This is a genomic window from Flavobacterium anhuiense (assembly GCF_001705175.1).
GTDB classification, from domain to species: domain Bacteria; phylum Bacteroidota; class Bacteroidia; order Flavobacteriales; family Flavobacteriaceae; genus Flavobacterium; species Flavobacterium anhuiense.
Genome location: NZ_CP016907.1, coordinates 3,748,648 through 3,806,318 on the forward strand (window position 1 = coordinate 3,748,648; position 57,671 = coordinate 3,806,318).

43 protein-coding genes (2 of these 43 only partly in view) are annotated in these 57,671 nt (G+C 35.8%); 24 read left to right on the forward strand and 19 right to left on the reverse strand.

The features are described 5' to 3' along the window. The 3 genes from BB050_RS16215 to BB050_RS16225 all read left to right on the forward strand — a co-directional run. Positions 1 to 1,289: the 3' end of a family 16 glycosylhydrolase gene (locus BB050_RS16215; protein ID WP_066034280.1), read on the forward strand. It extends 2,662 nt beyond the left edge of the window; 1,289 of the gene's 3,951 nt are visible here — the last part of the coding sequence; its start codon lies off the left edge, out of view; the stop codon is at positions 1,287 to 1,289. A gap of 124 nt (positions 1,290 to 1,413) precedes the next feature. Further along, positions 1,414 to 4,062 (forward strand): beta-1,3-glucanase family protein, encoded by a 2,649-nt coding sequence (locus tag BB050_RS16220; protein WP_066034281.1) that lies wholly within the window; start codon positions 1,414 to 1,416, stop codon positions 4,060 to 4,062. A 174-nt stretch (positions 4,063 to 4,236) separates the two neighbouring features. Further along, entirely contained in the window at positions 4,237 to 5,862 is a 1,626-nt protein-coding gene (locus BB050_RS16225) for a glycosyl hydrolase family 18 protein (protein WP_008467574.1), read from the forward strand. 279 nt (positions 5,863 to 6,141) lie between these two features. On the opposite strand, the gene BB050_RS16230 is transcribed toward BB050_RS16225, so the two are convergent. Both BB050_RS16230 and BB050_RS16235 read right to left on the reverse strand, forming a co-directional pair. Continuing rightward, positions 6,142 to 8,073, reverse strand: coding sequence for a metallophosphoesterase family protein (locus BB050_RS16230; RefSeq protein ID WP_066034282.1), 1,932 nt, complete (start codon positions 8,071 to 8,073; stop codon positions 6,142 to 6,144). 225 nt (positions 8,074 to 8,298) lie between these two features. Beyond that, complete coding sequence (locus BB050_RS16235) at positions 8,299 to 9,363, reverse strand: phosphatidylinositol-specific phospholipase C1-like protein (protein ID WP_066034283.1); 1,065 nt, start codon at positions 9,361 to 9,363, stop codon at positions 8,299 to 8,301. Positions 9,364 to 9,628: 265 nt separating this feature from the next. On the opposite strand from BB050_RS16235, the gene BB050_RS16240 reads away from it, so the two are divergent. From BB050_RS16240 to BB050_RS16260, 5 genes are all read left to right on the forward strand, one after another. Beyond that, complete coding sequence (locus BB050_RS16240; protein ID WP_066034284.1) at positions 9,629 to 10,153, forward strand: RNA polymerase sigma-70 factor; 525 nt, start codon at positions 9,629 to 9,631, stop codon at positions 10,151 to 10,153. 83 nt (positions 10,154 to 10,236) lie between these two features. Next, positions 10,237 to 11,160: a FecR family protein gene (locus BB050_RS16245; protein WP_066034285.1), complete on the forward strand. Its 924-nt coding sequence runs from the start codon at positions 10,237 to 10,239 to the stop codon at positions 11,158 to 11,160. A 69-nt stretch (positions 11,161 to 11,229) separates the two neighbouring features. Beyond that, the gene (locus tag BB050_RS16250; protein ID WP_066034286.1) at positions 11,230 to 14,514 is read left to right on the forward strand and encodes a SusC/RagA family TonB-linked outer membrane protein; all 3,285 of its coding nucleotides are present in this window, start codon (positions 11,230 to 11,232) and stop codon (positions 14,512 to 14,514) included. A 5-nt stretch (positions 14,515 to 14,519) separates the two neighbouring features. Beyond that, positions 14,520 to 16,289, forward strand: coding sequence for a RagB/SusD family nutrient uptake outer membrane protein (locus tag BB050_RS16255; protein WP_066034287.1), 1,770 nt, complete (start codon positions 14,520 to 14,522; stop codon positions 16,287 to 16,289). 466 nt (positions 16,290 to 16,755) lie between these two features. After that, entirely contained in the window at positions 16,756 to 17,124 is a 369-nt protein-coding gene (locus tag BB050_RS16260) for a SpoIIAA family protein (protein ID WP_066034288.1), read from the forward strand. A 72-nt stretch (positions 17,125 to 17,196) separates the two neighbouring features. Here the strand turns inward: BB050_RS16260 and BB050_RS16265 are convergent, their stop codons facing one another. The 3 genes from BB050_RS16265 to BB050_RS16275 are packed head-to-tail and all read right to left on the reverse strand — an operon-like array spanning position 17,197 to position 18,428. Further along, the gene (locus tag BB050_RS16265) at positions 17,197 to 17,469 is read right to left on the reverse strand and encodes a PrgI family protein (protein WP_066034289.1); all 273 of its coding nucleotides are present in this window, start codon (positions 17,467 to 17,469) and stop codon (positions 17,197 to 17,199) included. A 37-nt stretch (positions 17,470 to 17,506) separates the two neighbouring features. Further along, complete coding sequence (locus BB050_RS16270; RefSeq protein ID WP_008467558.1) at positions 17,507 to 17,905, reverse strand: hypothetical protein; 399 nt, start codon at positions 17,903 to 17,905, stop codon at positions 17,507 to 17,509. Between the two features lie 34 nt (positions 17,906 to 17,939). Then, positions 17,940 to 18,428 carry a hypothetical protein gene (locus BB050_RS16275; protein ID WP_066034290.1) on the reverse strand — a complete coding sequence of 163 codons (489 nt, stop codon included), beginning with the start codon at positions 18,426 to 18,428 and terminating at the stop codon, positions 17,940 to 17,942. Positions 18,429 to 18,758: 330 nt separating this feature from the next. Between BB050_RS16275 and BB050_RS16280 the strand changes: the two genes are divergently transcribed. Continuing rightward, positions 18,759 to 19,232, forward strand: a complete 474-nt coding sequence (locus tag BB050_RS16280) for a CinA family protein (RefSeq protein ID WP_008467556.1) — start codon at positions 18,759 to 18,761, stop codon at positions 19,230 to 19,232. 69 nt (positions 19,233 to 19,301) lie between these two features. Here the strand turns inward: BB050_RS16280 and BB050_RS16285 are convergent, their stop codons facing one another. Continuing rightward, entirely contained in the window at positions 19,302 to 20,219 is a 918-nt protein-coding gene (locus BB050_RS16285; RefSeq protein ID WP_066034291.1) for a DsbA family protein, read from the reverse strand. Positions 20,220 to 20,547: 328 nt separating this feature from the next. Between BB050_RS16285 and BB050_RS16290 the strand changes: the two genes are divergently transcribed. Both BB050_RS16290 and BB050_RS16295 read left to right on the forward strand, forming a co-directional pair. Next, positions 20,548 to 21,024, forward strand: coding sequence for a TlpA family protein disulfide reductase (locus BB050_RS16290; protein WP_066034292.1), 477 nt, complete (start codon positions 20,548 to 20,550; stop codon positions 21,022 to 21,024). A gap of 6 nt (positions 21,025 to 21,030) precedes the next feature. Continuing rightward, positions 21,031 to 21,645 carry a thioredoxin family protein gene (locus tag BB050_RS16295; protein ID WP_008467550.1) on the forward strand — a complete coding sequence of 205 codons (615 nt, stop codon included), beginning with the start codon at positions 21,031 to 21,033 and terminating at the stop codon, positions 21,643 to 21,645. A gap of 169 nt (positions 21,646 to 21,814) precedes the next feature. Here the strand turns inward: BB050_RS16295 and BB050_RS16300 are convergent, their stop codons facing one another. The 4 genes from BB050_RS16300 to BB050_RS16315 form a co-directional block, all read right to left on the reverse strand. Further along, entirely contained in the window at positions 21,815 to 23,044 is a 1,230-nt protein-coding gene (locus BB050_RS16300; RefSeq protein ID WP_066034293.1) for a PQQ-dependent sugar dehydrogenase, read from the reverse strand. Between the two features lie 346 nt (positions 23,045 to 23,390). Then, a complete protein-coding gene (locus BB050_RS16305) occupies positions 23,391 to 23,684 on the reverse strand; it encodes a DUF3861 domain-containing protein (protein WP_008467546.1) in 294 nt (97 codons plus the stop codon). A gap of 18 nt (positions 23,685 to 23,702) precedes the next feature. Then, complete coding sequence (locus tag BB050_RS16310; RefSeq protein ID WP_066034294.1) at positions 23,703 to 24,434, reverse strand: LytR/AlgR family response regulator transcription factor; 732 nt, start codon at positions 24,432 to 24,434, stop codon at positions 23,703 to 23,705. Next, positions 24,431 to 25,477 carry a sensor histidine kinase gene (locus BB050_RS16315; RefSeq protein WP_066034295.1) on the reverse strand — a complete coding sequence of 349 codons (1,047 nt, stop codon included), beginning with the start codon at positions 25,475 to 25,477 and terminating at the stop codon, positions 24,431 to 24,433. Before BB050_RS16315 ends, BB050_RS16310 begins: the two co-directional genes overlap by 4 nt. A 266-nt stretch (positions 25,478 to 25,743) precedes the next feature. Between BB050_RS16315 and BB050_RS16320 the strand changes: the two genes are divergently transcribed. The 4 genes from BB050_RS16320 (at position 25,744) to BB050_RS16335 (ending at position 32,360) form a co-directional block, all read left to right on the forward strand. After that, a complete protein-coding gene (locus tag BB050_RS16320) occupies positions 25,744 to 26,898 on the forward strand; it encodes an efflux RND transporter periplasmic adaptor subunit (protein WP_066034296.1) in 1,155 nt (384 codons plus the stop codon). A gap of 5 nt (positions 26,899 to 26,903) precedes the next feature. Further along, positions 26,904 to 30,074 (forward strand): efflux RND transporter permease subunit, encoded by a 3,171-nt coding sequence (locus tag BB050_RS16325; RefSeq protein WP_066034297.1) that lies wholly within the window; start codon positions 26,904 to 26,906, stop codon positions 30,072 to 30,074. 18 nt (positions 30,075 to 30,092) lie between these two features. Then, a complete protein-coding gene (locus BB050_RS16330; RefSeq protein WP_066034298.1) occupies positions 30,093 to 31,499 on the forward strand; it encodes an efflux transporter outer membrane subunit in 1,407 nt (468 codons plus the stop codon). Positions 31,500 to 31,898: 399 nt separating this feature from the next. Beyond that, complete coding sequence (locus BB050_RS16335; protein ID WP_066034299.1) at positions 31,899 to 32,360, forward strand: hypothetical protein; 462 nt, start codon at positions 31,899 to 31,901, stop codon at positions 32,358 to 32,360. A 177-nt stretch (positions 32,361 to 32,537) separates the two neighbouring features. Here BB050_RS16335 and fucP read toward each other — a convergent pair whose 3' ends face one another. The 7 genes from fucP to BB050_RS16370 form a co-directional block, all read right to left on the reverse strand. After that, a complete protein-coding gene (gene fucP / locus BB050_RS16340; protein WP_008467532.1) occupies positions 32,538 to 33,842 on the reverse strand; it encodes an L-fucose:H+ symporter permease in 1,305 nt (434 codons plus the stop codon). Between the two features lie 125 nt (positions 33,843 to 33,967). Further along, a complete protein-coding gene (locus tag BB050_RS16345; RefSeq protein ID WP_066034300.1) occupies positions 33,968 to 34,411 on the reverse strand; it encodes a MaoC/PaaZ C-terminal domain-containing protein in 444 nt (147 codons plus the stop codon). 106 nt (positions 34,412 to 34,517) lie between these two features. After that, positions 34,518 to 35,591, reverse strand: a complete 1,074-nt coding sequence (locus BB050_RS16350; RefSeq protein ID WP_066034301.1) for a Gfo/Idh/MocA family protein — start codon at positions 35,589 to 35,591, stop codon at positions 34,518 to 34,520. A 33-nt stretch (positions 35,592 to 35,624) separates the two neighbouring features. Further along, a complete protein-coding gene (locus BB050_RS16355; RefSeq protein ID WP_066034302.1) occupies positions 35,625 to 36,881 on the reverse strand; it encodes an extracellular solute-binding protein in 1,257 nt (418 codons plus the stop codon). Continuing rightward, positions 36,881 to 38,020 carry a CaiB/BaiF CoA transferase family protein gene (locus BB050_RS16360; protein ID WP_066034303.1) on the reverse strand — a complete coding sequence of 380 codons (1,140 nt, stop codon included), beginning with the start codon at positions 38,018 to 38,020 and terminating at the stop codon, positions 36,881 to 36,883. The genes BB050_RS16355 and BB050_RS16360 overlap by 1 nt, the downstream gene beginning before the upstream one ends. Positions 38,021 to 38,130: 110 nt before the next feature. After that, the gene (locus tag BB050_RS16365) at positions 38,131 to 39,273 is read right to left on the reverse strand and encodes a CaiB/BaiF CoA transferase family protein (protein WP_066034304.1); all 1,143 of its coding nucleotides are present in this window, start codon (positions 39,271 to 39,273) and stop codon (positions 38,131 to 38,133) included. Continuing rightward, on the reverse strand, positions 39,270 to 40,418 hold the full coding sequence (locus tag BB050_RS16370; RefSeq protein ID WP_066034305.1) for an ABC transporter substrate-binding protein: 1,149 nt from the start codon (positions 40,416 to 40,418) through the stop codon (positions 39,270 to 39,272). Before BB050_RS16370 ends, BB050_RS16365 begins: the two co-directional genes overlap by 4 nt. Before the next feature lie 392 nt (positions 40,419 to 40,810). Here BB050_RS16370 and BB050_RS16375 point away from each other — a divergent pair, with 392 nt between their 5' ends. The 3 genes from BB050_RS16375 to BB050_RS16385 all read left to right on the forward strand — a co-directional run bounded on the left by BB050_RS16375 (position 40,811) and on the right by BB050_RS16385 (position 43,524). Next, positions 40,811 to 41,824 carry a zinc-binding alcohol dehydrogenase family protein gene (locus BB050_RS16375; RefSeq protein WP_066034306.1) on the forward strand — a complete coding sequence of 338 codons (1,014 nt, stop codon included), beginning with the start codon at positions 40,811 to 40,813 and terminating at the stop codon, positions 41,822 to 41,824. Positions 41,825 to 41,889: 65 nt separating this feature from the next. Next, positions 41,890 to 42,687, forward strand: coding sequence for an SDR family oxidoreductase (locus tag BB050_RS16380; protein WP_066034307.1), 798 nt, complete (start codon positions 41,890 to 41,892; stop codon positions 42,685 to 42,687). 6 nt (positions 42,688 to 42,693) lie between these two features. Then, complete coding sequence (locus tag BB050_RS16385) at positions 42,694 to 43,524, forward strand: amidohydrolase family protein (protein ID WP_066034308.1); 831 nt, start codon at positions 42,694 to 42,696, stop codon at positions 43,522 to 43,524. Positions 43,525 to 43,795: 271 nt separating this feature from the next. Here BB050_RS16385 and BB050_RS16395 read toward each other — a convergent pair whose 3' ends face one another. Beyond that, positions 43,796 to 45,460, reverse strand: a complete 1,665-nt coding sequence (locus tag BB050_RS16395; RefSeq protein WP_066034310.1) for a glycoside hydrolase family 28 protein — start codon at positions 45,458 to 45,460, stop codon at positions 43,796 to 43,798. A 474-nt stretch (positions 45,461 to 45,934) separates the two neighbouring features. On the opposite strand from BB050_RS16395, the gene BB050_RS16400 reads away from it, so the two are divergent. The 3 genes from BB050_RS16400 (at position 45,935) to BB050_RS16410 (ending at position 51,209) form a co-directional block, all read left to right on the forward strand. Further along, positions 45,935 to 48,409, forward strand: a complete 2,475-nt coding sequence (locus tag BB050_RS16400) for an L-rhamnose mutarotase (protein WP_236940345.1) — start codon at positions 45,935 to 45,937, stop codon at positions 48,407 to 48,409. Between the two features lie 158 nt (positions 48,410 to 48,567). Continuing rightward, positions 48,568 to 49,632, forward strand: coding sequence for a Gfo/Idh/MocA family protein (locus BB050_RS16405; protein WP_066034312.1), 1,065 nt, complete (start codon positions 48,568 to 48,570; stop codon positions 49,630 to 49,632). Then, a complete protein-coding gene (locus tag BB050_RS16410) occupies positions 49,629 to 51,209 on the forward strand; it encodes a sodium:solute symporter (RefSeq protein ID WP_066034313.1) in 1,581 nt (526 codons plus the stop codon). Before BB050_RS16405 ends, BB050_RS16410 begins: the two co-directional genes overlap by 4 nt. Before the next feature lie 214 nt (positions 51,210 to 51,423). Here BB050_RS16410 and BB050_RS16415 read toward each other — a convergent pair whose 3' ends face one another. Beyond that, positions 51,424 to 52,635 (reverse strand): MFS transporter, encoded by a 1,212-nt coding sequence (locus tag BB050_RS16415; protein WP_066034314.1) that lies wholly within the window; start codon positions 52,633 to 52,635, stop codon positions 51,424 to 51,426. Between the two features lie 127 nt (positions 52,636 to 52,762). Between BB050_RS16415 and BB050_RS16420 the strand changes: the two genes are divergently transcribed. From BB050_RS16420 to BB050_RS16430, 3 genes are all read left to right on the forward strand, one after another. Next, on the forward strand, positions 52,763 to 53,548 hold the full coding sequence (locus BB050_RS16420) for an AraC family transcriptional regulator (protein WP_083219859.1): 786 nt from the start codon (positions 52,763 to 52,765) through the stop codon (positions 53,546 to 53,548). Between the two features lie 373 nt (positions 53,549 to 53,921). Beyond that, the gene (locus tag BB050_RS16425) at positions 53,922 to 56,108 is read left to right on the forward strand and encodes an alpha-L-rhamnosidase-related protein (protein ID WP_066034316.1); all 2,187 of its coding nucleotides are present in this window, start codon (positions 53,922 to 53,924) and stop codon (positions 56,106 to 56,108) included. 263 nt (positions 56,109 to 56,371) lie between these two features. Then, positions 56,372 to 57,671 carry the 5' portion of a glycoside hydrolase family protein gene (locus BB050_RS16430; protein ID WP_066034317.1) on the forward strand. The gene runs 380 nt beyond the window's last position, so 1,300 of the gene's 1,680 nt are visible here — the first part of the coding sequence; its start codon is at positions 56,372 to 56,374; the stop codon falls past the right edge of the window.

The window sequence follows — 57,671 nt, forward strand, 5'->3', positions numbered from 1 at the left end:
TAAGAGCTTTAAATTTAGTCTCTACAGAAACTCCAGCAGGATTGCCTTCACCTTGGATCAGTACCGATTTAGGTGCTGTTACACCAGCAGGAGAAGCGGCACACTCAAACGGTACTTTTACCATTAAAGGATCAGGAAATGATATTTGGGATACAAGCGATCAATTTCAATTTGTAAATCAGTCAATTACTGGAGATGCTGAAATTATTGCTAAAGTAAATTCTTTAACCAATACCAACACGTATGCAAAAGCAGGCGTAATGTTCCGTGAAACGCTAACACCGACTTCAAAACATGCGATGACAGATGCAAGCGCCGCTGCGGGAATTGAGTTTTTAACTCGTGATACGACTTCAGGAGCAACAACTGCTACAGTTACGACAGGAGCGGCTCCAAAATGGGTTCGTTTAGTAAGATCTGGAAATGTATTTACTTCTTACGCTTCAGATAACGGAACAATATGGACACAAGTTGGAACACCAAAAACAATTGCAATGGCAAGCACAATTTATGTGGGAATGGCAGTTACTTCTCATGCAAACGGAACTTTGACAACAGGAGTTTTCAGTGATGTAACGGTTAGAAATATTACAGCAAATCCGAATGTGAATTTAGCTTTAGGCAAAACTGCAACGGCTTCTACAGAAGAAAATGCAACACTTTCAGCAAACAAAGCTACAGACGGAGACGGAACAGTATCAAGATGGGCGAGTTCTTTTGCGAATGCAACCGAATGGATTTATGTGGATTTAGGAAGTAATTATACTCTTAACCGTGTGGTGTTAAAATGGGAAGCAGCTTATGCAACTCAGTATAAAGTACAGCTTTCGACAGATAATGTTTTCACAGAAAATGAAACCATCAGCACGCAAACGACAAGCGATGGAGGAATTGACGATTTAGCGGTAAGCGGAACTGGAAGATATTTACGCATTTTATGTACAGCAAAAGCTTTGGCTCCGTATGGATACTCATTGTATGAAATTGAAGCTTACGGATCTTCGTCAACGGCTAGAATGGCTTTGAATGTTGATGAAGAGCCTCAAACGGAAGAAGCTATTTTTGCAGTATATCCGAATCCGACAACTAATTATGTTCAAGTTTCATCTCCTGAAAACTTAGACAATAAAGTCATTATGATTTACGACAATACAGGAAATCTGGTTCTGCAAAATAAGCCTCAAGGAAATGAGAGTGTAATTGATGTAAGCAGACTTCGTCGAGGAATCTACATTTTAAACTTCAAATCAGACCAAAAAAGCTGGAGCAAAAAGCTGATTAAGAAATAATTTTAAATCCGTTGGGTGCAATTCAAGGAGGGCATACCAGTTGCACCTGGCGGATCATTTAGTCATTTGAAAATGACTTTGGTTTTAGAATCTAATTATTATGTAACCCCAAAATTATTTAGATATGAAAAACAATAAATTTCAAAGATTTTCTATTCTGACCGCACTGTTTCTAGTGTTTTCGACTTTTATGTACGGTCAGGGGCCAGTTCCTTTTACTATAAGTAATAATTCCACTTTTGCAGACAGCGATCTTTATGTTGCCATTGTTGGAATCGATTATACTACAGGAAACCATGTTTGGGTAAATGCCAAAACAAGTCAGGTTTTGCCAATGAGTGCTTCTTACAATACGGTTACCGGACCAACTTATGGAGGAAATACTGGGCCTGGACAAAACTCAAAATATGCGGCATGTTTTACAAAACTGAGTGAAATTCCGAACAAAACCTTCACTTTGCCTTTAATCGCAGGATGCCGAGTTTTTATTTCTAAAGGATCGCAATTGTACTTTTACTTTTTTGGAGCTAGCGGAGCGCCTTCTGGATATGCTTCGCCAAATCCGCAGAATGCTACAGATCCAAATCAGGGAATTTTATATGAAATGATCGAGTTGACGAACAATCAATATGGTTTCTTCGGAAATCCAACCCGTGTAGATTCATACAAATATCCAATGGGATTGGAACTGTTTGGAGCAAACGGTTACCAAAAGAAAGTGGGAGATTTGAAAAAACACGCAGATATTGTTGCCGCTTTTAAAGCGAATGTTCCAGCAGAATTTCAAGGATGTGTAAATGATGCGACAGGCGAAATTACAGCACCATCAAAAACTCCAGCTTATGCACAAGGAGGACCATACGAAAACTATTTAAAATCTTATATTGATGCCATTTGGAACAAATACAAAAATGAAGATTTAATCTTTTATGCAGGAGATGCAGGAGTTTTTAAAGGAAGAGTGATTGGAGAACAACTAGAAATGGTTGGGCAATCTGGCGCTTTTGTGGGAAGAACAGGACGTGTTCAAAACCGACCAACGACTCAAGAAGCGCTTGAAGGAAAAGGCGTCTTGGACAGAAGATTGGTCGACGGAGATCTGGATTTAGTAATTCAAGCTCAATTAACGGCTGCGATCAACCGTCATGTGGTAAACACTACAACGGCAAATCCGGGACAGCAGAATTGGTACGATGCATCAAAATATTATCAAACAAACCCAACCAATCATTATTCTAAATTTTGGCATTTGCCAGGAATTAATATCGATAATTTGGCCTACGGATTTGCTTATGATGATGTTGCCGATCAGTCGCCATCGCTTCATTCGCCACAGCCGACAAAAGTTATTGCTACGTTTGGAGGTTATTACGGACTTACTACACCTTCAGTTCCAGCATCGACAGATGTTATTACAGTTTATAAAGATTGCAATTACACAGGTTTCTCTGGCGGATTAACAATTGGAGATTATAATCTGGCTCGTTTGAATTCTTTAGGAGTTTTAAATGATGATATTTCTTCACTTAAAATCACTCAAGGTTATCAGGCGATTTTATATCAAGACGATAATTTTGGAGGCGCTTCAACCGTAATCAATTCTGATAATTCTTGTTTGAATACCACTTGGAACGATAAAGTGAGTTCGATCAGAGTTATTGCAAACGGAACGGCAACTTTAGGAAATCAGACTTTCTTTCTTCAAAACAAAAACAGCGGTTTATACATGGATGTTTGGAATTCTAGTATGTCAAACGGAGCAGGAATCAATCAAGGCGCTTTGAATTCTGGAAACAATCAGAAATTTACTTTTACGCATTTAGGAGACGGAATGTATAAAATCATTGCTAACCATAGCGGCATGTCGATGGACATTAATAATTTTAATAAGGCCAATGGTGCAAGAGTAGAGCAGTATCCGTATAACGCCACAACAAATCAGCAGTTTATTTTGGTTTCTACTGGAGATGGCTATTATAAAATTGTTGCCCGTCATAGCGGAAGAATTGTTGAGGTTGCAGGAGCAAGTACAGCTTCTGGCGCTATTGTGCAACAGTGGGATAATAACAATCAGACTTGCGGACAGTGGAAATTAGTTTCCGCAACAAGTTCACAAACTTCAGTATTGATTCAAGCAGAAGATTATTCAGCGATGAGCGGTATTCAAGTCGAAGCAACTACAGATACAGGCGGCGGTCCAAATGTTGGTTATACAGAAACTGGAGACTGGTTAGCGTATAACAATATTAATTTCCCGACAACAGGATCTTATTTAATTGAATACCGAGTGGCAAGCGCAGTTACAGGTGGAAGATTATCTTCTGATTTGAATGCTGGAGCAATTGTTTTAGGAAATGTTGATATTCCGAATACAGGAGGTTGGCAAAATTGGCAGACTGTTTCGCAAACCGTAAATGTAAACGCAGGAACGTATAATTTCGGAATCTATATTCAGAATACGGGAATGAATATTAACTGGATTAAAATCACAAAAGTGGCAGGAACAGCAAGAATGGCCGCAACTGAAACGGTGGAAGAGCCAGAAGAAAAGGTTTTAAATGTTTATCCAAGTCCAGTAGAAAATACTCTTTTTGTTACCACAGATCTTTCTGGAGGAACTGCAAAAATTGTGGATTCTCAAACTGGAACTACTTTGGCTTCACAAAAAATAACCAACAATAGTTTTGATGTTTCGCATCTTAGAAAAGGAATCTATTTTATAGTTTTTGAGAAAGATGGTAAGCAAACCATCAAGCGATTCATAAAGAAATAGTTTTAAAGTGATTTCAGGCTTTAAATTTAGATTATAATTTACGTAGTGTTAGTTCTACGGTATTAGATTATAAATCAAATCAAAAAATCTAAAGTCTGAAATCTTAAATCAAAATATATAACTCAAATAACCGTCCCATGTTTACGAGTTTATTAATCTATTAAAACAATTATTATGAAAAACAATTACCGAAGAATGCTGCAGAAATGCATGATTATTTTAGTGTTGGGGGCTTTTAATTTAGTTTCGGCCCAAAAGAAAGTAATAGCTTATGTTCCGAACTGGATTGATTTGAATGCCTTTTCAAGTACGATTCAGTACAGTAAATTGACGCATATTAATATTGCGTTCGAAAATCCTGATGCTAATGGTTATTTAAGCTTTAATTCAGGAAGTAATGCAATTATCAATGCGGCGCATGCCCAAAACGTTAAAGTTTTTGTATCGCTAGGAGGAGGTTCTGTTTCAGAAGGCGGACCAATTCGCGATAATTATTTTAATTTAATAACGCCAGCCAACAGAACGGCTTTTATCCAGAAAATCTATGATTATGTGGTGGCACACAATTTTGATGGAGTAGACGTTGATTTGGAAGGTCCAGCAATTAACGGAGATTACGGCGGATTTGTAATCGCTTTGGCTAATAAATTGCATGCTAATGGCAAATTGATTTCAGCAGCGCTTTCAGAAGGATATGGTGGTGCCAATGTACCTTCATCTACTTTTGCGGCTTATGACTGGATCAATATTATGGCTTATGATGCAACTGGGCCTTGGGCACCAAACAATCCGGGTCAGCATTCTCCTTACAGCATGGCAGTAAACCAATTTAATTACTGGACAGGAAGAGGATTGCCAGCCAGCAAAGCTATTATCGGACTTCCGTTTTATGGTTATGGTTTTGGCGCTTCTGCCAATCAGGGAATTTCTTATGCGAATATCGTGGCTCAATATCCAGGAGCTGAAAATTTGGATCAGGTGGGAAATACGATTTATTATAACGGAATTCCAACCATCAAACAAAAAACGACTTTTGCTATTCAAAATGCGGGAGGAGTTATGATTTGGGAATTATCTCAAGATGCAACAGGAACAAAATCTTTGTTAAATGCCATTAATCAGGTAATTACTGGAGGTACTTCTCCAGGAACAGGAACTTTAATTCAAGCCGAAAATTACAATACGATGAGTGGGGTTCAAACCGAAGCAACAACTGATACAGGTGGAGGTTTAAACGTTGGATATTGCGATACAGGAGACTGGATGGCGTATTACAATATTAATTTTCCAACTTCTGGTTCATATCAAATAGAATATCGCGTTTCAAGTGCGGTTACAGGCGGTAGATTATCATCAGATTTAAATGCAGGAACGATTCAGCTTGGTGCCATAAATGTTCCAAATACAGGAGGATGGCAAAACTGGCAGACGATTACGCAAACCGTAAACGTAAATGCAGGAACGTATAATTTTGGAATCTATGTTCAAAATACTGGCTTTAATATCAATTGGTTTAGAATAACAAAATCGGGTTCAACGGCAAGAACAGCTGCGCCAACTACAGAACAATCAATTGCAAGTTTGGAAGTTTATCCGAACCCAACTGAAAGCCAGCTTTTCTTTAGCACAGAGGTTTCTGGCGGAAATGTAAATGTCATCAACACAGAAGGCGGTGCAACTGTTTTCTCTCAAACTGTAAACAATAACAGTATTGATGTTTCTACTTTAAAAACAGGAATTTATCTGATTTCAGTTGAGAAAAACGGAATCAAAACGGTAAGACGTTTTATTAAAAAATAATACTAACCCATTTGCCATAATGGTTTTAGATACATTAAATTTTAGGTTTTAATGTGATAAAGGCTGTCAGAAATGATAGCCTTTTGTTTAACCATAATAGTCTTTTTTTAAACCGCAAAGCACGCAAAGGTTTACGCAAAGAGCGCAAAGTTTTTTTAAGTTAAATTTTATAAAATAAAAAGTTCGCAAAGTTTTGAGTTTAGCTTTGCGAACTTTGCGTTTTTTATAAGTTTACAGAGATAAAAAATCTTTGCGTGCTTTGCGGTAAAAAAAAAAGAATCACTTGACACTCTTAATTTCTCCATTTTTCAAGTCAACTGTAAAATGATCTGCTGGAACTTCGTGCATAAATTTATTGAAGATAATAAGAAATAATTTCATCTGTTTTTGTAGCGGATTATCTTTTGAAAGATCAGCTTTAGAACCTTCTAAAAATAAATGAGACAAGACTTTATATTCTTTTGCTCTTTGAATTCCAACATCGGCTAAAGCCAATTCATCTGCGCTTCTAAAACGATAAAAATCTACCAGAAGATCGTAACCAGACCAATTGAAGTTTTCTTTTTTGAGATTGTTCTGAGCTAGAACTTTTTCAGATTTAGCTTTAGCTTCATTCCATTGTTTTTGAAATTGATCTTTATTTTTAAGAATAAAATCAAAATCTTTATCCGATTGCATATTGGCTAAAACTAGTAAATCTTTTGCAGAAACATTCAATATAAAATCTTTGAAAGCAGAAGGCCAATCGTCTTTTAAGAATCGAAGACGTACTAATTCTTTTAAATGAAAATCGGTAAAATCGTGATAGTTTTTTGTTTTTAAAATATCAATATTCCAAATGTCTTGTGCGTTCTGACTTTCCAAAAACTGATATTCCATTTTATACAAATCAAAAAGTTCGTTGTATCTCGGAACATCATCAATAGTAATAGTTTGAATATCTACAAGATTATCTTTTTTGAAAGTCAATAATTTATAAGCTGGAATATAAGCAGCAAGAGATGGCGTCTGAATATTAACCAAAGTATTTCCTTTTGAAGAAGTTCGAACTCCCGTATCGTTGATGTGCATATGTCCGCCAAAATGAATTTTTAGTCCCGCATCAGCAAAAACTTGTGCCACTTCTTCAACAGGAACACGATTTAACTGCCATTTGTTTGGACCGAGCAATTCTTTTATTTCTGCGGAAGCGTCATCGTTAAAATCAATCATAGGAAAATGGCTGAAAGCAATTAAAGTTTTTCCTTGTTTTTGGGCTTCCGCCGAAATCGTTTCAACCCATTTTATAAGGTGTTTTTTGTTAGAAAGTACATTATTGTAACCTGTACTGGCTTCGTTGTAATTTTTAGAATCTTTTTCAGCAGAAGCATTTTTCTTCGGAATATAAACATTTCCGTCTATTGCCATTAACCAAAGCCCGTCGATAGGTTCTACAACATAACTAACATCTGGAACTTCATAACCTGGAGTTACCTCATATACTCGATTTGCCAATTTTGAACTTTCTAAAGCTTTTTCGAATGTATAATTTTTGCTTGTATAAGAAGAAAACGGAGTTGCCCAGAATTTGTATTTTTTATTGGGATGAAAACCAAAATCATGAAGCTGATCTGTAATTCCTAAATAACCCATTTTAGCAATATCGGCTGTAACAACTACTGGCTGTTCGATGTTTAAATTGGGCTTATAAAGGCCGTCTTTGCTAAAAATGGGCTGACTTTTACCATCATTTCCTAAGAAATCTTCTTTGCCTGATTCTTGAGCAAAAGGCCCAACTGGATCGTGATTTCCCGTTGTGATGAAGAATTCTATTCCGTATTTTTTGGTGTATTGTTCTAATATTGTGGCTAATCCGCGAACGTGAATCGGTTGACCGTCATCGGTATAATCTCCGGGAAGCGCCACGTATTTGATTTTTCGCTTTGCGATATCTTCTAAAGCAGCTATAAATGCAAAATAGTTTTCATTGAAAATTCGTGTAGAATGTAGCTGAGATGACATGGTTCGAAGCAAGGTATATTGACCCGTTTTCGGATTCAAAACGCCTTTGTAATCAGAGTCTGAAAGCTTGCCAAATAAATCTTGTAAATGCACATCAGATAAAAATGCGATTTGTGTTCCGTTGAGATTTTTTGCTTTTTGTGCTGATGCTTTATTATTGAAGAAAACTAGGAGCAATATTATGTATACTATTGTAAATCTTGAATTCATAGTTTTATACTTTGAATAAATTAGGAATCATTTTTTTGATCGCGGAGATCGCGGAGATCGCGGAGTTTTTTCGCAAAGATTTTAAGTATGATTTATAAAATAAACAAGCCCACAAAGCTTTGCGAACTTTGAGTTTATAAACGTAATCTTAAATAAAAAAATCTTTGCGAACTTTGCGTATCCCGATAGCTATCGGGATTGCGTCCTTTGCGGTTAAGAAAAAAATTAAGGCACATTTACAGGATTATTTCTAACATAACTTCCATCATCATATTTAATCTGATAAGAAGAATTAAAAAAAGTGCTTGGCAGATAATAATCGGTTGTGATGATTTGCGCGCCTGATTTTTTAGCAGCTTCAAAATGGGAATAATCATTGGCGCGCGCTTCTTTGGTATCAGAATCGGCTCTAGTTCTTATTAAATAGCCTTTTTTAACTAATTCTTCGATTTGCGGATCTTCAGAATTGTTTCTGAACAAAGCAGCAGCTTCAGGTTTTCCTGGTTCGGCGTTAATAAAAACGGCGCGCCCCTTAAGGGACGGGTGATTCAATGCGTACAAATCTCTTTTTGCGCCGTTGTTATCTAATAAGAATAAAAATCTTCCTTTTGCTTCTTTTAGGGTTGGCCAATTGTTGTTCAATACTGCTTCTTCGAGTGTTTTATATTTTCCGCGAACCATGTCTGGCGTAATCAATTTGTCTTTTCCTAATTCCTTAGGGATTAATTTATCCATTTCGTCAAAAACTGCAGTGGTGAAATCTTCTGGTTTTGTTCCGAAGAAATTAGCATCGCCGTCTTTTGGTTCTAGAGTAATGAAAACAGGAACATGATTTGGATTGGCATCTGACCATTTTTTTAATTCCTGAAGACAGATTTCGAAAGTATAGCAAGAAGTTCTAAAATCGATATCTGGCATATGAAAAACCTTAAAACCTGGTTTTTTCATTAGTCCGTTTGGGTCGTAATCTTCTTCAGATTTCGCAATTTCCAAACCTTTCGGGTGCGCATATTTTCCGCCTTTCGCGTCAGCAAAAATATCAATTTCCAGATTTCGCAAACCTTTGTTTAATTGATCGGTAATGCTAATGTGAGTGTATTGCAAACCTTTAAGCGAACGAGAAGTATCTCTAGCTTGAATAAGATTGTATAAGTCAGTTTCAATCGCGTGACGATAACTGTTATGTGATCCGATAACCTGAAGCTGGTTAATTTTCAGATTGTCGTTTTGCATTTGAGCACTTAAATTTAAAGCACTGGCAAATAATAAAGTGAACAAGAATGATTTCATAATTCTAAAATGTAATTAAAACTGTTTGACTGGGACGCATCAAAAGAAAATTCCATTTTTTGAAAGTGACTAAATTAAGTGTCATGCTCGATTTTGATGTTAGTTTAATAAAAAGAAATCGCAAAGGCATTCCTATTTCTGCTTGAAAAAAGTAGTATTTCTACATCAAATGTGTTTATTTTTTAATTTAAACATAACATTGACGCAAAAAAGATTGGAGTTTCATTTCCTTATTTTACGATAGTATAAAGCCTCTAATTGCCGTATGAATAATCCTGAAATTTTTGAACAGACGTATAACCAATATTGGAAAAAGCTCAACGCTTTTTCTTATACGATGACTCAGGACAAAGACTTGGCGCAGAACATTGTTCAGGATGTTTTTGTGGATTTATGGGAGAGAAAAGAAGAACTGAATATTAATGCAATTGAACCGTTTTTGTTTCGTGCAGTAAAAAATCAGGTTTTCAAACATTACCAGAACAATCGTTTTGATAAGACTATTTTAGAAGAAAAATTTGAAGACTACATTATAGATAATTTTTCAACAATTGATCCAGAAATTATGGATCTGCTTTATTCTCTATTAGACAAACTTCCAGAAAAACGAAAAGAAGTTTTGCTGATGTATAAATTTCAAGATATGACAATCGATCAGATTGCAGAAGAACTTGGGATTTCTAAACAAACCGTAAAAAATCAGATTTCATCGGCGGTTAAGCAACTTCGTGAAGGCTTAAAAGACTTGGCTTGGTTGGCTCCATTTATTATTTTCAATCAAAAATTTTAAAATAACTTTCGCTTGATGTTTTCATAATATTTGGCGATAGTACGATTTCGTGATTCTGGTACTTATTCATAACAATAAGTATTATGATAAAAAGAATCAAACATAGTTTAGAATATCTGCTGGATAAAAGTTCGCGAGGAAAAACTTCATCGGCAGAAGAAAATTTATTACATGATTTTGCTTTCAGCGAATATCAGAATTCAAAATGGGATAATGATTTTATGGGAAACCCAGAAATCGAATCTCAAAATATCTATGAAGAAATTCAATTAAGAATTGGAAGAAAGAGATCTTTCCGTCCTTATTTAAAATATATAGCTGCTGCCAGCATTCTTTTTCTGCTTGGTTTAGGATTTTTCTTGAGACCAAATGTTTTAAACCAAAAACAAATCACATTTAAAACGTCATCGATTCCCAAATCTATCCAATTAAGTGACGGTTCGAAAATTTATCTGGCAGCAAACTCATCATTTCAGTATCCTGAAAAATTTGAAGGCAATCAAAGAACGGTTTCCTTACTAAAAGGAAATGCGTTTTTTGAGATTGCCAAAGACAAACAGCATCCTTTTATTATTCATTCTGGCGAAATACAAACCAGAGTTGTAGGAACTTCATTCCACATTCAATTATCAAAATTAAACTGTAAGGTAATCGTAGTAACCGGAAAAGTAAATGTTTCTGGAAAAGGGCAGAGTGTAGATTTAGTGCCGAATCAGGAAGCTTTATTTGAGTCTCAAAAGTTAACCAAACAAATGGCTGATAAAGCTTTTTTGGTGAATTGGTATAATGAAGATGTGACGTTGGAGCAAACTACTTTAAAACAAGTAATCACCATTTTACAATACAAATACGGAGTTTCATTTGAGTATGATGACAAACACGTATTAGCAACGCCGTTAACGGTATTCATCAAGAAGGACGCGACATTAGAAAATGTTTTGGAACAAATAAATTATATCACAAACCTAAAATTTAAAGTTTATGGCGAAATAGTAAAAGTGGATTAAAAACAAAAAAGCAGTTGCGGGAACAACTGCCATTAATAATTAAGCATCGTAAAAACAATTACTTAAATCATGTATTTTAAACCTTCTTATTTAAATCTAAAGAGTTTTGTCTTTTTAGTTCTGGCTTTACTTGCCTTTCAGAGCGGTTATAGTAAAACTAATTTGCTAAAAGAACCAAAAGTAACAAATAAAATAGAAAAAGCTACCCTTGTCTCTATTTTTTCAAAATTAACGCAACAGACTGACTACAAATTCAGTTATGGACAAGCTGTAATTGCTGATAATACAGTTTATGCAGTAAATTATAACAGTGAGTTTATTACGGCGATTTTGAATGATCTTTCTAAAAAAGCCAATTTTAATTATAACATTAACGGAAAACTAGTTTTAATTCAAAAAACAGCTGCGCCAAAAGCAGTTAATACTAAAGCGGTTGACAGAATTAAAGTAAAAGGAAAAGTGGTCGATGAAAATAAATTGCCGATTCCTGGAGCAACAATTACAGAAACAAGTTCGTCAAATTCAACGGTAACTAATTTCGATGGAGAATTTGAAATTACAGTTGGAGAAGGAAAAACGATTGATATTTCTTATATGGGTTATAAAACTAAAACAGTTGCCGTACAAACTGGTTTTATGACCATTCAATTAGATCCAAATACAGCGGAATTAAATGAAGTTTTGGTTGTAGGTTACGGAAAACAATCTAAAAAAGACGTTACTGGTGCGGTTACACAATTGGAAGCAGCAAACTTCAAACAAGGTGTAAACGTTTCTGTAGATAATTTAATACAAGGAAAAGTGGCTGGTGTGCGTGTTGTAAATACAAGTGGTGAGCCAGGAGCGGGAGTAAACGTAACCATTCGTGGAGTTGGATCTATTAGAAGCGGAAGTACGCCGTTGTTTGTTGTAGATGGTGTGCCTTTGTCTAATGACGATGTGAGTCCGTCGGGAAGTAATGTTGGATTTGGAACTTCTTCGGCTAAAAATCCATTGAACTTTTTGAATACAAGCGATATCGAATCGATTACGGTTTTGAAAGATGCATCTGCTTCTGCCATTTATGGAGCGAGAGGATCTAACGGAGTGGTTTTGGTAACCACTAAAAAAGGTTCTAAAGGTGAAGGAACATTAACTTTTGATACTTATACAGGAGTTGCAACTGTGGCTAACAAACTTGATGTTTTAAGCGCAAGCGAATATAGAAATGCCATTAAAGATAAAGCGTTTGATCACGGTGGAAATACAGATTGGCAAGATGTAATTTACAGAACAGCTATTACAACAAACAATTCGCTATCTTTTTCTAAACAGACAGATTCTGGAAACTATTACGCTTCGATTGCTCAAATGGATCAGGAAGGTGTGGTTCGCAACAGTAATTTCAAACGTCTTTCTGGAAGAATTAATGCAGCTGAATCATTTTTAGATAACAAACGTTTGAAAGTAAAAATGAATCTTACGGCGAGTGAAACTAAAGATGACGGTGTTCCAACAAGTGATGACGGTGGTTCAAACGGACAATTGATTGTGCATACTTTAATGGCAAACCCGACCCGTTCTGTTTTTGATGCGAATGGAAATTATACCAATTTCAATATGAATGCGCATTACAACCCAGCGTATTTGTTGAGCATTTACCAAGATCAGACTAGAACTTTAAGAGTTTTAGGAAACTTAGAAGCGTCTCTTAGAATTATTGACGGATTAGAATATAAATTGAACATAGGTGTGGATCGTTCGATGGCGGAGAGAAACACAACCATTTTTCCAAACTTAACCGATTTGAATCCGAAAGGGAAATATGTTCAGAATAATTTAGACTCTAAAAACTCTTTAGTTGAGCATTATCTAACGTACAATTTGAATTTAGATAAACATAAAATTGAAGCTTTAGGAGGTTTTTCATACCAAAAATTTGAAAGATCGGGTACAAGTTTCAGCATTGACGGAATCGCAAATCAAGGTGAGGGAGTTCCGCCTTCAATCAATCCTGGTTTTAAAGGAACGCAATCTGGAACAACAGGTTACGCGCAAGAAAACGAATTGCAGTCTTATTTTGGAAGATTGAATTACAGTTTTGATAACAGATATCTTTTAACAGCTTCTATGAGAGGTGATGGTTCTACTCGTTTTGGTAAAAACAACAAATATGGTTATTTCCCATCATTTGCCTTAGGATGGAATATTGCTAACGAAAGTTTCTTAAGAGATTCTTCGACATTAAACAATTTAAAACTAAGAGCAAGCTGGGGACAGACAGGAAACCAAGAAGTTGAAAACAAAATTACGCAAGCAAGCTACTCTTTATCTGGAGCTGATGGATATTATTTATACGACGATTTAAATCTAGTGAATGGAGTTTCTGTAAACAGAACACCAAATCCTGATTTGAAATGGGAGGTTGTAACGCAATATAACGTTGGTCTAGATTTCAATTTATGGAATGACAAGTTGTATGGAACATTGGATTATTTCAATAAAACGACTACCGATGCGATTTTAAATGTTCCATCTCAAGCTTTGAGCCCAACAACTACAATCTGGACGAATATTGATGGTAAAATCATCAATAAAGGAATCGAGTTTATGTTAGGTTCAAAAATAGTGGACACTAAAAACTTCTCTTGGAATATTGATATGAATGGAGCAACGCTTCATAATAAAATTGAAGATCTTCCGGTTTCAGAAATTTTGACAGGAACAATTTCTGGTCCTGGGCAATCGGGTGTAAATGCGAATATTTACAAAAGCGGATACGCAGCGGGATCATTCTATTTGTTGGAACACATTGGTTTTGATGCCAATGGAGCAAATATCTTTAAAGATCAAAACGGAGACGGTAAAATTGACAATAGCGACAGAATCATTATCGAAGGAGCTTTACCAACTTTCTATTACGGATTTAATAGTGATATGAGATACAAAAACTTTACATTCTCATTTTCTATCATCGGGCAAACGGGAGGCTATTTATTGAATAATACAGGTTTAAATGCATTAAATATCAATAACCTTGCATCTGACCGTAATGTGGCTACAAATTATTATGAGTCTGGAGCAAATCCTGCAAACTCTCCAATCTTGTCGACTTTATTCTTAGAAAAATCAGACTTTATCCGATTGAATACGGCTCGTATTGGTTACAATTTTGATTTGAAAGGATTAAACTGGATCAACGGATTAACGCTTTATGTTACAGGTCAGAACTTAATTACGATTACCAATTACACAGGTTACGATCCGTTAATCAACAGTCCGAAATCTAACGGAGGAAACCAATCTATCGGTATTGATTATGCGAGTTATCCAACTTCTAGAACATTCAGTTTTGGAGCAACTTTAAAACTATAATTATTATGAAGACAAATACAATTTTTAATATTAAAACATTAGCGATATTCTCTTTTATATGGCTTTTTGCAAGCTGTACCAATCTTGACGAAGTTGTTCTGGATGAGGTTTTGGGAGAAGATGCATCAAATCCTGCCGGAGCTCTTGCAGCAGCTTATGACCGTTTGGGAGATGGAACTTTTGTAGATCACGGCGGTGTTTTCTCTTTACAGGAATATACGACAGATGAGGCCATCCTGCCAACTCGTGGAAGTGACTGGGGAGACGGAGGAAAATGGAGAGACATGCATGAGTTTACTTGGAAATCGGATAATGCAATTGTGGTAGATAACTGGAATAAATTGACAAACGGAATTACGCGTTCCCTAACGGCTATTCAATCAGTTGAAGAAAGTTCAATTTCAGAGAAGAAATTATTTTTAGCGGAAGCGAAAGGACTTTTAGCATATTATTTATACACAACTTTAGATTTGTACGGTCAAGCGCCTTATAGAGACCCGATGAATCCGAATGCGCCTTTACAGATTTTAAAAGCCGATACGCAAATTGATCAATTGATAAAAGATGTAGAAGCTTTATTGCCAGATTTAGCAGAAATGGGAACGCAGCAGACGCATCATGGAAGATTTACAAAAGAAGCAGCTTATGGATTTTTAGCGCAGATGTATTTGAATCGTGCTGTTTTTAAGGATCGTTATAATGCATCTTCAAGCTTTAATTTTACTGAAGCGGCAGCAACGGGTACAGGAACAGATATGGATCGTGTAATTTATTATACTTCTTTGCTGATTGATTCTGGAAAATATTCTTTAGAAAGTGATTATTTCAAAAACTTTGCAAGAGACAATGACAAAGGAAAAGAATTGATTTTTGCGATTTCTCAGAAGATTGATTACATCAGAAATGGTTCTAACAGTTTTGCTTATGTGTGTATGGAGCGTAACCAGAGAACTTCTGCTGCAAATAGAGGAACCAATGCGGCTTGTACAACTCCTGAGTTTTTTGCAACATGGGATGGGAATCATGACGATCCGAGATTTCAGCAAAAATACCAATATACTGATGGAACATGGTTTATGAATGATGGAACAGATATTAGTGTTCCAGCAACAGACATTGTACCGAAAAGTGCCAATTTGCCTTGGTTTCACTTTAATAGAGGAATTCAGTATGGACCACAATATGGACCAATCTTATTGTCATCTGGTTCATTGGAAATGGTTAACGGACGTATAAAAGTTTCTCCATTATACATGGAAAAAAGCACGACAACGAGAATGGATTTTACGCCTTCTTTAACCTTTAAGAATCCAGCTCAGGCAGTTTTCGCTCAAAACGAAATTAATCAAGGAGCACGTGTGTTTAAATATGAATTTGATCCAGAAGGAGGAAACGGAAACAGTAATGTTGATATTCCATTATTCCGTTTGGGAGGAATTTATACCATGAGAGCCGAAGCTTATTTTAGAAAAGCAAATACTGGTGCTGCAATGGATGATTTGAACAAATTGCGTACCAGCAGAAAAAGAGAATCTTTATATGGAAGTACACCAGGAAAAGCTTTAACAGCAATCGACCAAAACGTTTTATATAACGAGATTGGTTTTGAATTATATTGGGAGTTATACAGAAGACCGCAAATGATCCGTTTCGGAAAATTTGATCTTGCTGGAACAGCAAAAGCTGCTTCACAACCTTACCGAAGAGTATTCCCAATTCCACAATCAACAATTGATGTGACTAAGGAATTCAAACAAAATCAAGGATACAATTAAGTTTGTTTTTTAGAGTAACAAAGTAACAAAGTGACAAAGGTGCAAAGTAAAGCACTAAATCTAACACTAAATATTTACAATGAATTTTTTAGTAATTAAAAAACTTTGTCACTTAAAATCTTTAAAGTTTGTGTGTTAGTTTATTTTTTATTTTTTTTTCAAAAAGCCTGTTTTCAAAAAAAAGCAGGCTTTTTTTAGATGCTAAGGTTCTGAGGTGCTAAGATTCTAAGTTTTTTTCTGCACTGTAGAGATGCACTGCAGCGCATCTAACGCAAAGAATTTTCCGCAATCAAAGAAACCTTTGTCTCTTTGGAACTTTGTCCCTTTGGGCCTTAAAAAAATATAATAAACGAATAGTTAAATGTAATCCGTATCTAATTGATAATAAGTAAATTTGAGTTTAAATTTTACATTTTCAAATGTCTCAAATAAAAACATCATTAATAACTCAAAAAGTATAAAAATCATGATACATCAAATTGATACTACAGATAATATTGTTGCCTTTAGAGCATTGGCAGAAGTGACAAAAGAAGATTTTGTGACAACAGTAACCCCAGCCGTTGAACATTTGGTAAAACAAACTAATGAAATTAATTTTTTGTTGGTTTTAGATACTGATATTGAAAATTTTACAGCAGGTGCTTGGTTGCAAGACGCTCTTCTCGGTTTGAAAAATTTGGGGAAATGGAATAGAGCAGCAATCGTCACGGATACAGACGAAATCATTTCTTTCACAAACGGATTTAGCTATATTGTTCCAGGTGAGTTTCGTGGTTATAAAAAAGTTGATTTTAATAAAGCATTAAACTGGGTAGAAGGAAATATAAATTAATCCAGTAGCCAATAAAAAAGAGCGCTTATTATAACATATAAGCGCTCTTTTTTTATGATGGTTTATAAAATTTTAGTGATTGTATTCGATACCGCTGCTTGATTGAGCATCAATTTTGTCTTTAGATACTTGACTATATTTTTTATAACATGCCGATGCCAAAATTGGTAATGCAAGACTTCCTACAACAGCACTTGCTTTTGGATGTCCCGTTTTCTTCAAAACTGCCGATGCTAAAAGAGCACCAACTCCAGCACATACCATTTGTTTTACTGACAGATGTAACGGTTTGCTTTCAGGTTTAATTCCGTGTAATAATGGGTCTATAAAATTTAAATTCTCCATAATGCCAATTAATTTTAATTATACTTTTTTGTTATTTTTAATTTTTACTGTTTTCAGTGTCAGTTTCACTCTCAATTTTCTCAATTTCGACCTTTTCCTTTTTTATGGCTTGGCGCAAAAGAGCAAAAAGACTCATGTAGACATTTGCCATAAAAACTAGAGAAAACCCTGCCAAAATATATCCCCTCCAGTCATTTAACAAAAGTTTATAACCGCAGATAATCAGAAACGCAATTGTAACGTAATGACTAAAGCAATATTCACACGTAAGGAGATAAAAAAACTTCCTTGACAGTATGTATTTGTCATTTTTAGAATGTCTGACACACCATTCATGCGGTTCTCTAAAAATCTCTTCGTGTGTGACAGTCCAGCTGATGCAAGCAATTGGAATTGCTAGTACAAAAAGCCAGACAATTTGAGTGGCTAAAGTCATATCGCTTAATGCTTTACAATTTACGAAATTTTTGTTATTCTCTTGGGTGATTTTCAGGATAATGTTCTGCATCAAAATCATCCAATTCTTCATCCTTATCCAGATCGACGTCTTTTTCCAGATCATTTTCATAATCCAAATCAGGATCATATTCATCATTTAAATCATCTTGTGTGCCATCGTTTGTAATGGCATCATCCTCATTTACAATTCTTTCCTGATTTGGAATGTTCTCTGAACGGATATTTGTATTCGGCTCAAAATCTCCCTTAGGATGCAATGGATCTTCAATAAACTCTTCCTGATACTGATACGGATCTTCATCTCGTGCATAATTGTCATTGTCAATCAGCGTATTTTGTTCATAATAATCAGGATCGCTTTCGCCAAATTCTCGATTGTCATGTTTATGTAAAACTTGTTTAAACTCGTCTTCATTAGAGTAAGTACCGTCGAGAAGAGTATTTTGTTCGATATAATCAGGATCAAATTGACCATAATCATGGTTGTGTTGCTTTTCCATAATAGTGTTTTTTGATTATTAATTTTTCAAAGATTGAATCTTCATAGTGAAATCTGCAAATCTTTACAGTTTACTGTAATTGTCTTGTCCTGCTTTTAAAAGTCATGGCATTTAGGCTTTTACATTTTTTTCGGATTATAATTGACTTTAAAAGCTGTTTTTACAAATTTAGTGCGTTAAGAGAAGGAAGTTCTTATAAAAAAATAAGCCATAGTTGCATAATTAACAGTTACTTATAATGTAAATATTGTAAGAAATTATGTAAGTTTACTATATCGTAACAATCTACATTTGGGTTGAAATTAACGTGTAATTAAATTTAAAATCAATATGGCGTCAGATAAGGTAACCGCATGCTGTCAGACTTTAATAGAAAAGAACCTCACAATATCATTTGCGGAAAGCGCTTCGGCTGGAAAAATGTGTTACGAATTTTCGACAGTTCTTAATTCGGGAAAAATTCTCATAGGAGGAATAGTATGTTATCATTCTTCAATGAAAGAAGATTTGCTTCATATTCCGTGGGGAACCATTGAACAGTATAGCGCCGAATCTGCAGAGGTAACCAAGTTAATGGCTCAAAATTTTTACCGCTATGTGGGTTCGGATATCTGTGTCGGGTTAACAGGACTGACAACACCAGGAGGAAGTGAAAGCGAGTCAAAGCCTGTGGGGACTATTTTTATTCATATTATTTTTGGAGAAAAACAAATTGCCAAACGTTATGAGTTTAAAGGATCTCCAGAAAGTATTATCAATCAAGCAATAGATGTTGTAGCCGATTTGATTTTGATGGAAATTTAAAGAACAAAGATTAAAATAGTAAAGCCGTAAAGAAATTATCTTTACGGCTTTTAATTTTTTACTAGCGAATTATTTTTTGCAGTATAATGCGCCATTTTTAATCGTCTTTTTATCCAATTTTCCTTGGCTGAATAATTCCTCTAGAATTATTTTTGCCACACTAACAGAAATATCGTGAATAGCAGCATATTCCTTTGGAGCAAGTGTTGGATAAACTTCAAAAATGGACAATGAATTACTATTCATGAATTTTTTCTTCTTTGCTTCAGGAAATAAGGCTAACAAAGCATTTTCATAAGCATTGTAAGGTTTAGAGCCATAAACAGTTAGCTGGTTATTATCGGCATCGGCCAAAAATAAAGTTGGAAAACCTCGTACACCAAGAGTTTTTCCTAGATTTAAATCTTCTTGAAAAAACTTTTTAGCATCTCCATCATAATCCGTTTTTAATTTTTCCACATTCAATCCGGCAGTTTTTGCAGCTTCTGCTAGGTTTTCCCATTTTGCGATATTCTTTTTGTTTAGATATAATTCTTCGCGAAGAATACGCATAAATTTCACCGCTTTTTCTTTATTCTGCATTTGCGCTGCTTTGATAGCAATGCATGATGGATATGAAGAATCTAACGGATCTTCAAGCCAAACATTTCCATCAATTGGCATTTCGTAATACAAACTGGCTTCGTCCCAATGATGCGCAACATCAGAAGGTTTGCTTATTCCGCCACTATTATAACTCCAATCAGGCAATAAGCCGCCCATTCTATAGTCAATTTCAAAATAGTCGCCATATTCTAGTTTTAATTTTCTAAGCTGAGGTTCAATTCCCCAACAAGAAGAGCAAATAGGATCGGTATAGTAAATGATCTTGACTGGTTTGTTTTCTGCTGGAATAACCGTTTTTGCATTCGATTTTTCGCCAGCAGGCATCTCGCACATTCCGCTTACAGGATCGCATAATAGCGGATTTGTTTTGTCTTCACTCATTTTAGAATTTGTTTGTGACTGACAGTTTACACTGAAAATCAGGATTAATAGTATCGACAGTATTTTCATAGTAATTTTTAAAAGACTCTCGGATTTATGAACATGCTGCAAAGTTGAGCAGAATATGATAGCCAGTCAATTAGTCAAGAAAACATGACTAGAATCTAGGGGATTTCATTTCTGAATAAATAGGTTTTGGATCGGTATAATAAACTTTGCCTCTTTGCAACTTGGTACCTAAAAAAATCATTAAACTTTCATTAACAAAAAGTAAGATTTCATTAGTTTATATTTGTAAGACACAAATTAATTCTAAAGCATTCTTCTTATGAAAATTAAGTTTCTTTTCTATATGTTTTTATTCGGTATTATTTCGGTTTCTGCTTATAGTCAGAATGTGAAGCTAATTAATATCAATCAGCTTAATGAAAGAATTAAAAACGGAAAAGATAGCACTTATGTTGTTAACTTTTGGGCAACTTGGTGCGCGCCGTGTATAAAAGAATTACCGCATTTTGAGAAATTAGCAGCAGATCATAAAACAGAAAAACTGGCTGTTTTGTTAGTAAGTTTAGATTTTAAATCGAAATTAGAATCCAACGTAGTTCCGTTTGTGAAAAGGAAGCATCTAAAGAATGAAGTCTTTTTATTAAATGAAAGCAGTCCACAAGAATTTATTGATAGAATTGATCCGAGTTGGTCTGGAAGTATTCCTGCAACACTTTTTATTAAAAATGACAAAAGAAAATTTGTCGAAAGCGAATTTACCTATGAACAATTATTAACTGAATATAAAAAACTGTAAACCATTATGAAAAAAATAATCTTATTATTGGCATTAGCATTTTCTGCATTTCTATCTCACGCACAAAATGCGGTAACACTTAAAGCGGGCGATGCAGCTCCAGATTTCAAACTGAAAAATGTGGACAACAAAGAAGTTTCTTTCGGAACTTTTAAAGATGCAAAAGGATATATTGTAGTTTTTACCTGCAATACTTGTCCATACGCAATTGGATATGAACAGAGAATTATCGATTTGGATAAAAAATTTAAACCGCAAGGATATCCAGTAATTGCAATCAATCCAAACGATCCTGAAGCTTCTACGGCAGACACTTTTGCTAAAATGCAAGATTTAGCAAAAGACAAAAAATATCCTTTCCCATATTTGTTTGATCCAGGACAGAAAATTACGGATGAGTATGGAGCAAAGCGTACGCCTCATATTTTTATCGTTTCTAAAACTGCAAAAGGAAATGTTGTTGAATATGTTGGAGCAATCGATAATGATCCAGAAGGAAATAATCCTCAAAAAATAAAATATGCCGAAGATGTAATCGCGTCATTAAAAAGCGGACAGAAACCAGCAATTACGCAAACGAAAGAAATTGGCTGTACGGTAAAAAGAAAAGCAAAAGCTTAAGTTTTTTGTTTCAAGTTCCATGTTTCAGATTTTATTCCGTTGCGTTTAACTTGAAACTTGAAACTTGAAACTTGAAACCTGAAACCTGAAACTAAAAAAAAACAAAATCTTAAAAACACGAAACGCCCCATATTTGGGGCGTTTTTTTGGCATGTATAGATGAACAAGTTTACTTTTTATCTATTTTGTAAAGTCTTCCTTGATCGGTAACGGCGTATAATGCTTCATCTTTTCCTTGTGTAATATCTCTAAATCTTTGTCCTTCTCCAGCCAATAATCTTTCTTCTCCAGCTACTTTATTGTCTTTAAAAGCTAAGCGTACAATATGCATACCGCTCAAAGAACCAATAAAAAGATTATTTTGCCATTCTGGAACGCGCTTTCCGGCGTAAAACGTCATACCGCTTGGTGAAACTACAGGATCCCAATAATAAACAGGCTGTTCCATTCCGGTTTGCTGCGTAATACCCTCTCCAATTTTCGTACCACTATATTCAATTCCGTAAGTAATTGTTGGCCAGCCGTAATTTGCTCCAGCCTTAATTCGGTTAATTTCGTCACCGCCTCTAGGCCCGTGCTCACTTTGCCATAATTCGCCTGTAGTTGGATGTATAGCTAATCCCTGTGGATTTCTATGTCCGATGGTATAAAGTTCTGGTAGAGCCCCAGCCTGAGTAAATGATGGATTTCCTGGTGCTGCCTGTCCGCTTGTTGTGATACGAACAATTTTACCCAAACTGCTTGTTACAGATTGCGCCAACGGACGTGTTTCCAAAACTGATCTCTCGCCAATGCTTACAAATAAATTTCCAGTTTTATCAAATAAAACTCGCCCTCCGTAATGCAGTGTGCTAGCGTTTGGAGTGTTAGAACGATAAATTACGGTTGCATTTTCAATTGCTTTTTCGTCGTCTGAAATTCTTCCTTTCGCAACAGCGGTAATATTTCCGCCCCCAACAACTTCAGAGAACACCCAGTAAATCATTCGGTTTGTAGCAAATGCAGGATCTAGACAAATTCCAAGCAATCCGCCTTGGCTATCTGGATTAACAGCGGGAACGCCAGTTAAGGCATTACTGATAACACCTGCTTGAGTTACGATTTTAATTTTGCCTGCTTTTTCAGTTACAAGCAGACGTCCGTCAGGAAGATAAGCAACTCCCCAAGGAGCACTTAAGCCACTGGTAATAATTTTAGATTCAATTTCGGTGGTAGTTTGGATACTTCCTGCGCGTGTCTGCCCTGCAAAAGCGGGCTGATAAGTCGTATTTGCCGCTCCCGTTTCTACAGGAGGCCCCGTTGGTCCTGGATCTGTGCCTCCGTCAGTATTGTCGTTATTAGAGCAACTGCCTAAAACAAGAATTCCTGCAAGAAGAAAAATACTTTTTTGAATTATCATAATGCTTTTATTTTAATGGTTAACAATAAATTTTTGCATTATCGAACATTTCGAAAGAGAAGAATAGAGATTCGTTAAAGTTGAAATGGTCAGTTTCGAACGAATTCTCTGTTTATTTTCAATTAAGAATGCCTAAATGCTGATGCCATTTTATATGGAGCTGTAGAATTTCAAAAGAGAAATTAAACTTCTTTTGGAAAAAGCATTTAGTGGGACATGCTTAATTGGAACGGAAAATTGTGATAAAATATTGCCAATACGAATTGGATTGTCTTCATCTTAGCAGAAATTTAACATTTATTATTTTACAAGAAATTGAGCTGAGTCCTTATTTTTAAAGAAGATTTTAAAGACTTTTCAATTTTTTCATGAAAATGGGAAAAACTTCGTTCAATTCGTCAAAAAGAGGGTTTTTGCGATTTTTTAATTTGATTTCGCTAAACAATTTTAATCCTAAAGCAAATTGAACTGCTTCTGAATCGTTTGCAAAAATATTTTTTTGTTTGATTTTTTCAATGATTCCAAAAATTTCGTCGTGATTGTCAAATTCTATTCCGAGTTCTTTTGCTGGTTTCGTTTCACCGTTTGCATATTCCTTAAGACTTAAAGTAAGGTAATATTTGTTTGATCTTTTTTCCATGATTTTGTAATTCTAATTTTATTTCAGCCATTTATCGACCAATGTTTTAAAGGCTTCCTTATATTGTTCGCCAACTGTTATTTCTATTTTATCAATAAAAATGGAGTTTTTGCTGATGGCGCTTATTTTATCTAATGAAACAATGAAAGAACGATGCACTCGCATAAATTTTGAAGAAGGCAGTTTTTCTTCTAAAGCTTTGAGGGAAATGAGCGATAACAAAGCTTTCTGAGAATCCTCAAGATGTACTTTTACATAATCTTTCAGGCTTTCAATGTACGTGATATCTTTTAGTGAAATTCTAACCCATTGGTATTCAACTTTCAAAAAGATAAACTCATCATCAGCAGCAATGGGATTAAAATGATTATTAGCTTCTTCAGACAATTGTAAAACTTTGCTAGAGGCGCGCAGAAATTCTTCGTAGCTGAAAGGTTTTAAAAGATAATCCACAGCATTTACTTTATACCCTTCAATTGCATAATGATTGTAAGCAGTTGTAAAAATAATTTTTGGCAATGGTCCAGCTTGATCTTGTATTAACCTTGCCAGCTCCATTCCGCTTAAATTGGGCATATTGATATCCAAGAAAACTAAATCGGGTTTTGTTTCCCTGATAAGTCCCATGGCATCAACGGCATTGTCGCAAGTAGAAATTAATTCTAAAAACGGAGTTTGCTCTATAAAAGTTTGCACCAATCTTAAAGCCAATGGTTCGTCATCTACTGCTATACATTTTAATACTGTCATTGCTCTAAATTTATCTTCAACTTAATTTTATACGTTCCGTGATCGGTAACTCCAAAAGAAATAAAATGCTGATTTGGATAAATCAATTGTAATCTTCGCTTGGTGTTGGCTAAACCAATTCCACCCACATCAGAAACAGCTGTTTTTTCGAAATAAGTGTTTTCTACTTCAAATTCCAATTCGCTTTCATTTTGTGTAAGCTTTATGTAAATCTCACTTTTATCTGTGGCATGAACACCGTGTTTAAAAGCATTTTCTACTAAAGGTAATAATAACATCGGAACAATTGGGTAATCGTGTATTTTTTCAGGAATATCTGTTGTAATGGTCAGTTTGCTATTGGCACGAAGTTTCATTAAAGCAATGAAATCTTTCATAAATTCAGCTTCTTTCAGCAAAGTTGTTTTTTCTTCCGTGCTGTAAAGCAAATAGCGCATCATGCGGCTTAAAGTATGAAGCGCATTTCTAGAATCCTCAATGTTGGTATACGTTAATGAATAGATGCTATTAAGCGAATTAAAGAAAAAATGCGGATTGATTTGCGCTTTTAGCATTGCTAACTCAGCTACAGTTTTGTCTTGTTCGAGTTTCTGTTTATGCTGCGCTGCTTTTTGCCAATGCTGTAACATGGCCCAACTGGTGCTTATTCCTAAAACCAATAATGTCAAAGTAAAAACATAATTGTCAAAATAAGGATTTTTATATTTTTTAAAACCAATAGCTTTCATAATCTGATTATGAAGATCGGTTTGTGAGGTATAGAAATAAGCGATGAGCTGCATGGCAATAACAGCCGCAAATGCCCAAAGCAAGAAAGGGGAAGTGTTGTCTTTTATGATGGTTTTTGGAACTATGATTTTTGCTGTAGAATAAAATAGAACCATTAGTAAAATTAGTACTATGCTCTGCCAAAGCCAGAATACTTGCGGAAGCACAACATTCCAAGTAAGCGGAATATAAAACAGCATCAGATATCCTAATAAAGACCAGCCAAGAATGTGTAATCCGGTAAATAAATAAGGTCTGAAAATATTCGGTGTCATTACAATTTATAGTTTATATCGACAATATTACATTTTATTTGAATACAAATTTTGAGCAATCGCTAAAACCGTATTTAGAGTCTCTAAAAAGCATTTTAGAGCCGATAAGATAAAAATTAAACAGTTGTTTAATATTTTGAAAAATTCCATCGGTTCTCATCTTATCTTTATCGATTGTCTCTTGCTGTTCGTCTATTTGAAAAATTTCGTGCGTAATATTTTATTTCTTTTGTTGGCATATAATCGATAATTACACATTTTTCACAATGAATAAGCCATCATTTTTAAGCATTCTCGCAGCATCACTTATTATCGCTTCTTGCGGTAAAAATGATAAATCGGCTCAGGCCGGAGGTGCACCGCAGATTAAAGAATATAAAACTGTGACATTACAGCCGGAATCAGCGACTTTGAACAGCGATTTTCCTGCTAGTATTCAAGGACAGCAAAACATAGAAATCCGCCCAAGAGTGGAAGGTTATATTGATAAAATTTTTGTTGATGAAGGAGCAGTCGTAAAAGCAGGACAACCATTATTTAAAATTAGTGCTCCAGAGTATGAGCAGCAAGTTCGTACTGCAACAGCAAGCATTAAAAGCGCTCAGGCAGAAGTAAGCTCAGCAAAATTGGCTGTAAATAAAGTGAAACCATTGGTTGAAAAAGGGATTATCAGCAAATACGATCTAGAATCTGCTCAATATACTTATGAGTCGGCTATGGCATCTTTAGCTCAGGCCAATGCCGCTTTAGTAAATGCTAAAGTTAATTTAGGATATACCACTGTAACGAGCCCTGTAAATGGAGTTGTAGGTTCAATTCCGTTTCGTTTAGGAAGTTTGGTAAGTTCAAATACAGCAGAGCCTTTAACAACAGTTTCAAGTATTGGTAATGTCTATGCTTATTTTGCCATGAATGAAAAAGTACTGCTAAATTTCACTAAAGATGCAGGAGGTTCATTAAACCAAAAAATAAAAAGTATGCCCGAAGTTTCTTTAGTGCTTTCTGACGGGTCGACTTATGATCAAAAAGGAAAAATAGAAACTGTAAACGGATTAATCAATACAGAAACAGGTACCGTAAATTTTAGAGCACGTTTCCCAAACCCAAAAGGAGTTATCAGAAGCGGAAGCAGTACAACAGTGCAGATTCCGAATTTCGTTAAAGATGCGATTATAATACCGCAAAGCGCCACTTTTGAACTTCAGGATAAAATGTTCGCAGTAGTTGTTGGTAAAGACAAAAAGACAAGAAATGCGAATATCACTGTACTTGACAATTCAGCAGGAAACTATTATGTGGTGATGAGTGGTTTGAAACCTGGTGATGAAATTGTATTGGAAGGAGTTGCTTCATTAAAAGAAGGAACTGAAATTAAACCTCAAAATCAAAGCCCAGAAACAGTTTACGCCGATTTAAAATAAAAGAAATGTTTAAAAAATTTATACAAAGACCCGTACTCTCGACGGTAATATCTGTTATTATCGTTATTTTAGGTGTTTTAGGCCTAATTGAGTTACCGATTTCCCAATATCCGGATATCGCACCGCCAACGGTGAACGTTGCGGCAAGTTATACCGGAGCTAATGCCGATGTGGTACTGAAAAGTATCGTGATTCCGCTTGAAGAGCAGATTAATGGTGTAGAAAACATGACGTACATGACTTCTACAGCAACAAATGATGGTAACGCATCGATAAAAGTTTTCTTTAAAGTTGGTACCAATCCTGACTTAGCAGCGGTAAACGTTCAGAACAGGGTTTCTCGCGCGACTAGTTTACTGCCTGTAGAGGTAACTCAGGCTGGGGTTACGGTAACCAAAAGCCAGAGTAGTAACTTATTGATCTTTTCTTTATACAGCGATGATAAAGCATACGATCAGACGTTTCTTCAAAATTATGCAAAGATTAACCTTGTGCCTCAAATCCAGCGTGTTGTTGGGGTAGGAGATGTAACTGTTTTTGGTGCGAAAGATTACTCCATGAGAATCTGGCTAAAACCAGATATAATGCAGCAATATAAACTGATTCCGAGTGATATTTCGGCTGCTTTGGCAGAACAAAATATTGAAGCAGCGCCAGGTAAATTTGGTGAAAACGGAAATCAGGCATTTCAATATGTAATTAAATACAAAGGACGTTTAACAAGCGCTCAGGAATTTGAGAATATCGTCATAAAATCGGTTGGAAATGGGCAGATGCTAAGACTTAAAGATGTAGCCAAAGTAGAGCTTGGGTCTTTAAGTTATTCGTCAACTATTAAAACAAACGGTGTGGAATCGGCAGCAATGGCAATTAGCCAGACTCCCGGATCAAATGCGCGTGATGTAATCATCAATTCTAAAAAACTGATTGAAGAAGCAGCGAAAAGTTTTCCAAAAGGAATGAAATACACCATCATGGTGGATGTTAACGAAAACTTGGATGCTTCTATAGAAAAAGTAATTCATACTTTAGTTGAAGCCTTTATATTGGTTTTCATTGTAGTATTTATTTTCCTTCAGGATTTTAGATCGACATTAATTCCGGCGATTGCGGTTCCAGTTGCAATTGTAGGAACGTTTTTCTTCCTGAATTTATTCGGATTCACGATTAACTTATTGACTCTTTTCGCGATGGTACTCGCCATTGGTATTGTGGTCGATGATGCGATTGTCGTCGTCGAGGCCGTTCACGCCAAGCTGGATCACGGATATAAATCGGCTAAAAAAGCCACAATTCATGCAATGGACGAAATTTCGGGAGCGATTATTTCGATTACTCTGGTAATGGCCGCGGTATTTATTCCAGTAACATTTATTACAGGATCTACAGGGGTTTTCTATAAACAGTTTGGTATTACGCTGGCTGTGGCGATTATTCTTTCTGCAGTAAACGCCTTGACTTTGAGTCCAGCTTTATGTGCACTTTTATTGAAACCGCATGCCGATGATCATAAACATAAAAGCTATTTACAGCGTTTTTATACTTCGTTTAACGTTGCATTTGATAATGTTACGGCAAGATATAAACGTTCGGTGAGTTTTCTTTCTGCAAAAAAATGGATTGCATTAGCTTCAATTTTAATTGCTGGTTTGGCTTTAGTTTATATGATGAAAACTACGCCATCAGCTTTCGTTCCTTCGGAAGATCAGGGAACTGTTTTTGCTAACATTAGTTTACCGCCGTCAGCTTCTATGGAACGTTCGGATGTCATTGCAAAGCGAGTAGATAGCATTGCGAAAACCATTCCAGGAGTTAAAAATACACTTCGCATTGTGGGGCAGAACTTTACCGCTGGAGCAGGTAGTGCTTACAGTATGGTTATCGTGAAATTGAAACCTTGGGACGAACGTGATTTGAGTGTCGATGATGTAATCGGACAGCTTTTTGCCAAAACAAGCGGTATTCGTGAAGCAAATATTTTCTTTATTTCACCTCCAACTATTCAAGGTTTTGGACAAAGTGGAGGATTCGAATTCCAATTGCAAGATAAAGGTGGACATACAACAGCTGAATTCTATAAAGTAAATAACGAATTCTTAGCCAAATTATCTGAGCGTCCAGAAATTCAATACGCGACAACACCATTCAACCCTGGTTTCCCTCAGTATATGATGGATATTAATTTAGCGAAAGCGAAAGATGCAGGAGTTTCGGTAAATACCATTTTATCAACGATGCAAGGATACTATGGTGGATTGTATGCTTCCAATTTCAACAAATTCGGAAAACAATACCGTGTCATGGTTCAGGCAGCACCAGAATTTAGAGCCAATACCGAAGGGTTGAATAAGATTTTTGTCCGTAATAGTGCAGGAAATATGGCGCCAATTACTGAGTTTGTAAAAATGACGAGAGTTTTTGGTCCAGAATCTATTTCGAGATTTAATTTATTTACCTCAATTTCTATTACTGGAGCACCAAAACCAGGTTACAGTTCTGGAGATGCTATTAAAGCTATTCAGGAAGTGGCGGCAGAAAATCTTCCTGCGGGTTATGGTTATGAATTTTCTGGATTAACGCGTGAGGAATTAGCATCTGGCGGAGAAACGATTTTTATTTTCATTTTATGTTTGGTATTCGTTTACTTTCTTTTAAGTGCGCAATATGAGAGTTACATTCTGCCTTTTGCGGTATTATTTTCAATTCCGTTTGGATTGGCAGGAGCATATTTGTTCTCCATTATTTTCAAACTGAACAGTAATATTTACCTGCAGATTTCTTTAATCATGTTGATCGGTCTTCTGGCTAAAAATGGTATTTTGATTGTCGAATTTGCTTTGGATAGAAGAAGAAAAGGGCTTCCAATAGTGCAAGCTGCAATCGAAGGAGCTGTAGCACGTTTACGACCTATTTTGATGACTTCGTTTGCCTTTATTTTAGGATTGGTTCCCTTAATGTTTGCTTCTGGAGCAGGAGCTGTGGGAAATAGATCGATTGGTACAGGGGCCGTTGGAGGTATGTTAATTGGAACAATCTTAGGAGTTTTCGTAATTCCAGTATTGTTTATCATTTTCCAAACTTTACAGGAAAAAATAAGCGGTCCGGCAAAAGATGGCTATGATGATGACGATGATGATGAAGACGAAATTCATTTAATAGAAGCTCACAAAGAGTAAAATTTAATTACAAGAAAAATGACGAATAGTTCAAATAAATATATTTTACTGGTAATAACAGCTGCGCTTATCAGTGCGTGCTCTGTTACCAAGAAATACGAACGTCCCACGACATTAAAAACAGACCAATTGTACCGAGATCAGTCTTCAACCGATTCTACGACAATTGCAAATATGCCTTGGAACACTGTTTTTAAAGATGAAAAGCTGAATGCATTAATTCAGAAAGGATTAGATCAGAACCTGAATTTAAAAAATGCCATTGAGAATATTGTTCAAGCAAGAGCTTCTCTGCGTCAGAGCAAATTGGCATATTATCCAAGTCTGCAGTTAGACGCCAATGTAACGCATAACAAACAGTCTCAGGCAGGATTGAATTTTCCAGCGGGAATTAACATTAATACGCTGACAACAACTTATAAATTAGGCGTAAGCACTTCTTGGGAAATTGATGTTTGGGGTAAATTGAGCAGTTCTAAAAGAGCCGCACTGGCGACCTATTTAGCTTCTGATGCTGCAAAACAAGCCGTTCAGACACAATTGATTGCAGATATCGCGAATAATTATTTCCTGCTTTTGGCCTACGATAAACAATTGGAAATTACAGAGAAGACGCTAAAAAGCCGAATTGAAAATGTAGAAACGATTAAAGATTTAAAAGAAGGTGCAATTGTAACTGGTGCGGCTGTTGTTCAGAGTGAGGCGAATCAGCATGCAGCCGAAGTTTTGATTCCAGATTTGAAGCAAAATATTCGCGAAACCGAAAATGCAATCAATATTTTGCTAGGACAAGCTCCTGGACCAATTGATAGAGGTGTTTTGGGGACACAAATTATTCCTGAAAAAATCGCAATCGGAATGCCTGCACAATTATTAAATAACCGCCCGGACGTTCGTCAAGCAGAATTTAATTTCAGAGTTGCTTTTGAGTCGACTAATTTAGCTAAAACGTATTTCTATCCGAGTTTGACACTTACAGCAAGTACAGGTTTTTCAAATTTAGAACTGAACGATTTTTTTAGCCATTCCATTTTTTATTCAATTATTGGAGGATTAACACAGCCTTTATTCAATAACGGACTTAATAAAATGAGATTGACAACAGCTCAGTCGCAACAATTGCAAGCCTACAATAATTTCCAGCAAAGTCTTTTAGTGGCAGGTCAGGAAGTTTCAAATGCATTGTATTCGTATGAAATGGCTGTTGAAAAAGAAGATTCGAGAGCAAAACAAATTGCAGCTTTAGAAAAAGCAGTAGATTTTACACAAGAGCTTTTAGAGTATAGTTCGTCAACGAATTATACGGATGTATTGACATCACAGCAAAATCTTTTAGCGGCACAATTAAGTGGAGTAGCCGATAATTTGCAAAAATTACAAGCTGTTATTAATCTGTATAGAGCTTTAGGTGGTGGCTGGAGATAGACTTATTTGTTAAAATTGTACGTTTATCGTTTTAATTAAGCCTTTGGTCTAAAATATATTTCAAATTGAAGCTATTATTTTACTTTTGAATCATTCAAATGAAGATATTGAGAGTTAGTAGCCGTTCCACATAGATCATACTAGTTCAGTATAATCACTACAAAACATGACAATAAAACGCCTCAGAAATGAGGCGTTTTTCTTTTTATCAATATTTCTACCTTCAGCTATTAATCTTTTTTTATCGACCAGCAGAATAAGAAAGAGATAAAATACATCGTCTAAAAAACACTATTCGTCGATTTGTTTAGTACATTTATATAATTGAATGCTCGAATCTTAAATTTTGGCATTAATTTCGATTAATATCTACTAAATTAACATTTAAATTTTAAGAACATGAAAAAGTTAGTATTTGCCTCTGTGCTTTTTATGAGTGTTTTTTTCGCTCAGGCACAGGTATCAGTTAATGTAAATATTGGTACTCCTCCAAATTGGGGACCGCAAGGATATGACAGCAGCAGATATTATTATTTGCCAGACATTGATGTGTATTATGATATAAATCAAAGCGTATTCATTTACGACAACAGCGGAAGATGGATTCGTGAAAGAAGTTTGCCATCACGATATAGAAACTATGATTTGTATTCTGGTTACAAAGTAGTTTTGACCGATTATAAAGGAGATGCACCTTATAAGTATCATGCTAAACATAGAGCCAACTATCCGAAAGGGTATCACGGAAAGCCTCAAAAAAATAGAGGAGAAAAACCTAAAGGCAACAACGGAAACCATTACGGAAATGAGAAAGGAAATAATAAAGGAGGAAATGGTCACGGTAATGGTAAAAAACATTAATTCTTAGACATAACACAAAAAAAGAAAACGCTTCCGATTGGAGGCGTTTTTTTTCTTTAATAGATAATACTTAAGCGATGGTAAGCCAGACAAAGTATTCATGAATTTTATTTTTTTCTGTCACAGATTAAGGATTATTACTGGTTAAATCTGTTGTATAATTTACAGTTTAACAAACTATTCTGAAACCGTCTTCACTTTGTGGCCAAACGCCCCAAAAGAAAGAATAATCAAGAAACAAACTAATGGGATAATATATCCTGACTGAATATCATCATGATTCATATCGATTAAAGTTCCCATTCCGTATGGAATAATAGCACCTCCAACAATTGACATTACCAGCCATGAAGATCCCGTTTCTGTATTCGATTTTAGGCCTTTAATGCCTAAAGAAAAAATAGTAGGGAACATAATAGACATAAAGAACCCGATTCCTCCAAGAGCATAAATTACTACAATTCCAGAACCGTAAATCGCTACTAAGCAAAGTAAAACACTTATTACGCAGTAAATTGACAATAAAACATAATCTTTTACAAAACGCAAAAAGAAAGTCCCAATAAAACGTCCTGCCATAAAAAGAAAACCGTAAACACCTAAATAATACCCTGCTGTTTTTTCGTCCAATCCTGCTCCTTGCTGTGCAATACGGATAAAGAAACTAGTAATGCAAACTTGCGCACCAACATAAAAGAATTGAGCAATAACTCCCCAGCTTAAATGTCTAAATTTTAAAACAGAGAAAAATCCAGGTTTGATTTCGGCTTCGGAATGAGTAGCTTTCATTGAAGGCAATTGCACAAAATAGAATATAACCGCAACTAAAACTAAAATACTTCCTAATACGATATAGGGCATTTTTACAGAAGCCGCTTCACCCAATAAGTAAGCTGCTTTTTCTGCCTCTGGCATTGCATCCATTTGTTCTTTTGTATGATTGGTTCCTGAAAGAATAAATAAGGAGCCAACAATAGGAGCAACCATGGCAGCCAGTCCGTTGAAAGAAGCTGCTAAATTCAATCTTTTAGAAGATGACTCTGCTGGTCCTAAAATGGCAGCGTATGGATTCGCGCTTGTTTCTAAAATAGTTAAACCACAGCCAATTACAAATAGAGCAAATAAAAATAATTCGTAAGTTCTGGTATTAGCAGCGGGAACAAATAAAAATGCTCCAATGGCAAATACTAATAATCCAGTTATAATACTGTTTTTGTATCCAAATCTCTTAATCAGCATTCCCGCAGGAATAGCCATAATAAAATAGGCAAAGAATACAGAAGTATCAATTAAAGTAGATTGACGGTTATTTAATTCGCACGCTTTCTTTAAGTGTGGAATTAATACAGAATCAAGATTATGGGCCATTCCCCAAAGAAAAAATAGGCATGTAACGAGAATAAAAGGAAGCAGATATTGTTTTTGATTTCCGCCTTCTGTTGGCACTTCATGTTGATCGCCGGCTTGGTTTGTAATTTGCATTAGTGTGATAGTTTAAGTTGTTTTTTAGTGGTTCTCGCAAAGTCGCAGAATCGCAAAGTTTTAAATAGTTTTACTTTTAACTCTGCGTCTTTGCGACTTTGCGAGATTGTTTTTAAAGCTAATGTTTAAGATTTTCTTTTCACAAATAAAAGGTGATCACAAACCAAAACCACTTCTCCTCTTTGGTTAATGATTTCTACGTGTTCTGTGACAGCTCCCATTTCTGGGTTTTTGGCTTCACCTTTTTCAGAAATGGTAACTTCTGAGTGAATGGTATCTCCTATATGAACAGGTTTGACAAAACGCATTTTATCATATCCTCTTGAAAAAGCTTCAGGATTGATTTCAGAAGCCGTTAATCCAATTCCGATGGCGAAAACCATGGTTCCGTGCGCGATTCTTTGTCCGAAAGGCTGTGTTTTACACCATTCTTCGTCCATGTGGTGCGGAAAGAAATCTCCAGTGTGTCCTGCGTGAACTACAAAGTCAGTTTCTGTGATGGTTCTGCCTAAAGTTACTCGTTTGTCGTCGATCTGATAATCTTCGAAAAAAGTTGATTTGAAATACATAATTTATTCTTTTTGTTTGTCAGCTCTTTCAAATAGATTTCAAAATCAGGTTTGTTTTGAAGAGGACTTAAATTTTGTTTTTTGGTTTTGAAATATAGTGTTTTAATTACACTTCATCAAAAGAAATTCCGCCGTTTTTATTACTTTCATAACAAGCTTCTACAACTTTCATCGTCCCTAAAACATCTTGAACACTTGCAGATAATATCTTGTCAGAGCCTTCTTTGTAACGCATTAGGTTAGACATCGCACCTATAAAGGCTTCAGGAAACCACGAGCCTTCCAGTTTTACTTCTGTCCATTCGTATTCATTTTCGTTATCTTTTTTGGGCAAAGCATACTCAAAAATATCCGGAAGACCATCAGGATAGTTCATCAACAAGCCCATTTTTGCTTTTACAGCACCTTTTGTTCCTTCCCATTTGATGTAGCTTTCTTCATGTTTTGGACCAAAGTGATGATCATGATTCGTATTGATGACAACATGTTTATCTTCGCCATAATCCAAAATGATTGTAGATCTGCTTGATGATAATTTTTTTAGTGGATGTTTGGCTGTTTTTGCCATAACGCTTTTCGGATTTCCTAAGAAAGAACGAATGCAGTCAATATAATGTACACTGTGGAAAAGAATCTCCAATCTTGGATGTTCTTTAATTAAAGGAAATAACTCCCAAGGCGTATTTACAGTTACTTTGAATTCTAAATCGTATAATTCGCCAATAATGCCCTGATCAATCAAGTATCTGGCTACACTTACAAAAGAAGCAAAACGCAATTGAAAGTTAATCGCTGCTACGAGATTTTTTCTTTCGCAGACTTCCACGATTTTACGTGCCTGAGCTAAATCATTTCCCATGGGTTTCTGAATCAAAACTGCTGCTCCGTCAGGCAATTGTTCCAAAATTTCAATATATTGATCTGGTAATACCGTAATATCATAAACAGCGTTTGATGGCGCATTTTTTACAGCGTCTGCAACAGTTTCAAAAACATGATCGATTTTGAATTCTTTTTGCAAATCATAAGCTTTTGAAATGGTTCTATTGGTAATGCCAAAAACTTTAAAACCAGCCATTTCATAAGCAGGAAGATGCGCGTCTTTTACAATACCACTCGCTCCAATAATTACAATGGGCTGTTCTGTTTGAGGAAGTAAAGGTTTATAGGGAATATTCATTTGTTCTATATTTTGAAATTGAATCTGTCAAGTTTAATTTCTGACAGAGCTGTGTAATGTTGTTCCTTGACTTAATTTGCTAATTTTTTCCTGAGTTTCTTTTAAAAGTATTTCAGAAGAAATATCGGTTTCAATCGCTTTTAAAACCGCACCGTCAATAAGTTCAGCTACTTTGGGCCAAATTGGCGTTTGTGGAAGTGTCAGTGCATTTTCATGAAGCATTTCCAGTTTGTGATAAAACGGAATTAAAGTGTTAATTTCTTCATCTTTCCAAGTCGATTTTCGGCATCCAATTCCGCCTTCTGTTGTCAATAATTTGTCGCTCTCGGGAGTGACGGCAAATCTTAGGAAATCGTACGCCAGTTTTTGGTGTTTGCTTCCAGAACCAATCGTGTACAGCCAATATACATTCAAAGAGGCTGTTTTGTAACCAGGATCAGATGGGAGGGAAGTTATATCGATTTTTCCTTTCACTTTGGATTCTTCGATTACTTCCGCCATAGAGGCAAATCCAAACCAGTTGATGGCCATTGCCGCTTGCCCTTTGGCGAAAGCCAAACCTGCTTCAACCGAACCAAATTCTCTCGATTTTGGATGAACAGCATTCTTGTCATTGACCATTTTTCGATAAAAATCCAATGCTTTTATCGCTGCTTCATTATGAATGTCAATCTGATTTTTTTTGTTTAATAAAGACCCGCCGCGTGTCCATAATTGCAGACAGAAGTCAAAAACCATATTGTGACCGTCAGGATAATTGGCAAAAACACAGCCATATAAATTTTCTTCGGGACGATTAAAGAATGCTGCAATTTCTGCAAATTCCTGCCAGGTTTTTGGCGTAGAAAGTTGGTAGCCCAACTGTTTTTTAAAATTCTCTCTTTCGGTCTGGTTTTCGAATAAATCTTTTCTGTAAATCAGACATTCCGGTCCGTCGTGAAATGGAAGTCCGTAAATGCCGTTGCTTAATTTTTGCAAATGCAAGAGCGATTTATGCCAGCCAAAAGGATAATTTTCTGGCGGATTTTCTCCAATTAGTGAAAATAAATTTAGAACCGCATTTTCGTTTACAGCATCAAAAATCCAATCGGTATTAATATGGGCAATATCCCATTTTCCTTCTTTTAGACCTTTTTCTGAAATGGTAGTTTCATATAAATCATGAAGTTCCAGCGGAATCATTTCTGCTTCCATTTTGATATTGTTTTGAAGGCAGAAAGCATCCCATAATTTTTGAAGAGTACTTTCGAAGGGATCGAATTTTCGAACGGCGATTCTAATTTTTTCCATCAGCAGTCTATAAATTCTTTAATAATTTTCTCATTGTCCTGACCTAGTTTTGGCGAACCTTTTCTAGAAGTCAAATATTCCCCGTCAATTTTTATCGGACAGCGTGTTGTTTCGTATGTATAGCCATCAAGCATTTCGACTTGTTGCGTAAAATTCAAAACTTTAAATCCATCTTCAGCAAACAGCTGTTGATAGTTCAAAACTCCTGCGCACCAAATGTCTGCGGGTTCTAAAATGTCTAGCCAGAACTGTGTTTCCTGAGTTTGCAAATGATCGGCAAGTATATTTTTGATTTCGTCCCTAAGCGTAAATTTATTTTCAGGGAAAGCTAATAAAGCATCACATTTTAGTAATGAAGCCAAAATTGGAATCGAGCCCATGGCTAATGCTAAATAACCGTTTTTGGTTTTGTAGATTCCGTATGGCGCGCCCAAGTAAGCGTGCGCATTATTGGTTTTAGTTCGAACAGGCAGTTCACCGCCGTCATTAAAGAAAGTGGTAATCGTTTCAAACTGAAAATCAAAAGCTGATTCCAGCATACTCACTTGAACTTGCGCTCCCATATTATGAGTTGCTTTTCTGTATAAAGCTGCTAAAATTCCCTGTGCTAAATGTGCTCCGGCAAGCATATCTACAATTGATAATCCCATTGGAACTGGACCATCTTCCTGATTGCCACTTAACCAGGTTAAAGCCGTTAAAGATTGTAAAAGCAAATCTTGGCCCGGTAAATCTTTCAGATCAGGATGTTCTCCAAAACCCGAAATTGAACCGTAGATTACATTCGGATTAATATTTTTAACTTCTTCATAACTTAATCCGATGCGTTCCATAACTCCAGGTCTGAAATTATGCATCACCACATCGGCTTTGGCTAATAATTTTTGTAGTTTTTGAAGTTGTTCAGGCTGTTTAAAATCAATCGCAAAAGATTCTTTGTTTCTGTTGATGGTATGAAAAACAGACGATTCGCCGTTCATAATCAAATCAGAAGTATATAGAGTACGGCAGATGTCTCCCGTTCCCGGTTTTTCGATTTTTATCACGCGTGCTCCCAAATCAGCCAAACGCAAACTTGCTGAAGGCCCTGAAAGAAACTGACTGAAATCTATAATTAAATAATCTTCTAATGGTTTCATTTTTTATTCGTTTAACCGTTTTATGGTTTAATCGTTGTATTTGTTTAACCGTCAATTCGTCGATTTGTTTAATACGATTAAACGATTAAACAAATTAATGATTCAACAATTTACCGAATAAACTCTTTTTGTATGCTCAAATTATCCTGACCCACTTTTGGTGCTGCTTTTTCGCTTAATAAAATTTCGCCGTCTAATTGAATCGGACTTCTCGTGGTAACTAAAGTTTCGCCATCCGAATTTTTCACGGTTTGTTTTAGCTGTAATTCATTTACAAAAGGCTGATTGTCTAATTCTTCGTAATTGAAAACTTTTCCGCACCAAATGCCTTCTTTTTGAAGGATTTCAATCCAATAATCAGAAGTTTGGGTTTGAATTCTCTCACTTAAAATGGTTCTGATTTCGTCTCTTTTTTCAAACCAAAGATGTTTATCCGCAAAAGCGTTTAAGTCTAATCCTAACGTTTTTCCAATGAAAATTAAATCGCCCATTGCAAGAGATAAATAGCCGTCTTGCGTTTGGTAAACTCCGTAAGGCGCGCTTAAAAAAGCATGCGCGCTTCCTTTTATATCGCCACGTTCAGGCAATTGACCGCCATCATTTAAGAAAGAAGTTATCGCTTCAAATTGTACATCGAGAATAGATTCTAATAAACTGACTTCTACTAAAACTCCTTTTTTACTTTTGGCTCTTTTTAAAAGTGCTGCCAGAATACCTTGCACAAAATGATTGCCGCACATTAAATCGGCTACAGCCAATCCGAACGGAACTGGACCTTGACTTTTGCGTCCGCTCAGCCAGCTTAACCCAGAAAGCGATTGCAATAATAAATCTTGTCCCGGTTTTTTGGCCCACGGGCCTTCATTTCCGTAACCTGTAATGGTTCCGTAAATAATCTGCGGATTTATAGCTAAAGTATTTTCAAAATCTAAACCGATTTTCTCCATAACTCCAGGTCTGAAATTATGAGTCATAATATCAGCCTTTTCGATTAGTTTTTTAATCAAAACCAAATCGTCAGGATTTTTTAAATCGGCTGCAAAAGATTCTTTATTTCTATTAATTGTATGAAAAAGCAAACTGCTGTCGTCTACAAATAAATCTTTGATGCTCAATTGCCTGCATGCTTCGCCCTTTATTGGCCGCTCAATTTTGATAACGCGTGCGCCCAAATCAGCCAGTTTTAGTCCAGCCGAAGGTCCTGCCAAAAACTGGCAGAATTCCAGAACAATTAATCCTTCTAAAGGCCTCATACGGTTTGTATTTTTTGAGATTCCGCGTAAAGCGAATTCATTTCTTCCAATACTTTTAATTCGTCTCCGCCATTCATCAAATAATTGCGAACCACATCTCCTGCATGATCTTGGAAGTACATATGTCCGTAATATCTTGGACGAAGGAAAGCACGCTCTAACGCAGGAAGTGTATTTTTGAAATAATCATGCGTTACACCATTAATTCTCTCGCTTTTCCAAGCTTGCAAATGTCCCGGTTGACCGCCGTTATCCGTATAAATATTCTGCTGTACTTGTGACGAACAAGTAAATTCAGCATATTTTATGGCGGTTTCACTATGTTCGCTAAATGAAGAAACAGCCAAACCAGTTCCTCCTAGAGAAGAAATCATTGGATTATCATTCAAACGAACTAAATCATAAAAATGTAAAAGGTTTTGGCTGTAGCCAATGCGGGAATAGTTAGAATACCCATAAGCAAATGGGCAATACGCAATTTCGTCTGAATTGACCATAGCTTCGTAAACTTGAATTGGGTTACGATTAAAGTTAGCAGGATCAATCAATTGAGCCAACTCTCTAAACATTTGAAGCGCTTTGATTCCAGTAGCTTCAGAAATCACTTTTTCTTCAGAAAGAAAAGGAGCTTCACCCAAACTACAGCAAAACATATAAAAACTCATCAATACGTCAACTGGTATTCCAGCAAAAGCCACTAAACCTTTTTTAGCTAAAGCCAATAAATCGTCGTAAGTTTTTGGAACTTCTAAATTATTTTTTTTCAAAAGGTCTAATCGTGCAGAGGCAACAGGAGTTGCGGCATCAATTGGCAACGCCCATAATTTATCGTGAAAAACATAACTTCCGTATGATTTTCCAACGGTATTAATTTCTAGATCTTTAATATATGCTGGAGATAAATAATCAGATAACGGAAGAATCGCTTTGGTCTGCGCTCCAAAACCTGTCCAAGGATGATCAATTACCAATAAATCAAACCTTTTGGCTAGGTCTTCAATTGAAGCATCGGCAAATTCTTGTAGGCTTCTTTTTTCCCAAGAAATTTCAACTTCAGGATGTAGTTCAGTAAAACGCTGCGATGTCGCAACCATCGGAAGCAGACCTCTTGTATGGTTCCAAGTTATGCCTTTTAATTTTATCATTTTATCTAAAAGTTTTGGATAATGTAATCGATTGAATTAATAAATGTAAAAATTACAATTACAAAAGTAGGAATTAGATTTTAATGGGCAAGAAATCCTTTCTTTTTAAGAAACCTTTTTTGCATAAAGTGATAATTATTGATATAATTTTTACAAACCATTTAAAATATGTTATAAAAATTTAAAGTTTAGTTATATTAATAGGTTGAAAATAAAATATATCTCGGATATTAATTTTTAAAGGGTATTTTTGTAATTGTAATTTTTACATTTATTAGTTTTGCTTTGTTCTTTTTTGAAGAATTTTGAATTTCTAAATGAAAGAATTGCCATTTAGGAACAAGTAGACAGAAAGCAATTGCTTATCAAAATAAAATTAAAGAAAGTATAAAATGAAATACATTGTTTGCGAAAAACCGCAGGAATTTCTATTAAAAGAAACCAGTATTCCAGGACCAAAAGAAGGTGAAGTTTTATTGAAAATTAAAAGAATTGGTATCTGTGGAACAGATATTCATGCCTTTGGCGGCACTCAGCCTTATTTTGAATATCCAAGGATTTTAGGCCACGAATTGGCTGCAGAATATGTAAAAGGAAATGCACCAGGTTTTAAACCAGGTGATAAAGTGACTTTTATTCCATATTTTAACTGTGGAAAATGTGTTGCCTGCAGAAACGGATTAACAAACTGCTGTGTAAATATTAAAGTTTTCGGCGTTCACATTGATGGCGGAATGGCTGAATATGTTTCGATTCCTGAACAATATTTACTGCACGGTCAAGGTTTAGATTATGATGAATTGGCTTTGGTGGAGCCTTTGGCAATTGCAGCACACGGAGTAAGACGAGCGGCTGTAAAACCAACGGATACGGTTTTGGTTATGGGAGCAGGTCCAATTGGAATTGGTTTGATTCAGTTTGCTAAAATTGCTGGAGCAAAGGTAATTGTAATGGACATTAACGATTACAGATTAAATTTCTGTAAAACGGAACTAAATGCTGATGAAACGATTAATCCGTTGAACGATGACGTGGCTCAAAAATTAGCTGAATTAACCAATGGCGATATGGCAAATGTGGTAATTGATGCGACTGGAAACCAGAAAGTGATGAACAGTGCTTTCAATTATATTTCGCATGGCGGAAGATTTGTTTTGGTTGGACTTCAAAAAGGAGAATTAAGTTTCAGTCATCCTGATTTTCACAAAAGAGAATCGACTTTAATGAGCAGCAGAAATGCGACTATTGAAGATTTCGAATATGTGATGAAATGTTTGAAAGAAGGAAAAATAGATCCTAAAAAATACATCACACACAGAACTAGTTTTGATGAAATGATTACTGATTTCGGGAACTTGATTGATCCTAAAAATAATGTAATCAAAGCGTTAATTGAAATAGACTAAGAGAGAAACCTAACAGGTTTTAAAAACCTGTTAGGTTTGCTTGATAACTTTTAAATACCCACAAAATGGATTTAAACTTAAAAAATAAAATAGTTGTCGTTTCTGGTTCGGCTGGAAAAGAGGGCAGTATTGGAGAAACTATCGTTAACAGATTAGCAGATGAAGGCGCGATTCCAGTTTTGGTTGACAGAAATGCAAGAGGTTTCGAATACGTTGAAAGACTTCAAAAAAGAGGCGTTAATTCACTATTTGTGCAAACTGACGTAACGGATCCTGTTGCTATAGAAAATGCTGTAAAAGTAATTGGAGCTAAATACGGCAGAATTGATGCGATAATCAATAATGTTGGAGTAAATGACGGTGCAGGACTAGATTCAAGCTACGAGGATTTTATGAATTCTTTGAAACTGAATGTTGTCAGTTACTTTTTATTGGCTAAATATTCGCTTCCATATTTAAAGGAATCCAAAGGAAATATTCTAAATATTGGTTCAAAAGTCGCTTTAACAGGGCAAGGCGGAACTTCTGGTTACGCTGCTGCGAAAGGTGGAGTTTTGGGATTAACAAGAGAATGGGCTGTCGATTTGATTCAGTATGGAATTCGCTCGAATGCAATTATTATTGCAGAAAGTTACACACCGGCCTACGAAGATTGGATTAAAACATTGCCTGATGGTGAAACGGTTTTAAAGAAAATCAACAAAAGCATTCCGTTTGAAGGAAGAATGACCAAAACAGAAGAAATTGCAGATACGGCACTTTTCATCATTTCAGAAAAATCGTCGCATACGACAGGACAATTTGTTTTTGTGGATGGAGGTTACGTACATTTAGATCGTGCATTAATCAGCGATGTTAATTAAAAAGTTATGAGTAAAAGAATAGATTCCCATCAGCATTTTTGGAAGTTTGACCCCGTTCGAGACAGCTGGATTGATGAAACCATGGCGGTAATCCAAAGAGATTTTCTTCCTGAAGATTTAGAACCAATATTAAAAGAAAATCAGTTTGAAGGTTGTGTTGCGGTTCAAGCAAGCCAATCGGAAGAAGAAACCCATTTTTTATTGAATTTAGCTTCTAAAAATGATTTTATAAAAGGAGTCGTAGGATGGATCGATTTGAGAAATGAAAATATCGAGGGACGTTTGCAATTCTTTTCAGATCAAAAAAAACTAAAAGGGTTTAGACATGTAGTTCAAGGCGAAGCGGATGATTTTATGGATGGAGCAGAATTCAGGAGAGGAATCAAAGCTTTAAAACCATTTAATTATACTTACGATATATTAATTTTCCACAGACAGCTTCCGGCTGCAATACGTTTGGTTAAAGATTTTACAGAACAGCGTTTTGTAATTGATCATATTGCGAAACCAGATATTAAATCAGGAAGTATTGATTCTTGGAAAAAAGGAATCGAAGAAATCGCAAAATATGACAATGTTTGGTGCAAAATCTCCGGAATGGTCACAGAAGCCGACTGGAAAAACTGGAAATCAGAAGATTTAAAACCGTATTTAGATGTGATTTTTGAAAATTTTTCAGTTGATAAATTAATGTACGGATCAGACTGGCCGGTTCTTAATGTAGCTTCTGATTATTATGAAGTGGTGAAAATTTTCGAAGATTATATTGCTGAATTTTCGATTGTTGACCAGAATAAGATTTGGTTTGAAAATGCTAAAGCATTTTATAAACTATAGCTTTTTTGAACCATATAAGTGATATAAGTTCAAATTTAGATGGTTTAATTATTTCTCGCAAAGACGCCAAGTCGTTATGTAAGCTTCGGAGAAGCGAAATATTTATAGAAAGAAATATAGATTTACAATATAAAGCTCCAGCGGAGCGACATATGTATTATAAAAAACATGTCGCTCCGCTGGAGCTTTTCATTTATTTATTGATATTCTATAAATATTCTGCTCCGCTGGAGCTTTTGAGAAGTTTGGTTTATGTATTTCTCGGTACGATTTAGAATTTTACAGCTTTCTTTGGAACTTCTTTTCCAATTGTAGAGTTTTTAGATAATCCACTCAAATCAATATTCTTACTTGCTTCACCATTAATCGTAATGGCATTTGAAGAAGAAGGATTAAACTCGATATTTTTCAGCGAAAGGTTTTTAGTATTATAAATTTCGAAAGCGTTTTTGGCTTCGATATCCAATTGTGCGTTGCTGATTTTAATTCCGTTAGCGTCAATAATAGAAAATCCTTTTTGTGCTTTAGCAATCAAGTTTGTGATTTCAATATTTTCTAAATTCATTTCAGGAAGACCTTGTAAAAATACCGCTTGCTGAGCACCTTTAATCGTAATATTTTTGATCACAATATTTTTAAACTGAGGTGTTTCTTCGTTTACAGGAATTGCTTTTGTGCTAACGGTATTTCCGCCTTCGGCTAAAGTTTCAGCAATAGATTTCCCGCCATAATACAAATCAAATGAAATCGCTTGTGACGGAATATCAGTCATAAAAACGTCTGAGATGTAGATATTTTCTACAACACCGCCACGCCCGCGAGTACTCTTGAAACGTAGACCAACATCAGTTCCCATAAAAGTACAGTTTGAAACATGCAGATTTTTTACCCCGCCAGACATTTCACTTCCAACCGTAACACCGCCGTGACCGTGATAAACAATATTATTTTTTACAATGATATTTTCGCAAGGAACGCCTCTGTCACGTCCGTCTTTGTCTTTTCCAGATTTAATACAAATCGCATCATCACCGACATCAAAACTTGAATTTTCAATTACTACATTTTTACAAGATTCAACATCGAGACCATCACCATTTTGAGAAAACCACGGATTACGAACGGTTATGTTTCGAACAATTAAATCTTCAATTAATAAAGGATGAATATTCCAAGCTGGAGAATTTTGGAAAACAGGCCCGTCAAACATTACTCGTTTACTATTTTGAATGCTTACCAAAACCGGACGTAGGAAATCATGAATAGCTTCAAAATCTTCTTTCGTTTTCAAATCATGACGAATATTCTGATCTGCACCTTTTGCACCTTTTAAATATTGTTCAGAAGGATACCAGCTATCTTTCTTTTCGTTTAAAACTCCTCCTGAAGCTACAAATTTCTTCCATTGTTCGTCTGTCAGTTTGCTTTTTTTAACCTGTCTCCAAGCTTCACCAGAACCGTCCCAAACGCCGTTTCCTGTAAAAGCAATATTTTCTAAGTTTTTACCATAAATAGGAGAGATGCAACGCCAAGTGTTTAAACCTTCAAAACTAGTTTCTATAATAGGATATAAAGATTTGTCGGTAGAAAATTTAATCAAAGCACCAGTTTCAGCATGTAGTTCAATATTGCTTTTTAAGATAATTGGTCCCGTCAGCCAAATTCCTGGAGGAATAATTAATTTTCCTCCACCTTTTTTAGACAATGCATCAATCGCGTCTGCAAAAGCTTTTGTATTTAAAACGTAACCGCCGTTTACCGCTCCAAAGTCTTTTAAATTTATACTGTATTGAGGAATAACAGGTTCTTGGACTTCAGCCATTTTAAATTCGATGTTTTTATAGGTGTCAGCAGATTTTTGTGCAGAAACTGTATTAAAACTCAAAGCAAAACAGGCGAGAGCAACACATAAAAGGTTTATTCGGTTAGTTTTCATTCTTATTGTATTATAGTTAAAAGTTCTTTTTGGGAAACCGAAACATTATCAATTCAGTTTTTTATTTGCTAAATTTTTATTCAATAAATAAAATTACACTTTTTTAATTTGAAATATTTAATGTAATCGATTACACAAATCTATTAAAAAAATATTATGAAAAGCTATTTTTAGGCACTTTATCACAGAATTATTATGAATTTAACTTTTTTTGATTGTGAAATCAGAAGATAATGAAAAGTCAGGTTTTTAAAAAGAATGTTTTAAACCCAGTATTGCAGGAGGGTACAGGATGCCTGTAATTTTATATTCTTTTAAATTGTCGCTGTTATTTGGTAAAAGTGTTAAAAATACATTTATTTGTAAAAATTATAGCGCTTTAAATAAATGCCTCGTAATTTTAGCTCAAGAAAAAAATCAATACTATAAATAATGCGTTTAATTCCCTTCAACAAATTACTAATTGTTTTTTTGATGGTATTCACAATTTCGGCAAGTGCAGCTGAAATCTGGGTTTCGCCATCGGGAAAAGATTCGAATATCGGAACAAAATCAAATCCGCTGGCAACAGTTCACATGGCAATGCGAAAAGCCAGAGAACTTCGCCGATTAAAAGATCCATCTATAAAAGACGGAATCCGAATCATAGTAATGAACGGAACGTATTATTTAAACGAACCTTTATTTGTACGACCTGAAGATTCTGGAACAGCAGAAAGTCCGACAACAATTGTAGCCGATGCAAATGCAAGACCTATTATAAGTGGCGGAATCGAAATCAAAAACTGGACAAAATCAACAACCGTTATTAACGGATTAAAAAAAGGATCAGTTTGGGTGGCTGATGCGCCAACAAAGGCAGGAACCTTAATTGATTTCAGACAATTATGGGTAAACGATAAAAAGGCTGTTAGAGCCAAAAATACGTCTGGAAACTCGATGGAAAGAATCTTGTCCTGGGATCGCGAATCGCAAACTTGCTGGATTCCGTTTAAAGATAAATCGGTCAAGTTCGAACCAGGAATGGAAATGTTTATTGTGCAATGGTGGTCGAATGCTAATTTGCGTATCAAAAATATAGAAGTTCAAAAAGACAGTGCTAAACTTTCGTTTGAAGAACCAGAAAGCCGTATTCAAAGCGAGCATCCTTGGCCTGCACCGTGGATTTCTAAAAACAACGGAAATTCAGCCTATTTCTTAAACAATGCTCTTTCGCTTTTAAACGAGCCTGGAGAATGGTATTTGGATAAGAGAAATGCTAAAATCTATTATATTCCAAGAGCTGGCGAAGAAATGAATTCGGTTACCGTTACAGCTCCCGTTTTAGAAAATCTCGTAGAAGTAAAAGGAACAATCGATTCTCCTGTACATCATTTTCAATTTAAAGGAATTTCGTTTCAATACAGCAACTGGCTTCGTCCATCGCAACAAGGTCACGTGCCATTGCAGTCGGGTTTGTATTTGCTGGATGCTTACAAATTGAAACAGCCGGGAACGCCAAATCAGGCCAATTTAGAGAATCAGGCTTGGGTGGGAAGACCTCGCGCAGCGGTTGAAGTAAATTATGCGAATAATATTCAGTTTGTATCATGCCGTTTTGAACATTTGGCTTCGACTGGTTTAGATTTAAATAAAGGAACAAATCACAATACTGTAAAAGGAAATTTATTTAAAGACATTGGTGGAAGTGCCATTAATGTTGGAATTTTCTCTGAAGAAGCTTTTGAAGCGCATTTGCCTTTGATTATACAGGATGAAAGAGAAATGTGTTCGGATGAAGTGATTTCTGATAATTTAATCACAAACGTAACCAATGAAGATTGGGGAACTCTTGGAATCAGTGCTGGTTTTGTTCGAAATATTACAATTGAACACAACGAAATTTCAGATGTATCATACTCTGGAATCGCAATGGGCTGGGGTTGGACGCACACACCTAATGTGATGCAAAACAATAAAATTATAGGAAATAAAATTCATCATTATGCCAAACATTTGCATGATGTTTCGGGAATTTACACGCTTTCTGCTCAGCCAAATAGCCGAATAGAAGAAAATTACATCGACAAAGTTTACAACAGTCCTTATGCACATGACCCGTTTTTATGGCTGTATTTGTATACCGATGAAGGAAGCGAAGGCTTTACAATTAAAAACAACTGGATTGCCGAAAAGAAAATCCTTAAAAATCATAACGGTCCAAAAGGAAATATCTGGGAACATAATGATCCGTATGTAAGTTCAAAAATTAAAGACGCTGCAGGAATTAGAGCGCCATATAAAGACCTAGAAAAAGAAGTTGTTATCGACGAAAAATGGGGCTTGCAGGAAATGCCAAAACCTTATGCCATCGAGTTGATAGGTTCTGATTTTGATATCGAAAAAATCAAATCGACTTTGGTTGGATTTAGAATCGTGGGTCAGGAATTGTACCAATGGAAAAATCATTTGGTGATTTACGGAAAAATGAATCAGCCGGAAAGGACAAAACGTAAACTGGCGGGTGCTTTTCCATCTTTACAAATTAAAATCTATGAAGATTTGGTTTACGATTTCCAAAATTTCGAAAGATGTAAAGATTCAAAACCAGCATCAGATTGGGAAAATGTCGTTTTAACAGCAAATCTTCCTGCCGATGAAAAACTGCAACAAGAATATGTAGAGTATCATAAAACGCAATTTGAAAAATGGCCAGAAGTTGCCAAAGGTTTTTGTAATGCCGATTTTCAGCAATTGCAAGTTTTCAAAAAAGACAGACAATTAATCTTGATAATCAGTATTCCAAAAGGAGAAAGTTTAGATAAACTAAATCCGAAAACAACTGAAAATAATCCGAAAGTAGATCAATGGAATGCCTTAATGAAAAAATACCAATCGGGAATAGAAGGCGCAAAACCAGATGAAACCTGGATTTTCTTAAACAAAGTGAATGTCGAAGAGAAGAAATAAAAGAGGAAAGAAGCAAGAAGAAAGATCGTAGTAGAGAATCAAGAAAAAAGAAAATCTGCTAGATCTGCGTAATCTGCGTGAAAAATAAAACTAACCTCAAAGAAGATTTCGAAAACAATCTAAAATCTAAAATCAACAATCTAAAATAACCACAACCAATGTTAAAAATAGCCATTCTGGGACTTGGAGAAGGACGAAGCACAATGTCGGCTGCAATAGAAAGTTCAAAACTAGAACTCGTTAAAATATGCGACCGAAACGAAGAATTGTGTAAACAGCGCGCAAAAGAATTCGATTTTCACTCGTACACCACGAACTACGATGATTTATTAAACGATGCTTCAATTGATATTATTGCGATTTACACACCAGATCATCTGCACGCACAGCACGTTAAACAAGCTTTATTAAGCGGCAAACATGTCGTTTGTACAAAACCGTTTATTGATGATCTTTCGGATGCCAGAGAGCTTTTAGAATTAAGCAAATCAACAGGAAAGAAAGTTTTTATCGGACAAAGTTCTCGTTTCTTCGAACCAGCCAAAAGGCAAAGAGCCGATTACGAAGCAGGTTTAATAGGTGATTTAATTACAATTGAAGCGCAATACCACGCCGATCACAGATGGTTTTTAAAGAAAGAATGGTCGCTTTTGCAATCGTTTAAATGGCTGTATGGAGGTTTAAGTCATCCTGTAGATTTCATCAGATGGTATTTGCCAAATATCCAGGAAGTAATGGGTTATGGAATGATCAGTGCTAACGGACAATCAGCCGGATTAAAAAATGAAGATACTATGCATTTTATCTTCAAAGCGACAGACGGCAGAATTGCACGTGTAAGTGGTGTGTATACTTCCCCGACTCAGCCAGCGCAACGCGACAGCGGAATGAGCACGATTTTGAGAGCAACAGAAGGAGCAAGTCAGGCGGATTATCACGAATTGCGTTATGCGATTACAGACAAAACAGGCGAAGAAAAAGTAATTACTTGGGGCGACAGCACGATTAAATATTATTTCCGTTTTGAAGGACAAAGTCATCATGGTGGCGAATATCAGAACTACTTAGAGTATTTTGTAGAGAGTATCGAACAAGGTTTCGAAGCGTATCCAAACATGGAAGAAGGAATTGGAACGGTTGCTCTATTACAAGCAATGGACAAATCACTGCAAACTGGAATGCCGGTTAAAATTGCCGATGTTCTTAACGAATACGGACTATGAACAGTATCTACGATAAATTAACCACGCTCGATTTTGTAATTGTTGCGGGTTATTTAGTGGCTTTATTAGTCATTGGATATGTGGTAAGTATGAAACAGAGAAAGAAAAACGAAACGCTTTTTCTTGCCGGAAATTCTTTAAACTGGTACAGTATCGGGTTTAATATGTGGGGAACTAACGTTGGACCTTCGTCATTATTGGCTTTTGCGAGTATTGGTTATGCAACCGGAATTGTAGCAGGAAATTTCGAATGGTATGCTTTTGTGTTTTTACTGCTTTTGGCAATGGTTTTTGCGCCAAGATATATTGCGAGTAAAGTAAGCACCATGCCCGAATATATGGGAAAACGTTACGGTGACAGTACTCAAAATATTTTAGCTTGGTATGCTTTAGTAAAAATATTGGTAAGCTGGTTGTCTTTAGGATTATTTAGTGGTGGCGTTCTAGTGCGTCAGATTTTAGGAATTCCGATGTGGCAGAGTGTTACGGTTTTAGTGATTTTCTCTGGAATTTTTACGTTTGCAGGAGGATTAAAAGCAATTGCAAAAGTGAATGTTTTTCAGATGATTTTGCTAATAGTCGTTTCATTAACACTTTCCTATTTAGGATTGCAGAAGGTAGGCGGAATAGATGTTTTAATATCTAAAACACCATCTAACTTTTGGAATTTAGTGCGCCCTTCAGACGATGCAAGTTACCCGTGGCCAGCTATTTTATTGGGTTATCCCGTAGCAGCAGTTGCTTTTTTCTGTACCGATCAATCGATGGTGCAGAGTGTTTTAGGAGCTAAAAACTTAGAACAGGGACAATTGGGCGTCAACTTTATTGGATGGTTAAAAGTTATGGCTTTGCCGTTGTTTATTCTTCCTGGAATTTTGTGTTATGCCTTATATCCAGAATTAGGAAGCAACTCAGATTTAGCTTATATGACCATGGTTACAAACCTTTTTCCAAGCGGAATGAATGGTTTGGTAATCTGTGTCATGATTGCCGTTTTGGTAGGAACAATTGGTTCTTCGTTAAATGCTTTGAGCACCGTTTTTACGAATGATATTTATGTAAAGAAAATCAACCCGACGGCGACGATTCAGGATCAGATTAAAATTGGTCGATTAACAATTGCTGCGGGATGTGTATTTGCGATTCTGATTGCCGTTGCGATTGACAATATCAAAGGACAGAATTTATTCAACATTTTTCAGGCGGTTTTAGGTTTCCTGGCGCCTTCGTTATCTGTTGTTTTCCTCTTGAGTGTTTTCTGGAAACGTACAACAAAAAAAGCCGTAAATGCTACACTTTCTTGGGGTTCGGCTTTTAGTTTGTTTGTTGGGGTTTTATATCTATGGATTTTCCCTGCCGATAAATATCCCGTTTGGCCGCACTTTTTGTTGATTTCGTTTTACATTTTTGCTGTGCTTTTAATTGCAGCAGTTATTATTTCTTTAACGGATAAAAATCCTGTGATTAATGTTTCAGATGAAACGGATATTCCTAAAACTAGTAAAAAGGTGAAGCTTTTGTTTGGTTTGTTGGGATTGACGATTTTGGTTTTGTATTTGGTTTTTAATGGGAATTAATAAATTCATATTTTAAACATAGCCCGTGGTTTCAACCACGGGAAACGTAATGTTATATGCTTTGCGTTCAAGTGGTTGAAACCACTGGCTATGTTTGCAATGATAATAAATGAAAAACACATAGCTTTCAAACCAGAAAACTATGTGTTTTATTCTAAAATGAAATGTCTCTAAAGACAATCCCAAATCTATGTTTCTATGTGTTTAAAAAAAATCACTCAGCCTTCTTTCTCCCTTCAATATTCGGCAAGAACCCCGTAATAACCCCAATCAAAGGCAGAAAAGCACAAATTTTAAATACATATTCGATACTCGTAGCATCGGCGATTTTTCCTAAAACAGCAGAACCCAATCCGCCCATTCCGAAAGCAAATCCGAAGAAAAGACCTGCTACAAGTCCGACCTTTCCAGGCATTAATTCAGTTGCATAAACCAAGATTGCAGAGAAAGCCGAAGAAAGAATCAATCCGATGATTACAGATAAAGTTCCAACCCAGAAAAGAGAAACATAAGGCAACATCAAAGTAAACGGAGCAACACCTAAAATTGAAACCCAGATTACATATTTTCTGCCATATCGATCTCCAATTGGACCTCCAATTAAAGTTCCAGCAGCAACAGCTCCAGAAAATAAGAATAAATATACTTGCGACTGTTGAATAGAAATGTGGAACTTATCAATCAAAAAGAAAGTGTAATAACTCGTAATACTGCTCATGTAGAAGTATTTAGAGAAAATCAAAACCAATAAAATAATCAACGAAGCAATTACACGTTTTTTAGATAAATGATGTGTTTCAATTTTAAGAGCCGCTTTATTAGCATTCCTTTCAGATAAATGTGCTGTGTACCAAATCGCAATTCTGTACAGAGTAAAAACCCCAATCAATGCAATAATACAAAACCAAGCCACATAAGATTGTCCATTCGGAATGATAATAAAAGCAGCTAACAAAGGTCCAATGGCACTTCCTGCATTTCCGCCTAACTGAAAAATGGACTGCGCCAATCCCTTTTTTCCGCCCGAAGCCAAATGTGCTACACGTGAAGATTCAGGATGAAAAATCGAAGATCCGATTCCGATTAAACTTACTGATAAGAGTAAGAAACCAAAATTAGTAGCAATTGAGACTAAAAATAATCCAGTCATTGTAAAACACATCCCGACAATTAGAGAATAGGGTTTAGAATTTTTATCGGTATACATTCCCACAAACGGCTGAAGGATCGAAGCTACGATTTGATAGGTAAAAGTGATGATTCCGATCTGCGTAAAACTCAATCCGAAATTATCTTTAATAAGCGGATATATAGACGGGACAACAGCTTGTAAAAGGTCATTAATTAAATGCGAAAAGCTGATTATAAAAAGTATCGAATACGTTGTTTTTTTTATTACTTCTGGTTGTACTTTAACGGTTTCCATGAGTGTTTTTTAGGTTAATGGTATTTTTAAAAATTACAGCTGTATTAATTTTTTACAAAATTGAAACAAATTAAAATGTCAAAATTGCTATATTTGGACAATGAATAATCAGATTCGGACATATCGAATGGCACAGGAACATGGATACAGAGTAGATCCATCAATTCCTGTTATTGGCTACACCGAAATGGTAACCAACGAAATGTGTATTTCGCACTCGCATCCAAGAGGACAATTGATTTATGCGACCCGTGGCGTAATGAACGTCGTGGTGGGTAATCATATCTGGGTTGTGAATCCGTTGCAGGGTTTGTGGCTTCCGGGCGGAGTAGAGCATCAGGTTACTTTTCAGAAAGACGTTAATTATTATAGCGTTTTTATCGATCCGTCTGCAATGGCAGGATTGCCTGAAAAAAGTTTTTCATTTGATATTCCGATGTTTTTAAAACAATTGGTTTTCAAAATCATTTCTTTTGGAGTAGATGGAAATTTAGCACCTCCGCAACACAGAATCATATCAGTCTTTCTAGACGAATTGGCTTTAATAGAACCAAGCGCCACTTTCCTGCCCACAACCAATCACGAAAGACTTCAAAAAGTAGTCGAGCTGATAATGGAAGATATTGCCAGCAAAAACACGATTGATTATTACGCCGAACTTTCGTTTATGAGCAGCAGAACTTTGTCTCGCTTATTCATCAAAGAACTCGGAATGAACTTCAGCGAGTGGCGCACTCGCTTAAAATTATTAGAAGCCATAAAACGACTTAGCGAAAAACAATCTATAAAAGAAATTGCTTTCAATTTGGGTTACGAAAACACTAGCGCTTTTATTTATATGTTTAAAAAGCATTTGGGCAAAACGCCTTCTAATTATATTTTGGAAGATGAAAATGATAAACTATCAGCATAGATTTTATTTAAACACATAGAAACATAGATTTTTATTTAGCTGTTGAAAAAAGAGAATAGAAAATGACTAGTCATTAACACATAGCTATGTGTATGTATGCAAGTGAAACGCCTTTTGCAGACAAAGTAATTCTATGTTTCTATGTGTTTAAAAAATAAATCCGTCTTTATCCGTGTCTTCGCCATAGCGAATCCGTCTCATCCGCGTCCCATAAAAATCTCAAGATCATTTTTTTTAATACTAAAAAAGTGATAACTCATAATTTTTCCCTTAAAAAATTATCAAAAAGTACTGTTTTTTATGAAATAGCAGGATAGTGCAGGTTGTCAAATGTAAAGATAACACTTATCTTTAGTCCCAAAATACACTAACTATGCTAAACCGCTTTTCCATTTTTAAGACTTTACTTCTTTTTGTTGCCCTTATTTTTTGTTCGCTATCATCGGCACAAGAGAAAACAAAAGAAGCGACATGGATCTGGTATCCAGGAGATTTTGAAGTTTGGTTAAGCAATAAAATGCAGGTAAGGCGTACAGAACGTGAGGCGGTATTTCCTCCGCTTTGGCAATATTACAGTCCTTATGCTTTGGTTACTTTTCAGACAGAAGTAGATATTCCAAAGCCAGACGAGGTAAAAATTTACTCAGAAGGACCATTTCAATTGCTTTTAGATGGCGTTCAAGTTTACGGACAACCTAAATCAATTTCAGTTCCTGCAGGAAAACACAAAATTTCTTTTAAAGTGTATAATCAGGAAGTGTTGCCAGCTATTTATATTAATGGCAAATACGTTAAATCTGATGCTTCATGGAAAGTAACCAACGAAGATAAACTTTGGATCGATGAAACGGGAAAAGCACAGCAATCTGGTACGCCTTGGGTTCCTGTTGGTTCTTGGAATTTTAATTCGCCAGAAAATAAACCTTCTGAATTCAAATTAACAACGAAACCTTTAAGCGCTAAAAAATCAGAAAAAATTGGCGCTGGTCAATTAGTAGATTTTGGAAAAGAGACTTTTGGTTATATTAAAATTCACGGTTTAAAAGGAAAAGGAAAACTAGCATTGTATTATGGGGAATCTCGCGAAGAAGCGCTAGATTCTGCTAAATGCGAAACTTTAGATCATTTATCTTTTGACGGAAAACAACCTGAAACTTATACGCATGACGGTTCAAAAGCTTTCCGTTATGTACAGGTTCAGGCAGATGCTGGTGTAAAATACGATTCGATTTCGATGCTTTATGAATATCTGCCATTAAATTATCGTGGTGCATTCAAATCATCTGACGAACAATTGAATAAAATTTGGGATGTGTCGGCTTATACGATGCATTTAACCTCTCGTGAATTTTTTATCGACGGAATTAAACGTGACCGTTGGGTTTGGTCTGGCGATGCTTATCAAAGTTATTTAATGAATTATTATTTGTTCTTTGATTCGGCTTCTGTAGAAAGAACGCTTCTAGCTCTTCGCGGAAAAGATCCTGTAACGGCTCACGTAAATATCATAATGGATTATTCCCTGTATTGGTTTGTTGGAGTGTACGATTACTACTTGCATACGGGCGATACGAAATTCATCAAAACTTTTTATCCAAGGATGAAATCACTTATGGATTTCTGTTTAGAAAGAAGAAATAAAAACGGATTCCTTGAACCATTAGAAGGAGACTGGGTTTTTATTGATTGGGCAGACGGATTGCCAAAAACAGGCGAAGTTAGTTTTGAGCAGATGCTTTTAGCAAGAAGCCTTGAAGCCATGGCGGTAAGTGCTGAGATAGCTGGTAAAACTGAAGACCAAAAACAATATCAGAAATTAGGAACTGATTTAAAAACTAAATTATTTGATGTCTTTTGGGATAAAAAAGAAAACGTAATGAAACACCAGCGTATCGATGGAAAAATGCAAAACATCGTAACCAGATACGCTAATATGTTTGGTATTTTCTTCAATTATTTTAATGAAGAACAAAAACAAAGCGTAAAAAATAAAGTGTTGTTGAATAAAAATGTTCTTCAAATCACGACTCCGTACATGCGTTTTTATGAGTTGGAAGCCTTGTGCGCAATGGGCGAACAGGATTACGTTTTAAAAGAAATGAAAGATTATTGGGGCGGAATGCTGAATGAAGGCGCAACATCTTTCTGGGAAGAATACAATCCGAACAAAAAAGGAACGGAGCATTTAACGATGTACGGTCGTCCTTACGGAAAAAGCCTTTGCCACGCTTGGGGGGCAAGTCCGATTTACTTATTAGGAAAATATTATTTAGGCGTAAAACCAACTGCTCCTGGTTATTCGGAATACGAAATCAAACCAAATCTTGGTGGTTTAAAATGGATGGAAGGAAAAGTACCAACACCAAACGGAGAAGTTTCTGTGTATTGCAGTACCAAAGAAATCAAAGTAAAAGCAGGCGAAGGAGAAGGAAAATTGATTTTTGAAAGTGCCAGCAAACCCAAAACAAACTCAGGAACAATTACAGAATTAGCAAAAAATAAATATCAATTGATTGTAAAACCGAATGTGGAGTATAAAGTGAGTTATAAGGCTTTGTGAGTTATGAATTATGAATTATGAATTATGAATTATGAATTATGAATGATTAGTAATTAGTAATGGACCAATTGTTTATAATTTCCAGTTTGTCATTCCGACGAAGGAGACCCGAGCGATAGCGAATAGGCGAAGCAAATCATACTCGTAACCACAAAGATTATCACGCTAGTTTTGTCATTTCGACGAAGGAGAAATCTTTGCAAGAAACTCTACAAAGATTTGGGAAATACATTAAAAGAATAAAAGCCAAAAAGTAAAAACCAATGTTTTCAAAAAATAAAAAATACAACATCAAATTAAAAACTGTTTTTCTAATGCTATTGGCTGTCTGCATTCAATCCGCAGCACAAACCACCGCATGGAAACCAGCCTCATTTGAAATTGTAAAATCAAAATACAAGACATTTAAAATCGCACAATACGCTCATGTATTTTCGGGAAGCAAACACAATATTGTTCGTTTAGCTCCAGAATTGCAAGGTCTGACTGGGGTTGAACTTCCTTTAGAAACTTATAAAAACGGAACTAATGCTCCATTACAATTAAAATTCAAAGAGCCAGTAACGGTTTTGATTGGCATTTTTCAAGATAAAAACGCGGAATATCTTCAAGCGAATCAAATTGGAAATAATAATGAAATTCTTGAAAACGGAGTTACCATTACAGGTTTACCACTGGTAAGTGTTTATGCGATTCCTTATACAAAAGGAACCCATACCATTTTACCCAATCAAAAGGGTTTATTTGCTGTTTTGGGAGTTTTGAAAATCGACCAAAAATTGAACGCCAGAGACGCAAAATTACCAGACGGAAAACTTTGGAATCCAACATTTATTGTAGAAGGATTTTCAGATGAAAAACCGCTTTTCGAAATTATTGGCGGAGAAAACAAACCCGTTATTGATGAAGGAATGTCTGGAACAGAAGGAATTCAGGGCGGTTTTGAAGGTGGACGTGTTGTAAAAGTAGGAGATACGTATCATATGTTTCCAACTGAAAGAGCTGGTGAAAAAAGCGTAGATTATTATTATGACCGTGTAAAAACCAAAATTGGACATTGGACGAGTAAAGATGCGATTCATTGGAAAAGAGAATCTACAATCTACCAAGCAAGCGGTGTTTATGCCATTACAGAAGATGATAACCCAATGAATGACCGTCGTGCTGCAATTTGGTCGTATATGCCTATTTTTAATGAAAAAGCAAACAAATGGTATGGCTATTATTTGGCTTATACCGTAAGTAAAACAATAGAACCGAATCATTCCTTTGGAAGAATTTGGCGATGCGAGTCAATGGTAGAAGGGATCAACGGAATCGGCGGACCTTATAAAGATATGGGAATTATTATGGAACCAGGATTAGATTCTCAGCCTTGGGAAGGGCGTCAGGGCGTAGCTTCATTTTTTCCGTATCAGGTTGGAGATAAATATTTCGGATTTTACAGCGGTGCATATCCGTTCAATTCATGGGCAGATTATCCGAAGAAATCAGGAAAAGGCTGGTTTGTGGCTTTAGCCGAATCCAAAACTTTAGAAGGTCCGTGGTTAAGAATGAACAAAG

What these genes read in the sequence shown, in the direction of transcription:
- BB050_RS16290 (WP_066034292.1), top strand. Translation starts at nt 20,548, where the DNA reads ATGAAAATTAAGTTTCTTTTCTATATGTTTTTATTCGGTATTATTTCG.
- BB050_RS16300 (WP_066034293.1), bottom strand. Translation starts at nt 23,044, where the DNA reads ATGATAATTCAAAAAAGTATTTTTCTTCTTGCAGGAATTCTTGTTTTA.
- BB050_RS16275 (WP_066034290.1), bottom strand. Translation starts at nt 18,428, where the DNA reads ATGGAAAAGCAACACAACCATGATTATGGTCAATTTGATCCTGATTAT.
- BB050_RS16230 (WP_066034282.1), bottom strand. Translation starts at nt 8,073, where the DNA reads ATGAATTCAAGATTTACAATAGTATACATAATATTGCTCCTAGTTTTC.
- BB050_RS16255 (WP_066034287.1), top strand. Translation starts at nt 14,520, where the DNA reads ATGAAGACAAATACAATTTTTAATATTAAAACATTAGCGATATTCTCT.
- BB050_RS16320 (WP_066034296.1), top strand. Translation starts at nt 25,744, where the DNA reads ATGAATAAGCCATCATTTTTAAGCATTCTCGCAGCATCACTTATTATC.
- BB050_RS16360 (WP_066034303.1), bottom strand. Translation starts at nt 38,020, where the DNA reads ATGAAACCATTAGAAGATTATTTAATTATAGATTTCAGTCAGTTTCTT.
- BB050_RS16395 (WP_066034310.1), bottom strand. Translation starts at nt 45,460, where the DNA reads ATGAAAACTAACCGAATAAACCTTTTATGTGTTGCTCTCGCCTGTTTT.
- BB050_RS16225 (WP_008467574.1), top strand. Translation starts at nt 4,237, where the DNA reads ATGAAAAACAATTACCGAAGAATGCTGCAGAAATGCATGATTATTTTA.
- BB050_RS16295 (WP_008467550.1), top strand. Translation starts at nt 21,031, where the DNA reads ATGAAAAAAATAATCTTATTATTGGCATTAGCATTTTCTGCATTTCTA.
- BB050_RS16370 (WP_066034305.1), bottom strand. Translation starts at nt 40,418, where the DNA reads ATGATAAAATTAAAAGGCATAACTTGGAACCATACAAGAGGTCTGCTT.
- BB050_RS16330 (WP_066034298.1), top strand. Translation starts at nt 30,093, where the DNA reads ATGACGAATAGTTCAAATAAATATATTTTACTGGTAATAACAGCTGCG.
- BB050_RS16285 (WP_066034291.1), bottom strand. Translation starts at nt 20,219, where the DNA reads ATGAGTGAAGACAAAACAAATCCGCTATTATGCGATCCTGTAAGCGGA.
- BB050_RS16245 (WP_066034285.1), top strand. Translation starts at nt 10,237, where the DNA reads ATGATAAAAAGAATCAAACATAGTTTAGAATATCTGCTGGATAAAAGT.
- fucP (WP_008467532.1), bottom strand. Translation starts at nt 33,842, where the DNA reads ATGCAAATTACAAACCAAGCCGGCGATCAACATGAAGTGCCAACAGAA.
- BB050_RS16335 (WP_066034299.1), top strand. Translation starts at nt 31,899, where the DNA reads ATGAAAAAGTTAGTATTTGCCTCTGTGCTTTTTATGAGTGTTTTTTTC.
- BB050_RS16315 (WP_066034295.1), bottom strand. Translation starts at nt 25,477, where the DNA reads ATGACACCGAATATTTTCAGACCTTATTTATTTACCGGATTACACATT.
- BB050_RS16345 (WP_066034300.1), bottom strand. Translation starts at nt 34,411, where the DNA reads ATGTATTTCAAATCAACTTTTTTCGAAGATTATCAGATCGACGACAAA.
- BB050_RS16425 (WP_066034316.1), top strand. Translation starts at nt 53,922, where the DNA reads ATGCTAAACCGCTTTTCCATTTTTAAGACTTTACTTCTTTTTGTTGCC.
- BB050_RS16375 (WP_066034306.1), top strand. Translation starts at nt 40,811, where the DNA reads ATGAAATACATTGTTTGCGAAAAACCGCAGGAATTTCTATTAAAAGAA.
- BB050_RS16265 (WP_066034289.1), bottom strand. Translation starts at nt 17,469, where the DNA reads ATGGAGAATTTAAATTTTATAGACCCATTATTACACGGAATTAAACCT.
- BB050_RS16415 (WP_066034314.1), bottom strand. Translation starts at nt 52,635, where the DNA reads ATGGAAACCGTTAAAGTACAACCAGAAGTAATAAAAAAAACAACGTAT.
- BB050_RS16400 (WP_236940345.1), top strand. Translation starts at nt 45,935, where the DNA reads ATGGTATTCACAATTTCGGCAAGTGCAGCTGAAATCTGGGTTTCGCCA.
- BB050_RS16420 (WP_083219859.1), top strand. Translation starts at nt 52,763, where the DNA reads ATGGCACAGGAACATGGATACAGAGTAGATCCATCAATTCCTGTTATT.
- BB050_RS16350 (WP_066034301.1), bottom strand. Translation starts at nt 35,591, where the DNA reads ATGAATATTCCCTATAAACCTTTACTTCCTCAAACAGAACAGCCCATT.
- BB050_RS16355 (WP_066034302.1), bottom strand. Translation starts at nt 36,881, where the DNA reads ATGGAAAAAATTAGAATCGCCGTTCGAAAATTCGATCCCTTCGAAAGT.
- BB050_RS16250 (WP_066034286.1), top strand. Translation starts at nt 11,230, where the DNA reads ATGTATTTTAAACCTTCTTATTTAAATCTAAAGAGTTTTGTCTTTTTA.
- BB050_RS16385 (WP_066034308.1), top strand. Translation starts at nt 42,694, where the DNA reads ATGAGTAAAAGAATAGATTCCCATCAGCATTTTTGGAAGTTTGACCCC.
- BB050_RS16240 (WP_066034284.1), top strand. Translation starts at nt 9,629, where the DNA reads ATGAATAATCCTGAAATTTTTGAACAGACGTATAACCAATATTGGAAA.
- BB050_RS16410 (WP_066034313.1), top strand. Translation starts at nt 49,629, where the DNA reads ATGAACAGTATCTACGATAAATTAACCACGCTCGATTTTGTAATTGTT.
- BB050_RS16380 (WP_066034307.1), top strand. Translation starts at nt 41,890, where the DNA reads ATGGATTTAAACTTAAAAAATAAAATAGTTGTCGTTTCTGGTTCGGCT.
- BB050_RS16405 (WP_066034312.1), top strand. Translation starts at nt 48,568, where the DNA reads ATGTTAAAAATAGCCATTCTGGGACTTGGAGAAGGACGAAGCACAATG.
- BB050_RS16280 (WP_008467556.1), top strand. Translation starts at nt 18,759, where the DNA reads ATGGCGTCAGATAAGGTAACCGCATGCTGTCAGACTTTAATAGAAAAG.
- BB050_RS16365 (WP_066034304.1), bottom strand. Translation starts at nt 39,273, where the DNA reads ATGAGGCCTTTAGAAGGATTAATTGTTCTGGAATTCTGCCAGTTTTTG.
- BB050_RS16260 (WP_066034288.1), top strand. Translation starts at nt 16,756, where the DNA reads ATGATACATCAAATTGATACTACAGATAATATTGTTGCCTTTAGAGCA.
- BB050_RS16325 (WP_066034297.1), top strand. Translation starts at nt 26,904, where the DNA reads ATGTTTAAAAAATTTATACAAAGACCCGTACTCTCGACGGTAATATCT.
- BB050_RS16220 (WP_066034281.1), top strand. Translation starts at nt 1,414, where the DNA reads ATGAAAAACAATAAATTTCAAAGATTTTCTATTCTGACCGCACTGTTT.
- BB050_RS16305 (WP_008467546.1), bottom strand. Translation starts at nt 23,684, where the DNA reads ATGGAAAAAAGATCAAACAAATATTACCTTACTTTAAGTCTTAAGGAA.
- BB050_RS16310 (WP_066034294.1), bottom strand. Translation starts at nt 24,434, where the DNA reads ATGACAGTATTAAAATGTATAGCAGTAGATGACGAACCATTGGCTTTA.
- BB050_RS16270 (WP_008467558.1), bottom strand. Translation starts at nt 17,905, where the DNA reads ATGACTTTAGCCACTCAAATTGTCTGGCTTTTTGTACTAGCAATTCCA.
- BB050_RS16235 (WP_066034283.1), bottom strand. Translation starts at nt 9,363, where the DNA reads ATGAAATCATTCTTGTTCACTTTATTATTTGCCAGTGCTTTAAATTTA.